Raw genomic sequence first — 57,671 nt, forward strand, 5'->3', positions numbered from 1 at the left:
GAGCTGGACGGCGCACGGGTCGCACTCGGCTCGACGTCCCGCACCTCGGTGCGCCTGGCCCAGCTGCTCCTGGCCGACCGCTTCGGGGTCCGGCCGGACTACTACACCTGCCCGCCCGACCTCAGCCTGATGATGCAGGAGGCCGAGGCCGCCGTGCTCATCGGCGACGCGGCGCTGCGGGCCAACCTGCTGGACGGACCGCGGCTCGGCCTGGAGGTGCACGACCTCGGCGCGCTCTGGAAGGAGTGGACCGGCCTGCCCTTCGTCTTCGCGGTGTGGGCGGCCCGGCGCGAGTACCTGGAGCGTGAGCCGGTCATCACCCACCAGGTCCACCAGGCCTTCCTCGACTCCCGCAACCTCTCCCTGGACGAGGTCGGCAAGGTCGCCGAGCAGGCGGCCCGCTGGGAGGAGTTCGACGAACACGTCCTCGAGCAGTACTTCACCACCCTCGACTTCCGCTTCGGCGAGGCCCAACTGGCGGCCGTGGCGGAGTTCGCCCGCCGTGTCGGCCCGACGACGGGCTTCCCGGCCGATGTGAAGGTGGAACTGCTCCGGCCCCGATCTGCGTAATCTGCTGCAGAACGTGTTGCACGACGTGTTGCACACAGCGTGCTGCACGACGTGCTGTGCACGGGGGAGGGGTGGACGGCCATGCAGCCGCTCGGAGACGACGAACCCACGACCGTGGGGCCCTACCGGCTGCTCGGCCGACTCGGCTCCGGCGGGATGGGCCGTGTCTTTCTCGGCCGCAGCGCCGGCGGCCGCACGGTCGCCGTCAAGATCGTGCACCCGCACCTCGCGCTCGACGAGGAGTTCCGCGCCCGCTTCCGGCGCGAGGTCGACGCCGCCAGACGGGTCGGCGGGGCGTGGACCGCGCCGGTCCTGGACGCCGACCCCGAGGCGGCCGTCCCCTGGGTGGCCACCGGCTACGCGGCGGGCCCGTCCCTGGCCGCGGCGGTCGCCTCCGACGGGCCCCTCCCGCACCACTCCGTGCAAGTGCTGGGCGCGGGCCTGGCCGAGGCGCTCGCCGCCGTGCACGAACTGGGCCTGGTGCACCGGGACGTGAAGCCGTCCAACGTCCTGCTGACGGTCGACGGCCCGCTGCTCATCGACTTCGGCATCGCCCGCGCCACCGACGGCACCGCCTCGCTCACCTCGACCGGCGTCTCGGTCGGCTCGCCCGGCTACATGGCCCCCGAACAGATCCTCGGCCGGGGCGCGTCCGGTGCGGCCGACGTGTTCTCCCTCGGCGCGGTGCTGGCCTACGCGGCGACCGGGCAGCCCCCGTTCCCCGGGGACTCCTCGGCCGCCCTCCTCTACCGGGTCGTCCACGAACCGCCGGAACTGGGCGAGCCGGAGGGCGGACTGCTCCGGGGCGACCTGCGGGAAGTCGTCGAGGCCTGCCTCGCCAAGGACCCCGCCGCCCGACCCGCCCCCGCCGACCTCGCCCGACGGCTCGCTCCCGAAGGCGCGGCCCGACTGGTGGCGGACGGCTGGCTGCCGGGTGCGCTGGTGCAGCAGGTGGGGCGGAGCGCCGTCCAACTGCTGAACCTGGAGGGGACGGCGGCGGGGGCGGCTGTGGCCCCGGTCGCGTCCGGGCCGGTGGCCTTCAGCAGTGCGGCGGTGACGTCCGGGGAGTTCGGTCCGCCGCCGGTCATGGACGCACCGGCTTCCACACCGGCTTCCACACCGGCTTCCGTGCCGGCCTCCGTTCCGGTGCCGGTGTCGGCACCGGTGTCGGTGCCCGAGCCGCGGGACGCCGAGCCGTCGGCCGCCCCCGGCAAGGTGTCCGTCACCGTGGCCGCCTCCGCCGCGGCGGGCGAGGGCGGGCGCGGGCGTCGGCTGAGCTGCACCGTCGCGCTGGCGGTCGCGGGAGCGATGGCGGCGGTGACGGTCGGTTCGGTCTTCCTGTTCGACCTGCTGCCGGGCGACCGCGACAAGGACTCCGCCGCCGGCAGCGACTCCTACTCGGCGCAACCGACGGCGGACTCGACGGCGGACTCGACCGCTGCCGCGAGCGGCGGCCCCGCCGACGGCGCGTCGCCCGCCGCGCTCCCGGCGAACTACGTCGGCACCTGGGAGGGCCAGGGCAGCGGACTCAGCGGCACACTGCCGATGGGCACCTTCCGGGTGACGGTCCAACAGGCGGACGTCGGCGAGAAGTTGGGCGAACTACGGCAGACGGACGTGCTCGGCGGAGTCTGCGTCGACCTGCTGACGCTGAAGCAGGTGACGCAGAAGGAGGTCGTCGCCACCTCGGTGGGGGCGGAGAGCAACCACGGCGGCTGCAATCCGCAGGCCCACACCATCACGCTCACCCCGACCGGCGACGACCTGACCTACGCCTCCGACAGCGCGGCCGAGGGCAATCCGGTGGCCCGCATGTCGAAGGTCTCGTAGTGGGCGCCGGTACCGGCCGGTTCCGGGCCCGCGACGGCTGGGGTCTCGCCGGGGGCGTCCTGCTCCTGGCGGCTCTGCTGGCCGTCCTGCTGACCGCGATGGGCCTGCTGAAGTGGTTCGTGCGCGTGACCGCGCCGGTGCTGGTGGAACTGCCCGGCGGCGGCTGGACGGTCGGCGCCGGGCTCGGGCTGCTGTCGGTGGCCGGCTGGGTCGGCGGGGCGTGGTTCTCCGCCCCGGAACGCAACCGGGGCCGCACCCGGCCGGTGCGGATCGGACGTTCGATCGGGGGCGCCCTCTGCTGGACGGCCGGGTTCGGCGCGATGATGTACGTCCTCGGCGCGCTGCCCGGCAGGAACTGCAGTTCGGGCGGGGCCATGTGCGACTACATCCCGGGCACCGGCAGCGCCCTGCTGGCCTACGCGGCCACGGCGGCCCTGCTCGGCTACCTCTGGTACCGCCGCCGCGGCGCGGTGACCTCGGCGCAGCGCGCGCAGGAGCAGGCCCGGCTGAAGCGGCTCCGCAAGAAGGGCAAGGGGAAGAGCAGGACCGCGCGGGGGAGCCGGTGAGCACGGCGGCGATCACGGGGATGTACACGGCGATGAGCACGCCTCCCAGCGACCTGGCGCTCGCCGCCGTCGCCGCGCTGTGGGGCGCCGCGGCGGGGGTGCTGCTGCCGCGGGCCGCCTACCGCTTCTCGGCGCCGTGGGAGGAACGGGAGGGCGGCTGGCGGGAGACCTGCCCGGCCGGTCACCCGATCGGCGGATGGCTCGGGCGCGCGCACTGCCCTCGGTGCCGGGCCTCCTACGCCCCCGGCGCGCTCCTCCTGCCCGCCCTCACCGCGCTCCTCTGCGCCGCCCTCGCCCTCGCCACCGGCACCCGGCCCGAGCTGGCCGTCTGGCTGCTGCTCGCGCCGGTCGGGGTGCTGCTGGGCGTCGTCGACGTGCGGGTGCGGCGGCTGCCCGATCCGCTCACCCTGCCGCTCGCGGCCGCCGCCCTCGCCCTGCTGGGCCCGGTCGCGCTGCTGCCCGAGCACGCCGGCCACTGGACGACGGCCCTGCTGGGCGCGCTCGCCCTGGGCGGCGCGTATCTCGTGCTGCACCTTGTCAACCCCGGCGGGATGGCCTTCGGCGATGTGAAGCTGGCGCTCGGGACGGGCGCCGTCCTCGGCTGGTACGGCTGGGCGACGGTCATGCTGGGCACGTTCGCCGCGTTCCTGTTCGGCGCGCTGTACGGGGGCGCGCTGGTCGTCCTCGGGCGGGCCGGACGCAAGACGTTGATCGCGTTCGGGCCGTTCATGCTCGTGGGGACCTTCGCGGGGCTGCTGATCGGCGCGTACACGGCCTGAAGTCGGCCTCGTCGGAGCGCTGGCGTAGGCTGGTTCGGTCCGTCCAGAACCCTTGATCCTTGACGAAAGGGACGCCCCCGGTGACCGAGAAGGCCGACCTTCAGTCCGTGCTCGACCGTGCCGCGGCCGGTGGGCGGATCACGCCGGAAGAGGCCCTCGACCTCTACCGCGACGCCCCGCTGCACGCGCTCGGCGCCGCCGCCGACGCCGTACGCCGCCGTATGTACGCCGGCACCGAGCACATCGCGACGTACATCATCGAGCGGAACATCAACTACACGAACGTGTGCGTCACGGCGTGCAAGTTCTGCGCCTTCTACGCGCCCCCGAAGGACACCGCCAAGGGCTGGACGCGCGATCTGGACGACATCCTGCGCCGCTGCGCGGAGACCGTCGAACTCGGCGGCACCCAGATCATGTTCCAGGGCGGGCACCACCCGGACTTCGGCGTCGAGTACTACGAGAAGCACTTCGCCGCCATCAAGCAGGCGTACCCGCAGCTGGTGATCCACTCCCTGGGCGCGTCCGAGGTCGAGCACATGGCGCGGATCTCGAAGGTGAGCGTGGAGGAGGCGATCACGCGCATCCACGCGGCCGGTCTCGACTCCTTCGCGGGCGCCGGCGCCGAGCTGCTCCCCGCCCGCCCCCGCAAGGCGATCGCCCCGCTGAAGGAGTCCGGCGAGCGCTGGCTGGAGATCATGGAGACCGCGCACGGGCTGGGCGTCGAGTCGACGTCCACCATGCTGATGGGCACCGGCGAGACCAACGCCGAGCGCATCGAGCACCTGCGGATGATCCGTGACGTGCAGGACCGGACGGGCGGCTTCCGCGCCTTCATCCCGTACACCTACCAGCCCGAGAACAACCACCTGAAGGGCCGCACCCAGGCGACGCTCTTCGAGTACCTGCGGATGATCGCGATCGCCCGGCTGTTCATGGACAACATCCGGCACATCCAGGGCTCTTGGCTGACCACCGGCAAGGAGGTCGGCCAACTCTCCCTGCACTACGGCGCGGACGACCTCGGCTCGATCATGCTGGAGGAGAACGTCGTCTCGTCGGCCGGCGCCAAGCACCGCTCCAACCGCCTTGAGATCATCGACCTGATCAGGAAGGCGGGCCGCGTCCCCGCGCAGCGCGCCACGACGTACGAGCACCTCGTGGTCCACGACGACCCGGCGAACGACCCCGTCGACGAGCGGGTCATGTCCCACATCTCGTCCACGGCGATCGCGGGCGGCACGGCCCACCCCGAACTGAAGCTGCTCGCCTCCAATTAGCCTTCGCCTCCCATTGGCTTCGATGAGTTTCCGACTAGGGCTGCTGTGCTGACGATCCACTCCGACTCCAGGGGCCGGGCGCTCGCCGTCGAGGGCGCCTGGGTCGCCGAGGCCGGCCCGCTGGAACAGCTCGTCGACGCGTTTCCGCGGGCCAGGGTGCGCCGGTGGCCCGGCATCCTCACGCCCGGACTGATCAACCTGCACGGCACGGAGCTGCTGGACGGGGCCTACCACCCGGATCCGCGGGAGGCCGACGAACTGGGCACCGCGCCGCTGACCGGGGACGCGCTCACGGCGCTCGCCCCGGACGACGCCCGCTGGGGCGCGAGCGCCCGGCGCGGGGTGCAGCGCATGCTGGCCCACGGCACGGTCGCGGCGGCCTGCGAGGGCGGCGAACCGGCCCGTCGCGCGGTGCGGGACGCCGTACGCCGGTCCGGCCTCGCGACCATCGGCCGGCTCGGGCAGCCCGGCGGGGCGCCCTCGCTGGATCCGTACGCGTGTGGCCTGCCGGTGGAGTTCGCCCGGCCGAGGGAGCGCGGCTCCGCCGCCCGGTTCGCCTTCTTCGACGTCCCCGACGAGACGGCCCTCGCCACCGCCGGCGCGGGAACCTGCGTGGCGACGGTGGTCGAGGGCCGCCTCGTGTACAGACGGCGCTAGGCCGACCTCAAGGGGCTGAGGCGGGGGCCGGGGCCTACTCCGAGAACGCCTCCGCGAAGGCTCCGGCCTCCTGGTCGACGCCACTGCAGTTGGTCAGCGCGTCGTCCGTGTCGGTGCCCTCCTCACACTGCTGGTCCCGGAACGTCGACCACATCGACACCCAGGAGATGCCCTTCTCCTTGGCGAACGTCCGCACCTGCGCCGCGTCCTCGAGCGTGAACGTCTCGTTGTCGACGTCGTTCGTGCCGATCATCGAGGTCAGCGCCATCGCCTTCCACGCATTGACGTCCGTCGTGCCGAAGACCTCCTTGAGCTGTGCCTGCGCGGCCGTCGCCGCGGTGATCGCGTACCCGCCCATGTCGCCGGAGTACGACTCGCCGTAGTTCATCGTCATGAGGTTGACGGTGGATACCTGTACGTCGTATTTGTTCGCGGACGCCAGCAGCGCCAGGCTGTCGGCGTCCAGCCCGGAGGGCATCACCGGGAGCGTGAAGGAGACCTCCAGGTCCGTGCGCTCCTTCTGCAAGGCCGCGATCGCCTCGGAACGCAGGGCGACCGAGGCGGAGTCGGTCAGTTCGTCGCCCTCGATGTCGAAGTCGGCCTGGGTGGAGCCGGCCGCGTCGAGCGCCGCGCCGTACGCCTCCGCGAGTGCGGACGCGCTGTCGCAGGTCGCCGCCAGTTCGTCGCCGGAGGCCCCGCCGAAGGAGACGCGCACCGTGGCGCCCGAATCCGTCAGCGCCGCGATCCGGGACTTCACGGTCGTGTCGTCGATGGCGAGCGTGCCGTTCCACTTCGGCGTACAGCCGCTGCCGCTGCCGATGACGAACGCCAGGTTGTACGTCGCCGGCGAACCGGCGGAGTCGTTCTCCGACGCCTCCCCCGCGCTCACGTACGGCGCGTAGGAGGTGCTGGTACTGGATGAGCTCGCGCTCTCCGATGGAGAGGGGCTGCTGCTCGCCCGTTCGGTGGCCGCGGGCGCCGCGTCCGACGTGCTGTCGGAGCCCGCGGAGCATCCCGATACGGCCAGGGCAAACAGGCAGGTGACCCCAGCCGTCGGCATCAGGAAACTCCTCATTGCGTATGCACCCGCTCTCGTGATTTCTGTCTCAGGACGGAAACAAAAGGCGTTTCCGAATTGGAAATGTCTCACATGTGGGCGGATCGCGCGGGAACAGTGGACACACAGGCAGGTCATGGACGCAAGCGCGCAAAAGGTGATAACCACCCGCCCAAAAGGGACAATCAACCCTCGCATGGGAGATCGATGTTGCGCAGGGCTTTCAAGCTTCTCTCAGGGAAGAGACAGGTTCACGCGTTTCTCATTGGTCTCTCACAAGTGGTTCAGAGTCAGCGCCACATAAACGCTCTCTAATATCCGGGGATATGCAATCCGAGCCTGCCATCGAAAGCCGTGCCGCCTCTCGCGGCAGCCGTCGCGGCCGCAAACGTGACGTCGCCTCCGCCGAGGGGCCCGTGTTCGTTGACAACTCCGGACGCAGGTCGAAGATGCTGCGCCGGATCGGTCTTCTCATGGGCGTGGGCTGCCTCGTGTACGCCGTCGTCCTCGGAGCCGCCTTCATGGGCTGGGGCACCTCGCTGACCCCGTCCTCGCTGCTGCCCTTCGGCGGCAGAGGCGGCCCGGGCGGTTCCCAGAACTCCGGCCCCGGCGGCGTCCAGCCGCAGGGCGGCGTCGGGACCCCGCCCTCGAAGCCCAACGGCACCCCGCCGTCGGGCGTCGCCACCGGCGAGCCGCCGAGCTCCGCCCCGACCGCGACCGCGAGCGCCTCCGCGGCCGCCAACTGACCGGAGCGCAGCCACTCCCATGACGACCACTACCTCCCGCGGCCGCCGCCGCGCCCCGAGCCGCATAGAGCGGGCGGCGGGCAAGGCCGCGGCGCTCCAGAAACCGCGAGTCATCCTCGCCCTGCTGCTTCTGCTCGCGCTGACCATGGTGATGCTCCTCGACGGCTATCTGCGCGCCGAGGTCGGCGGCGACCAGCGCGTGCGCACCGGTGCCAGCGCCAGCAAGGTGCCCGAGGACGTCCTCGACGGCGGGCCCATCCTGTCCTTCCAGGGCGGCCAGGCCACCACGATCTCGGTACCCGACAAGACGATCGCGCTGACCTTCGACGACGGCCCGAACCCGACCTGGACGCCGCAGGTGCTGGAGATCCTCGAGGAGTACGACGTGCCCGCCACGTTCTTCGTGGTCGGCTCGATGGTCTCGCGCTACCCGGGCATCGTGAACGACATGGTCGAGCAGGGCAACGAGGTGGGCATCCACACCTTCACCCACGTCGATCTCTCCTACCAGTCGAACTCCCGCGTCGACCGTGAGATGGAGCAGACCCAGCTCGCCCTCGCCGGCGCGGCCGGCATCACGACGACGCTCTTCCGCGCCCCGTACTCCTCCGAGACGGACGCCATCGACAACTACAGCTATCCCGTCTACAAGGAGCTCGGCGCCGACGGTTACACCAGCGTCTTCGTCGACACGGACAGCGACGACTGGAAGAAGCCGGGCGTCTCGAAGATCATCGAGGGGGCCACGCCCGAGGACGGCAAGGGCGCATCGGTCCTCTTCCACGACGCCGGCGGCGAGCGCTCGCAGACGATCAAGGCGCTGCCGACCTACATCAAGAAGATGAAGGCCGCGGGCTACACCTTCACCACCATCAGCGGTGTGATCGAGGAGCAGAACACGGCGGCGCGCGAGGCCTCCGGTGCGGGGCAGCAGCAGGCCGCCGGCGCCGAGGCGACGCCGAGCGCGGGCGCGACGGCCGCAGCGGGCGGAACGGCCGTGGCCGGCGGGGCGACCGGCGAGCAGCCCGGCAACATACCCGGCGGTACGGCGAACGGCGCCGCGAACGGCGCCGGGACCGAGGGCGGTATCGGAGCCGAGGGCGGGAACGGAGCCGAGGGCGGGAACGGGGCGGGCGGGACGATCAACCGCCTGCAGGCCGCCCACCGCGAGGCCACCGGCGTGACCCTCTACGAGGGCAAGGCCCTCATCGCGGCCGTCACCCTCGCCGAGTGGACCGTGCCGACACTGTCGGTGGGACTGATGGTCGTCGGCGTGGCCGTCATGGGCCGCTTCGGGATGATGCTGATCCTGGCCCGCCGCCACTACAGACTGCGCAACAAGCGCCGCTTCAGCTGGGGACCGACCATCACCCGCCCGGTGAGCGTGATCGTCCCCGCGTACAACGAGAAGGAGTGCATCGCCAACACCCTCAAGTCGCTGGCGAAGAGCACCCACCCGATCGAGATCATCGTCGTGGACGACGGCTCGACCGACGGCACGTCCGAGATCTCGCGCGAGGCCGCCAGGTCCCTCGGCATGACCAACGTCCGCGTCATCCGCCAGGAGAACGCGGGCAAGCCGGCCGCCCTCAACAACGGTGTCCGCAACGCCAGTTACGACATCGTCGTGATGATGGACGGCGACACCGTCTTCGAGCCGGAGGCCGTGCACCACCTCGTGCAGCCCTTCGCCAACCCGAAGGTCGGCGCGGTCGCCGGCAACGCCAAGGTCGGCAACCGCGACACGATCATCGGCGCCTGGCAGCACATCGAGTACGTGATGGGCTTCAACCTCGACCGCCGCATGTACGACCTGCTGCGCTGCATGCCGACCATCCCCGGTGCGATCGGCGCGTTCCGCCGGGACGCGGTGCTGGAGGTCGGCGGCATGAGCGAGGACACCCTCGCCGAGGACACCGACATCACCATCGCCATGCACCGCGGTGGCTGGCAGGTCGTCTACCAGGAGCACGCCAAGGCCTGGACGGAGGCGCCGGGCTCCCTGAAGCAGCTGTGGTCCCAGCGCTACCGCTGGTCCTACGGCACCATGCAGGCCCTGTGGAAGCACCGCAAGTCCCCCACGGACAAGGGCCCTTCGGGCCGCTTCGGCCGGGTCGGGATGCCGCTGGTCGTGCTCTTCCAGATCATCACACCGGTCTTCGCCCCGCTCATCGACGTCTTCACCGTCTACTCGATGATCTTCATCGACTTCCAGGCCGCCCTGCTGGCCTGGCTGGCGGTCCTCGGCATCCAACTGGGCTGCGCGGCCTACGCGTTCCGCCTGGACAGGGAGAAGTACCGCTACCTGCTGATGATGCCGCTCCAGCAGCTGGCCTACCGCCAGATGATGTACCTCGTCCTTATCCACTCCTGCATCACCGCCCTCACCGGCGGCCGCCTGCGCTGGCAGAAACTGAAGCGCACGGGCGAGGTCGGCACCCCGGCCGGGGTGAGCTGATGAGCTGGGAGCAGCAGCAGGGGTACGGGCAGGGGTACGGGCAGGGATACCCGTACGACCAGGGCTACGGGCAGCAGCCGCAGTACCCGTCCGGGTACGAGGGCCATGACGGCTACGAGGGCTACGAGGGCTACGAGGGCTACGAGGGCTACGGAAGGAACGGGCAGCCGCAGCAGTATGTGCAGCAGCCGTATCCCCAGGAGCACATGCAGTACGCCCAATACCCGCCGAGCGCCCAGAGCGCTCAGTACGCCCAGGGCGCCCAGGGCGCCCAGAGCGCCCAGTACGCCCAGTACGCGGAGCACACGGACTACGTGGAGTACGGGCAGGGCGTCGCCGTCGACGAGACGGCGACCCTGCCCACCGTGGAGGCTGCGGCTGCGGCTGCGGATCCGGATCCGGAGTCCGTGCCGGAGCCGGAGGCTCCCGCCGCCGAGGAAGTGCCTGCCGAGTCCCCGCCCAAGCTCGCTGCTCCCCAGCGGGACCGCTACTTCGACACCCTCCGTGCCCTCGCCCTGATAAGAGTCGTCGCGTACCACACGTTCGGCTGGGCCTGGGCCGGCATGGTCTTCCCGTCCATGGGGGTCATGTTCGGACTGGCCGGCACCCTGATGGCGAAGTCCCTGGAGCGTCCGGCGACGAAGGTGGTGAAGAGCCGCCTGCGCCGGCTCCTCCCGCCCTTCTGGTTCTGGGGCGTCTTCGTCGTCCTGGCCATGCTGATCCACGACTGGATGCCGAACTGGGAGATCGTCTACTGGATCGTGCCGCTGGGCGACCCGCCCGGCAACGCCTGGGGCGAGCAGGCCTGGGAGATCCTCTGGTACCTGCGGACCTACCTCTGGTTCGTGCTGCTCTCGCCGCTCCTGCTGCGGCTGTTCCGGCTCGCCCCGATCCCCGTGCTGGTGCTGTCCCTCGCGCCGATCCTGGTCCTGACCTTTGTCTGGGCCGGCCCGGACAACCGCGTCGGCACCGCGATGTGGGACCTCTCGACGTACCTCTTCTGCTGGATGCTCGGCTTCGCGCACCGCGACGGCGTCCTGCAGCGCATGAAGCCCGCCCTGGTGGTCGTGGTGTCGCTGGCGGCGATCGCCTTCGGCGGCTGGTACGCCTTCACGCACCAGGCCGAGTTCGGCACCTACGACCTGGACGAGAACCCCCTCGCGCAGGCCTTCTGGTCGGCCGGCTTCGTCATGCTGCTGATGTGGGCGAAGGCCTACTTCGGGATCGACTTCGCCTGGCTCACCCGCTTCCGGCGCACGAACCGGATCGTCACCGTCTTCAACGCACGCGCGGTGACGATCTACCTCTGGCACGAGATCGCCCTGATCCTGGCCGTTCCGCTGGTCGACCAGTTCTGGAACGTACCCGCGTTCGAGAAGTACCTGCCGCTCGAGAGCCAGTGGTTCATGTTCGGCGTGGGCTGGCTGCTGATCGGCGTCTTCGTGCTGCTGTGCGGGTGGGTCGAGGACGTGGCGGCACGGAAGAAGCCGAGGCTCCTGCCGTGAGCCGGTGAGGGCGGGGCTGCCACAATGGGCGGGTGACTCGCGCTTCCCTGAACAAGCAGCCCAATGAAGTCGCCTCGATGTTCGACCGCGTGGCGGAACGGTACGACGTGACCAACGACGTCCTGTCGCTCGGCCAGGACCGCAGGTGGCGCAAGGAGGTCGCGAAGGCGGTCGACGCCCGCCCCGCCCAGAAGGTCCTGGACCTCGCCGCGGGCACGGCCACCTCCTCCCTCCCCTTCGCGCAGACCGGTGCCTACGTCGTCCCCTGCGACTTCTCCCTCGGCATGCTCCAGGTCGGCAAGAGGAGGCACACCTGGCTGCCGTTCACGGCCGGGGACGCGACCCGGCTGCCGTTCAAGGACGACACCTTCGACGCCGTCACCATCTCCTTCGGCCTGCGCAACGTGCAGGACTTCGACGCCGGCCTGCGTGAGATGTACCGGGTGACCCGGCCGGGCGGACGCGTCGTGATCTGCGAGTTCTCGCACCCGACCTGGGCGCCCTTCCGGACCGCCTACACCGAGTACCTGATGCGCGCCCTGCCCCCGGTGGCCCGCGCGGTCTCGTCCAACCCGGACGCCTACGTCTACCTCGCCGAGTCCATCCGCGCCTGGCCCGACCAGCCCGCCCTCGCCGAGCACCTGCGCAAGGCCGGCTGGTCGAAGGTCGCCTGGCGCAACCTGACGGGCGGCGTGGTGACCCTGCACCGAGGCTTCAAGGAGGCCTGAGGGAGCCCCGGGGCGGAGGAAAGGGCCGGTCCGGCGCCCGGCGTCAACCGGTGATCGCCTCGAAGGGACGATCCCGATCCCCGGACCGGTCCAGCTCGCGCTGCAGTCCGCCGCCGCCCGGTCTCGGCACACGCGGCTCTCGCACGCCCGCGCCTCCGCCGCCCTCTCCCTCGGAGAAGTCGAACCACACGCTGACGACCGAGCCGCGCGGCACCTCGACGCCCGGCGGCGGGTACTGCCGTACGACGTAGTCGACGACCGCGCGGTGGAAATCGGGCCGGTCCGGTGCGGCCAGCAGCACGCCTTGCGCCGTGGCCGCCTCGCGCGCGTCCATGGCCATCAGGCCGATGAACCTGGGCACGCGCACTTCGGGTGTTTTGGGTGGTATGAGCACAGATGTCACCCCCAGTGGTACTGGAAGGGTAACCGCCCCGGGGTGGCGTCCGGAAGCGTCAGGTGTCTTTCCGTAGCCAACGACTACATAGGGTGACTTTTGCCGATCACCAGCTCAGTCGGTAGCAGCGCCCCTCGCGCTTCGACTCGGGGGTCGTGAAGACCTCCGCGAGCTGCATGCCCAGCCGCTGCGTGACGGCGACGGACCGTGCGTTGCGCGCGTCGACCATCGCCACCACCCCCGGCACCCCCGCCGCCCGCACCCGCTCCAGCGTCATCTGCGCGGCCGCCGTCACATACCCCTGCCCCCAGTGCTCCCGCCCGAGCCGCCAGCCGATCTCGATCTCCCCCTTGGGACCCCACTCGCCGGGCCACGGCTGGGCGCCGGTGAACCCGACGACCCGGTCGTCGTGGTCCAGCATCGTCCACAGACAGAAGCCGTGCTCGGCGTCGTGCCGGCGCTGGCGGGCGGTGAGCTCCTCGTAGACCGACAGCTCCGCGGATCTGCCGCCGTGGAACTCCATGACGTCAGGATCGTCGAAGACCCGGTGCCACGTGACCGCGTCCTCGTCCGTGGGAACACGCAGCCGTACTACGGGGAGAGTTCGGTTCACGGGGCAGCCCTTCAGCCGGGTGATCAATTCTGCTGAATAGACTGCCCATGTCCAGTGCCGGTCGGCACGTAGATTCCGAACTTGGGGAGATCCCGCCGTGACCGCCGTGAACGAGCCCCACGCCGAGCCCTTCTCCGAGCACACCGCCGACGTCATCGTCGTCGGCGCGGGGCCGGCCGGTTCCACGACCGCCTACTACCTCGCCAAGGCCGGACTCGACGTACTCCTCCTCGAGAAGACCGAGTTCCCGCGCGAGAAGGTCTGCGGCGACGGCCTCACCCCGCGCGCCACCAAGCAACTGGTGGCCATGGGCATCGACATCTCCGAGGAGGCCGGCTGGCTGCGCAACAAGGGGCTGCGCATCATCGGCGGCGGAGTCCGCCTCCAGCTGGACTGGCCGGATCTCGCCTCCTACCCGGACTACGGGCTCGTCCGCAAGCGTGACGACTTCGACGAGCAGCTCGCCCGCCAGGCCCAGAAGGCGGGCGCCCGCCTCTACGAGCGCTGCAACGTCGGCGCCCCGATCATCGACGACCGCACCGGCCGCATCACCGGTGTGCACGCCAAGCTGGGCGAGGAGAAACGCGAAGTCACCTTCCGCGCCCCGCTCGTGGTGGCCGCCGACGGCAACTCCACCCGCCTCTCGCTGGCGATGGGCCTGCACCGCCGCGAGGACCGCCCGATGGGCGTCGCCGTCCGCACCTACTTCACCTCCCCGCGCCACGAGGACGACTACCTGGAGTCCTGGCTGGAGCTGTGGGACCGCCGGGGCCCGGGCGAGGACCGTCTGCTCCCCGGCTACGGCTGGATCTTCGGCATGGGCGACGGCACGAGCAACGTGGGTCTCGGGGTCCTCAACACCTCCGACTCCTTCAAGGAACTCGACTGGCGCGAGGTCCTCAAGGCCTGGTGCGCGTCCATGCCGGAGGACTGGGGCTACACCCCCGAGAACATGACCGGCCCGATCCGCGGCGCCGCCCTCCCCATGGCCTTCAACCGCAAGCCCCACTACACCAAGGGGCTGCTCCTGGTCGGCGACGCCGGCGGCCTGGTGAACCCCTTCAACGGCGAGGGCATCGCCTACGCCATGGAGTCCGGCCAGATCGCCGCCGACGTCATCGTCCAGGCCCACGCCCGTGCCACCCCCGGCCAGCGCGAACTCGCCCTGCAGCGCTACCCGCAGATCCTCGCGGACACCTACGGCGGGTACTACACGCTGGGCCGCGCCTTCGTGAAGCTCATCGGCAACCCGAAGGTCATGAAGATCGCGACCCAGCGCGGACTGACCCACCCGCTGCTGATGAAGTTCACCCTGAAGATGCTCGCCAACCTGACGGACCCCACAGGCGGCGACGCGATGGACCGCATCATCAACGGCCTGAGCAAGGTGGCCCCGAAGGCCTGACGGACGCATGGGACAGGTCCTGCCCCGGCAAGTCCCGCCCGAGGCAGGCCCTGGCCAGGACGGGTTCCGCCTAGGGCAGGTCCTGCCTGGGACGGGTCATGGCCAGGACGGGTCCTGCCTAGGACGGGTCATGGCTAGGACGGGTCATGGTCCCTGCTCAGGGCCTCGACCTTGGCGGCCCGGCGGGCGAAGACCTCTTCCCGCCGGTCCGCCACCTGCCGCAGCGCTTCCCTCCGGCCCTTCTTGGAGAGCCGGTCCAGATAGACCTGGCCGTCGAGATGGTCGCTCTCGTGCTCCAGGCACCGCGCGAAGTACCCGCGCCCCTCGACGACCAGCGGACGGCCCTCCCGGTCGTACCCCCGCACCACGGCCCGGTCCGGCCGCGGTACGTCCATGACGGCGCCCGGCACCGACAGGCACCCCTCGCCCTCGTCCAGCAGCCGTCGCCCGACCGGGTCGAGCCGGTCCAGCACCGGATTGACAATGTGTCCGACATGTCGGACACCCTCGTCGTCCCGGCAGTCGTAGACGAACAACCGCAGACCCACACCGACCTGGTTCGCCGCCAGTCCGGCCCCGTCGGCGACGTACATGGTGAGGAACATGTCGTCGATGAGCGCGGCCAGGTCGGGCCCGAACTCGGTGACATCCCGGCAGGACTTGTGCAGCACCTCTTCACCGACCTCGGTGACCCGCCGCACCGAGCCGCGCCGGGCCTCGGGCGCGAGCGGGGGATACGAGGCGACGGACCGCCCCTGCACGAACACACGTGGCATGACGTTCTCTCCTTCGACTCACGGACGAGCCGAGGAGTCCCCCGACCCGTCCGCCGAGCATGCCAGGCCGACGCCGGGCACACCCACGAGTGACCCACGAGCGACCCACGTGTGCCAGGAGAGCGTCGGCGGCGCTGCGCGCGCCAGCGGGGCCGCGTCAGCGGGGCCGTGTCGGCGCGCTCGAGCGCCCGGGCGGCGCAGGGCGCAGGGGAGCGGTCGGCGCGGCGCAGGGGGCGTCAGAGGAGCGCCCCGGCGTGCCTGAGGGGGCGCTGAGAGCAGCCGACAGGGTCGGCGGTGTCAGGGGAGCGGCCGGCTGGGTCGAGCGCGGCAGGAGGGAGCCCGAAGGGCCGCTGCCCCCGAGCGGCTGCGGCCCTTGCGTGCGTGAGGCGCCCTCAGGGGCGCCTGGGGGGTGTCAGAGCACCCGCACCGCTCCGGTCGGCGGGTCGTACGACAGCGGCTTCTCGGCCACGCCGGTGGACGGGTTCTGCGCGCCGACGAACATGCCGTCGCCGACGTACACGGCAACGTGGTACGCGCTGCCCGCGCTGCCCCAGTAGAGGATGTCGCCCGGCAGCAGGTTGTCCAGGGACACCTGGGTGCCGAAGGTCGACTGGTCCTGCGAGACGCGCGGCAGGTCGACGCCGACCTGCTTGAAGGCCGTCTGCATGAGCCCGGAGCAGTCCCACGAGTTGGGACCGGTGCCGCCGGAGACGTACGCGTCCCCGATCTGCGCCTTCACGAAGGCGATGACGGTCGCGGCCGAACCCGTCGCGTTGGACGTGCTCGTGCTGCTGGAGCTGCTGCTGTTGTCGCTCGCCGAGGTGGAGAGCACGGTCCGCTCGGCGGCGCGCGTGGCGCGCTCGGCGGCGGCCTTACGGGCGGCCTCGGCCTTCTTCGTCGCCTCGGCCTTGGCGTCGGCGAGGTCCTTCTTGGCCTCCTTGGCTGCTGCTGCGGCGGCCGCGTCGCGCTCGGCCTGCAACTGGTAGTTCGCCGCGGCCTGCTGCGTGGCCTGAGCGGACTGTGCGACCTGAGCGGCCAGGTCGCCCGTGAGCACAGGCAGTTCGAGCGTCTGCGTCACCGGCTCGGCGGCGTTGGCCGTACCGGCCGCAGTGGCGACGGCCAGCGTGCCGAGGACACCACTGGCGACTCCGGCCCGCATCGCGATCGTCGACGCGCTGCGGCGGGGTTTCCGGTGGCTGCGTATGTGAGCGGTGTGGGACATGAGTCCAACCGGTATCAGGGGCTCCTCCATACCTACAAGAAACGTGTGCTGCGCCACAGTTGTTCAACGGGTGTCCCAAATTCCCTGCCTGGGGTTCTTTATTGACGCCGTAACGGACATTGCGGACTCGGGTGATCAAGCCTGTGATCATGGGCTTTCGTCGTTACGCCCGGATTGCCCGCGACCTACCACCGGTTGAGACCGTTGGCCAAGCCCCCTTCTTATGGGCCTCTCATGAATGTGGCGGAGGTCACGGAACGGTTACCGGAAGGGTCGCGTCCTGCGCATGCGGTGCGATCGATTCCGCTCGTGAACGCGTGCACGCGTCCACACCTCGACCACGGCTCCCTCTCATGTGTGAATGCGCCCCACTATCAGGACCCCGAGTCCATCTCCAATTTGCATGCAAGGGAAGCTTCTTGATATTGAGACTCCCCTTGTGGCCTGCGGCGACGAGTGCAAATGTCACTTCTTGTGATCACTCTGACGCTTCGCGTACGAAGATCACCGCTGATATGACTTCATGATCCTTCGTCAGGTGGTGGAGATCACAAAGCTTGTGTAATACCCCGTGTCGCAGATCACAGAGCGGCGGGCATAAGATGCGAGGCAGTTGGGCTTGTGACCTGCTTCACATGTTCGCGATCTTCGTCGAGAAGGGCGGGGTTCGTGGGACCGGTGGGGCTGATGTGAGTCCGACGCCATCGCCAGCAGTCAGTGCCGACTGAGAGGAGCGAGGAGCGGTGAACGCGTATGCGCCCATCCTCGTACTGGGAGCCCTCGGGGCAGGCTTTGCGATCTTCTCCGTGGTCATGGCCACGCTGATCGGTCCGAAGCGGTACAACCGGGCCAAGCTCGAGGCCTACGAGTGCGGGATCGAGCCGACCCCCACGCCGGCGGGCGGCGGGCGCTTCCCCATCAAGTACTACCTGACGGCGATGCTCTTCATCGTCTTCGACATCGAGATCGTCTTCCTCTACCCCTGGGCCGTCACCTTCGACGCCCTGGGTGTTTTCGGGCTCGTGGAGATGCTGCTCTTCGTGCTCACCGTCTTCGTCGCGTACGCGTACGTATGGCGGCGCGGCGGCCTGGAATGGGACTGAGGGGCCTTTAGCCATGGGACTCGAAGAAAAGCTGCCGAGCGGCTTCCTGCTGACCACCGTCGAGCAGGCCGCGGGCTGGGTGCGCAAGGCGTCCGTCTTCCCCGCCACGTTCGGCCTCGCCTGCTGTGCCATCGAGATGATGACCACCGGCGCCGGCCGCTACGACCTGGCGCGCTTCGGTATGGAGGTCTTCCGGGGTTCGCCCCGCCAGGCGGACCTGATGATCGTCGCCGGGCGGGTGAGCCAGAAGATGGCGCCGGTGCTCCGGCAGGTCTACGACCAGATGCCGAACCCGAAGTGGGTCATCTCCATGGGCGTCTGCGCCTCCTCCGGAGGCATGTTCAACAACTACGCGATCGTCCAGGGCGTCGACCACATCGTCCCCGTCGACATCTATCTGCCGGGCTGCCCGCCGCGCCCCGAGATGCTGATGGACGCCATTCTCAAGCTCCACCACAAGATCCAGAACTCCAAGCTGGGCGTGAACGCCGAGGAAGCGGCCCGCGAGGCGGAGGAAGCGGCGCTCAAGGCCCTGCCCATGATCGAGATGAAGGGGCTGCTGCGGTGAGCGACGCGAACGGCACCCATGGCGCGAACGGCTCCTCGAACGGGGTGAACCCCGAGAAGGACCTCTCTGCCTCCAACCTCCCCGGCCAGCGTGGCCAGGGCGGCGAGGAGGTCCGCGTCCAGCGCGGAATGTTCGGCGCCGACAACGGCGGCGACACCTCCGGCTACGGCGGTCTGGTCCGCTCGGTCCGGCTCCCGGGGGCGGCGAGCCGACCCTACGGCGGCTGGTTCGACGAGGTCGCCGACGAACTCGAGGGCGCCCTGGAGGAGCAGGGTCTCCTGCCCGACAACGCGATCGAGAAGACGGTCGTCGACCGCGACGAGCTCACCTTCCACATCGAGCGCGAGCACCTGCTCCGGGTGGCCCGCACCCTGCGCGACGACCCGGCGCTGCGCTTCGAGCTCTGCACCGGCGTCAGCGCCGTGCACTACCCGAACGACAAGGGCCGCGAGCTGCACGCCGTCTACCACCTGCGCTCGATCACCCACAACCGGCTGATCCGCCTGGAGGTCAGCGCCCCGGACGCGGACCCGCACATCCCGTCCCTGGTCCCGGTGTATCCCACCAACGACTGGCACGAGCGCGAGACCTACGACTTCTTCGGAATCGTCTTCGACGGCCACCCGGCCCTGACGCGGATCATGATGCCGGACGACTGGCAGGGCCATCCGCAGCGCAAGGACTACCCCCTCGGCGGCATCCCCGTCGAGTACAAGGGCGCCCAGATCCCGGCTCCGGACCAGCGGAGGTCGTACTCGTGAGCAACACGCAGTCAGCAGCCGCGTCCGCTTCGGCGCGCGAGACCACCGAGGGCACCGTATATACGGTCACCGGCGGCGACTGGGACGAGGTCGTCCAGTCCGCGGCCCGGGCCGACGACGAGCGCATCGTCGTCAACATGGGCCCCCAGCACCCCTCCACCCACGGGGTGCTCCGCCTGATCCTGGAGATCGAGGGCGAGGCGGTCACCGAGGCCCGCTGCGGCATCGGCTACCTCCACACCGGCATCGAGAAGAACCTCGAGTACCGCACGTGGACGCAGGGCACCACGTTCGTGACGCGCATGGACTACCTGACGTCCTTCTTCAACGAGACCGCCTACTGTCTCGCCGTCGAGAAGCTCCTCGGCATCGAGGACCAGATCACCGAGCGAGCCAAGATCATCCGGGTGCTCCTGATGGAGCTGAACCGGATGTCCTCCCACCTGGTGTGCATCGCCACCGGCGGCATGGAACTCGGCGCCACCACGATCATGATCTACGGATTCCGTGATCGTGAAATGATTCTCGACATCTACGAGCTCATCACGGGCCTGCGGATGAACCACGCGTACATCCGCCCCGGCGGACTCGCCCAGGACCTGCCGCCCGGCGCGGTGGACCAGATCCGCGAGTTCGTGAAGAAGATGAAGAAGAACCTCCCGGAGTACGACAAGCTCGCCACCGGGAACCCCATCTTCAAGGCCCGCATGCAGGACGTCGGCTATCTCGACCTGGCCGGCTGCATGGCCCTCGGCGCCACCGGCCCGATCCTGCGCTCCACCGGCCTCCCGCACGACCTGCGCAAGGCACAGCCCTACTGCGACTACGAGACGTACGACTTCGACGTCCCGACCGCCGACTCCTGCGACTCCTACGGCCGCTTCCTGATCCGCCTGGAAGAGATGCGCCAGTCGCTCAGGATCGTCGAGCAGTGCCTGGACCGGCTGCAGCCCGGGCCTGTCATGGTCGCCGACCGGAAGATCGCCTGGCCCGCCCAGCTCGCCCTGGGACCCGACGGTCTCGGCAACTCCCTCGACCACATCAAGAAGATCATGGGCACCTCCATGGAGGCCCTGATCCACCACTTCAAGCTGGTCACCGAGGGTTTCCGCGTGCCGCCGGGACAGGCGTACGCGGCCGTCGAGTCGCCCAAGGGCGAGCTCGGGGTGCACGCCGTCTCCGACGGAGGCACCCGCCCCTACCGGGTCCACTTCCGGGACCCGTCCTTCACCAACCTGCAGGCCATGGCGGCGATGTGCGAAGGCGGCCAGGTCGCCGACGTCATCGTCGCCGTCGCGTCCATCGACCCCGTGATGGGAGGCGTCGACCGGTGACCACCTCTTCTTCCGAGCGGGGCGTCAGCCTGGGCATGCCCGAACTGCCCGCGCCCGCCTACCCGGACGACGTCCGAGCCCGGCTGGAGGCGGACGCGCGCGAGATCATCGCCCGCTACCCCGACTCCCGGTCCGCGCTCCTGCCGTTGCTGCACCTCGTGCAGTCGGAGGAGGGACACGTCACGCGCACCGGGATGCGGTTCTGCGCGGACGTGCTGGACCTGACCACGGCCGAGGTCACCGCCGTCGCCACCTTCTACACCATGTACCGGCGCCGCCCCAGCGGCGACTACCAGGTGGGCGTCTGCACCAACACGCTGTGCGCGGTGATGGGCGGCGACGCGATCTTCGAAGAGCTCCAGGAGTACTTGGGTGTCGGCAACGGTGAGACCACCGACGACGGAAAGATCACTCTGGAGCACATCGAGTGCAACGCGGCCTGCGACTTCGCGCCGGTCGTGATGGTCAACTGGGAGTTCTTCGACAACCAGACCGTGCAGAGCGCGAAGCACATGGTGGACGACCTGCGGACCGGCCGCACGGTATCGCCGACCCGGGGTGCGCCGCTGTGCACCTTCAAGGAGACCGCCCGGATCCTGGCGGGCTTCCCCGACGAGCGGGACGGGGCCGTCGAGGCGAGCGGCAGTGCGGGACCGGCGTCGCTGGTGGGTCTTCGCCTGGCAAGGGGAGAGACCGCACCCGCGCGCGTGGTCCACCCGCGGGACGGCGGGCCGCACGACGAGCCGCAGGACCGGGCGGTGCACAAGCCGTCGCCCACCGAGCACCTGAGTTCGCATGACGCGCCGCAGGACACGTCGGCCTCCGACCCGGCCCACCCGGCAGGGCCTACCGCCGAGGAGGGGGAGTGATGACCTTGGCACCCGAGCTGAAAGGCAGCAGCCCCGAGAAGCTGCTCGCACCCGTGCTGTCGGCCTTCTGGGACGAGGACAGGTCCTGGAGCCTGGACGTCTACCGAAGGCACGAAGGATACGAGGGCCTGCGCAAGGCGCTCGCCATGTCGCCGGACGACCTGATCGCGTACGTCAAGGACTCCGGTCTGCGAGGGCGAGGCGGCGCGGGATTCCCCACCGGAATGAAATGGCAGTTCATTCCGCAGGGGGATGGAAAACCGCACTATCTAGTTGTCAACGCCGACGAATCGGAGCCGGGGACCTGCAAGGACATCCCGCTCCTCTTCGCGAACCCGCATAGCCTCATCGAGGGCATTGTGATCGCGTGTTATGCCATCAGGTCGTCTCATGCCTTCATCTATCTGCGGGGTGAAGTCGTTCCCGTTCTGCGGCGGTTGCACGAGGCCGTGCGCGAGGCCTACGCGGCGGGCTACCTCGGCGAGAACGTCCTGGGCAGCGGACTCGACCTCGAACTCACCGTGCACGCCGGCGCCGGCGCGTACATCTGCGGTGAGGAGACCGCACTGCTGGACTCGCTCGAAGGCCGCCGTGGTCAACCGCGGCTCCGTCCCCCCTTTCCTGCGGTCGCGGGCCTCTATGCGTGCCCGACTGTGGTGAATAACGTCGAGTCGATCGCGTCAGTTCCCGCGATCCTGCAAAACGGCAAAGAATGGTTCAGGTCGATGGGGAGCGAGAAGTCCCCGGGCTTCACGCTCTACTCGCTGAGCGGGCATGTCGCCAACCCCGGCCAGTTCGAGGCCCCGCTCGGCGTCACCCTCCGCCAGCTCCTGGAGATGAGCGGCGGCATGCGACCCGGGCACCGGCTCAAGTTCTGGACGCCGGGCGGCTCCTCGACGCCGATGTTCACCGACGAGCACCTCGACGTCCCTCTTGATTACGAAGGAGTGGGTGCCGCGGGTTCCATGCTCGGCACAAAAGCTCTGCAGTGCTTCGACGAGACGACCTGCGTCGTGCGTGCCGTCACCCGCTGGACCGAGTTCTACGCCCACGAGTCCTGCGGCAAGTGCACCCCGTGCCGCGAAGGCACGTACTGGCTCGTGCAGTTGCTGCGCGACATCGAGGCAGGCAAGGGCGCCCTCTCCGACCTCGACAAACTCAACGACATCGCCGACAACATCAACGGCAAGTCGTTCTGCGCCCTCGGCGACGGCGCCGCCTCGCCGATCTTCTCCTCGCTCAAGTACTTCCGCGAGGAGTACGAGCAGCACATCACGGGCCGCGGCTGCCCCTTCGACCCCGCCAAGTCGACGGCCTGGGCGGACAAGCACACGGAGGTGAACGCATGACGGTGACCACCAGCGCTCCCTCCGGGGGCGGCGAGGCGGCGGTCCCGCCGGAAGATCTCGTGACGCTGACGATCGACGGCGCCGAGATCAGCGTGCCCAAGGGCACCCTGGTCATCCGGGCCGCCGAGCAGCTCGGCATCGAGATCCCCCGCTTCTGCGACCATCCCCTCCTCGACCCGGCCGGCGCCTGCCGCCAGTGCATCGTCGAGGTCGAGGGCCAGCGCAAGCCCATGGCGTCCTGCACGATCACGTGTACGGACGGCATGGTGGTGAAGACTCACCTCACCTCGCCCGTGGCCGAGAAGGCACAGCACGGTGTGATGGAGCTGCTCCTCATCAACCACCCGCTGGACTGCCCGGTCTGCGACAAGGGCGGCGAGTGCCCCCTGCAGAACCAGGCCATGTCCCACGGCCAGTCCGAGTCCCGTTTCGAGGGCCGCAAGCGGACGTACGAGAAGCCCGTCCCGATCTCCACGCAGGTGCTGCTCGACCGTGAGCGGTGCGTGCTGTGCGCCCGCTGCACCCGGTTCTCCAACCAGGTGGCGGGCGACCCGATGATCGAGCTGCTCGAGCGGGGCGCGCTGCAGCAGGTCGGGACCGGCGAGGGCGACCCGTTCGAGTCGTACTTCTCCGGCAACACCATCCAGATCTGCCCGGTCGGCGCGCTGACCTCGGCGGCGTACCGATTCCGCTCCCGCCCCTTCGACCTGGTCTCCTCGCACTCCGTGTGCGAGCACTGCTCCGGCGGCTGCGCCACGCGCACCGACCACCGGCGCGGCAAGGTCATGCGGCGCCTGGCCGCCAACGACCCCGAGGTCAACGAGGAGTGGATCTGCGACAAGGGGCGGTTCGCGTTCCGCTACGCCCAGCAGCGGGACCGGCTCGAGACGCCTCTGGTGCGCAACGCCGAGGGAGACCTCGTACCGGCGTCCTGGCCGGAGGCACTGCAGATCGCCGCCCAGGGACTGCTGGCGTCGCGCGGCCGGACCGGTGTCCTGACCGGAGGCCGCCTCACCATCGAGGACGCCTACGCGTACAGCAAGTTCGCGCGCGTGGCGCTCGACACCAACGACATCGACTTCCGCGCGCGCGTGCACAGCAGCGAGGAGGCCGACTTCCTGGCCGCCCGCGTCGCCGGCCGCGGCCGCGACCTCGACGGTACGGGGGTCACGTACACCTTCCTGGAGAAGGCGCCCGCCGTCCTGCTGGTCGGGTTCGAGTCGGAGGAGGAGGCGCCCGGCGTCTTCCTGAGGCTGCGCAAGGCCTGGCGGCAGCACGGGCAGCGGGTGTTCGCCCTGGCCACGCACGCCACCCGGGGCCTGGAGAAGGCGGGCGGCACGCTGCTGCCGGCCGCTCCGGGCACCGAGACGGAGTGGCTGGACGCGCTCGCGAGCGGTGTCGGCCTGGAGGACGCGGGCGGCAAGGCCGCCGAAGCGCTGCGGGCCGAGGGCGCGGTGATCGTCGTCGGCGAGCGGCTGGCCGGTGTGGCCGGTGGTCTCACCGCCGCCGCCCGGGCCGCCTCGGCGACCGGCGCCCGCCTGGTGTGGATTCCGCGCCGGGCGGGGGAGCGGGGCGCCATCGAGGCGGGCGCACTGCCGTCGCTGCTGCCGGGCGGTCGTCCGGCCACCGACCCACGCGCGCGTGAGGAGGTCGCCGCGGCCTGGGGCCTCGCCGAACTCCCGCACCGCTACGGCCGGGACACCGGGCAGATCGTCGAGGCCGCCGCGTCCGGCGAACTCCAGGGGCTGCTCGTCGCGGGCGTGGAGGTCGCGGATCTGCCCGACCCGGCACGCGCGCGTGAGGCGCTTGCCGAGGCCGGCTTCGTGGTCTCGTTGGAGCTGCGGCCCGGCGAGGTCACCGAGCACGCCGACGTCGTCCTCCCGGTGGCCGCGGTCGCCGAGAAGCCGGGCGCCTTCCTCAACTGGGAGGGTCGGGTCCGCTTCTTCGAGGCCGCGCTCAAGCCCGACCAGATGACCCGCCGGCCGGCGCCTGCCGACGCGCGCGTGCTGCAGATGCTCGCCGACGCCATGGACGTCCACCTCGGTCTGCCGGATCTGCGCACCACGCGCGCGGAGCTCGACCGACTCGGCTCCTGGGACGGCTCCCGGGCCGTCGAGCCGCTGGAAACCGCAGCCCAGTTGCCGCGCCCCGCTGCCGGTGAGGCCGTCCTCGCCGGGCACCGGCTGCTGCTCGACCAGGGGGTCCTCCAGCAGGGCGACGAGGCGCTCGCCGGGACCCGGCACGCGGCACGCGCGCGTGTGTCGGCCGCCACGGCCGCCGAGGCGGGCGTCAAGGACGGCGACGTGCTCGCCGTGACCGGGCCCGCCGGGGTCGTCGAACTCCCGCTGCAGATCACCGAGATGCCCGACCGGGTGGTCTGGCTCCCGCTGAACTCCACCGGCGGGGGCGTCGCGTCCGACACCGGGGCCACGCCCGGCTCCCTCGTCCGTATCGGCCCGGCGACGCTCGCCGCCGACGCCCCCAAGGAGGTGGAGGCATGAGCCCGTACCTGGCCGCTGAAGACCTCTCGATGTTCGGCCGCGACCCCTGGTGGCTCGTCGTCGTCAAGGCGGTCTTCTGCTTCGCCTTCCTGATGGTGACCGTGCTGTTCTCCATCGTCTGGGAGCGCAAGGTCGTCGCCTGGATGCAGCTGCGCATCGGACCCAACCGGCACGGCCCCTGGGGCATGCTCCAGTCGCTCGCCGACGGCGTGAAGCTGATGCTGAAGGAAGACCTCATCGTCAAACGCGCGGACAAGGTGGTGTACGTCCTCGCGCCGATCATCGCGGCCATCCCGGCCTTCATGGCGATCGCGGTGATCCCCTTCGGCCCGGCCGACAACGAGATCTCGATCTTCGGCCAGCGCACCACGATGCAGCTGACCGACCTGCCGATCGCGATGCTCTACATCCTGGCGGTCGCGTCGGTCGGCATCTACGGAATCGTGCTGGCGGGCTGGAGCTCCGGTTCCACCTATCCGCTGCTGGGCGGCCTGCGGTCCTGCGCGCAGATGATCTCCTACGAGATCGCCATGGGCGCCGCGTTCGCCTCGGTGTTCCTCTACTCGGGGTCGATGTCGACGTCGACGATCGTCGAACAGCAGCAGGACCGCTGGTACATCCTGCTGCTGCCGGTCTCCTTCATCCTCTACATCGTCACGATGGTCGGCGAGACCAACCGCGCCCCCTTCGACATGCCGGAGTCCGAGGGCGACCTGGTCGGCGGCTTCAACACCGAGTACTCGTCGATCAAGTTCGCGCTGTTCATGCTCGCCGAGTACGTGAACATGGTGACGGTCTCCGCCGTGTCGACCACCCTCTTCCTCGGCGGCTGGCGGGCTCCCTGGCCGATCAGCACCTTCTGGGAGGGCGCGAACCACGGCTGGTGGCCGATGCTCTGGTTCGTCGTCAAGGTGCAGTTGCTGCTGTTCTTCTTCATCTGGCTGCGCGGCACGCTGCCCCGCGTCCGCTACGACCAGTTGATGAAGCTCGGCTGGAAGGTCCTGATCCCGGTCTCGGTCACGTGGCTGATGCTCGTCGCGACCGTACGGACCCTGCGCAACGAGAACTACGACTTCGCCGACATCGCCCTCTACGTCGGAGGCGGTGTCCTGGTCCTGTTGTTGCTCTCCTTCCTGGTGGACATGTTCCGCAGCGGAGGGAAGGACGCCCAGGCTCCCGCCGAGCCCGCCGGCTTCGACCCGATGGCGGGCGGATTCCCCGTCCCGCCGCTGCCGGGACAGGAGCTGCCGCCGGTGCCCAGGCGCAGTCCGCGCCGGGAGCGGGAGCTCATTGTCAGTGGCGGGGTGGACACTGTGAGTGACGGATCAATGGATGGAAAGGAGGCGTCCGATGGCTGAGGAGCCCAAGGAGACCGAACCCGGTTTCCAGAACCCCGTGGCCGGCTTCGGCGTGACCTTCAAGGCCATGTTCAAGAAGCGGCTGACCGAGCAGTACCCGGAGCAGCAGAAGACCACAGCTCCCCGGTTCCACGGACGGCACCAGCTCAACCGCCATCCGGACGGCCTGGAGAAGTGCGTCGGCTGCGAGCTGTGCGCCTGGGCCTGCCCCGCCGACGCCATCTATGTGGAGGGTGCGGACAACACCGACGAGGAGCGCTACTCGCCGGGCGAGCGGTACGGGCGCGTCTACCAGATCAACTACGCCCGCTGCATCCTGTGCGGCCTGTGCATCGAGGCGTGCCCCACGCGCGCGTTGACGATGACCAACGAGTTCGAGCTCGCCGACTCCAGCCGAGCCAACCTGATCTACACCAAGGAGCAGCTGCTCGCCGGCCTCGACGAGGGCATGGTCGACTCGCCCCACGCCATCTACCCGGGCACGGACGAGCAGGACTACTACCGGGGTCTGGTGACGGAGGCCGCGCCCGGCACGGAACGCCAGGTGGCCACGTCCAAGGGCGAGAAGCCTGAAGACCAGGAGGTGGAGGCATGACCGCGCAGCTCGCCGCCTACTCCACCTCCACCGGCGAGGCCTTCCAGTTCTGGGTGCTGGGCACCGTCGCGGTGATCGGCGCCCTGTGCACCGTCTTCATGAAGCGGGCCGTGCACAGCGCGCTCTGTCTCGCCGGCACCATGATCATCCTGGCGGTCTTCTACCTCGCCAACGGCGCCTACTTCCTGGGCATCGTGCAGATCGTCGTCTACACCGGCGCGATCATGATGCTGTTCCTGTTCGTGGTGATGCTCGTCGGCGTCACCGCGGCGGACTCCCTGAAGGAGACCATCAAGGGGCAGCGCTGGCTGGCCCTGGTCAGCGGGCTCGGCTTCGGCATCCTGCTGATCGCCGGCATCGGAAACGCCTCCCTGACGGAGTTCAACGGCCTCGCCGAGGCGAACGCGAACGGCAATGTGGAAGGCCTCGCGGCCCTCATCTTCACCAAGTACGTCTTCGCGTTCGAAATCACCGGCGCCCTGCTCATCACGGCGGCAGTCGGCGCCATGGTGCTCACCCACCGGGAGCGCACCGAGCGGGCCAAGACCCAGCGGGAGCTGTCCGAAGAGCGCGTCCGCGAGGGCAAGCACGTACCGCCGCTGCCGGCGCCGGGCGTGTACGCGCGGCACAACGCCGTCGACGTCCAGGGCCTGCTGCCGGACGGCACCCCGTCGGAGCTCACGGTCAGCAAGACGCTGCGCGAGCGCGGTCAGATCCGGGACGTGTCCACCGAGGCGCTCAACGACCTCAAAGCCCTGGAACGGCGCGCCGAGGAGCGCCTGGAGCGGGCCGCGATCGAGCCGCCGCACCTCAAGCCGGACTCGCGGCGGACCGAGGAGGCGTCGAAGTGAACCCCGTCAACTACCTCTACCTCGCGGCCCTGTTGTTCACGATCGGTGCGACGGGAGTGCTGATCAGGCGCAACGCGATCGTCGTCTTCATGTGCATCGAGCTCATGCTCAACGCCTGCAACCTCGCGTTCGTCACCTTCTCCCGGATGCACGGCAATCTCGACGGCCAGATCATCGCCTTCTTCACGATGGTCGTCGCCGCCGCGGAGGTCGTGGTCGGACTCGCGATCATCGTGTCGCTGTTCCGTTCCCGCCACTCGGCCTCGGTCGACGACGCCAGCCTGATGAAGCTGTAAGGGGTCGGAAGAAACGTGGAGAACCTGATTGCGCTGCTCATCGCGGCGCCCCTGCTCGGAGCGGCCGTCCTCCTGGTCGGCGGCCGTCGGCTCGACGCCGTCGGCCACTGGATCGGCACGCTCCTGTCGACCGTGTCCTTCGTGCTCGGTGTCGTCCTCTTCAGCGACCTGCTGAGCAAGAACGCCGAGGACCGGACGCTGACACAGCACCTGTACAGCTGGATCCCGGTCGAGGGCTTCCAGGCGGACGTCGCGTTCCGCCTCGACCAGCTGTCGATGACGTTCGTGCTGCTGATCACGGGCGTCGGCTCGCTGATCCACCTGTACTCGATCGGGTACATGGAGCACGACGAGCGGCGCCGCCGCTTCTTCGGCTATCTGAACCTGTTCCTCGCGGCGATGCTGATCCTCGTCCTCGCCGACAACTACCTGCTGCTGTACGTCGGCTGGGAGGGCGTCGGGCTCGCGTCCTACCTGCTCATCGGCTTCTGGCAGCACAAGCCCAGCGCCGCCACCGCCGCGAAGAAGGCCTTCCTGGTCAACCGCGTCGGCGACATGGGCCTGTCGATCGCCATCATGCTGATGTTCACCACCTTCGGGACGTTCGCCTTCGGCCCGCTGCTCGGGGCGGAAGGAGAGCCCGGCATCGCCGGTGACGCGAGCGAGGGCCGGCTGACCGCCATCGCCCTGATGCTGCTGCTCGCGGCCTGCGGCAAGTCCGCCCAGGTACCGCTGCAGTCCTGGCTCGGGGACGCGATGGAGGGCCCGACCCCCGTCTCGGCCCTCATCCACGCGGCCACGATGGTGACCGCCGGCGTGTACCTGATCGTCCGCTCGGCGGCCATCTTCAACGGCGCCCCCGACGCGCAGTTGGTCGTCACCGTCGTCGGCGCCGTCACGCTCCTCTTCGGTGCGATCGTCGGTTGCGCGAAGGACGACATCAAGAAGGCGCTGGCCGGCTCGACCATGTCGCAGATCGGCTACATGGTGCTGGCCGCGGGCCTAGGCCCCATCGGCTACGTCTTCGCGATCATGCACCTGGTGACGCACGGCTTCTTCAAGGCCGGGCTGTTCCTCGGCGCGGGCTCGGTCATGCACGGCATGAACGACGAGGTCGACATGCGCAAGTACGGCGGTCTGCGCACGTACATGCCGGTCACCTTCGTCACCTTCGGGCTCGGCTACCTCGCCATCATCGGATTCCCGGGACTGTCCGGCTTCTTCTCCAAGGACAAGATCATCGAGGCGGCGTTCGCCAAGGGCGGCACCGAGGGCTGGATCCTCGGCGGATGCGCCCTGCTCGGCGCGGCCATCACCGCGTTCTACATGACACGCGTGATGCTGATGACGTTCTTCGGCGAGAAGCGCTGGCAGCCCGACGAGCACGGGCACGAGCCGCACCCGCACGAGTCGCCCAGGAGCATGACGATCCCGATGATCGTGCTGGCCTTCGGATCGGTCTTCGCGGGCGGGTTCTTCAGCATCGGCGACCGCTTCCTGCACTGGCTGGAGCCTGTCACCGGGCACTCCCACGGCGACTCCCCGGTCAGCGCCCTCACCGTGACCCTCGCCACGATGGTGGTCCTGGTGATCGGCGTGGCCATCGCCTACGCCCAGTACGGCCGCAGCCCCATCCCGGTCGTCGCCCCGCGCGGGTCGCTGCTCACCCGGGCCGCCCGGCGCGACCTGCTCCAGGACGACTTCAACCACGTCGTGCTGGTGCGCGGCGGCGAGCACCTCACGCGCTCCCTGGTCTACGTCGACCACACCCTGGTCGACGGTGTCGTCAACGGCACGGCGGCCTCGGTCGGCGGCCTCTCCGGGCGGCTGCGCCTGTTGCAGAACGGCTTCGCGCGGTCGTACGCGGTCTCGATGTTCGGCGGTGCGGCGGTCCTCATCGCCGCGACCCTGCTGATGAGGGCGGTCTGATACCGATGTCCTTTCCTCTGCTGACAGCGACGGCGGCGCTCCCGGCGATCGGGGCGGTCGCCACGGCCGCCGTCCCGGCCGCCCGGCGCAACGCCGCCAAAGCGCTGGCGCTGCTGGTCTCCCTTGCGACGCTCGTCCTGGCGATCGTCGTCCTGGTCCGGTTCGACCCGGACGGCGCCCGCTACCAGCTCACCGAATCCCACTCCTGGATCGCGGACTTCGGGGTCAGGTACGAGCTGGGTGTGGACGGCATCGGGGTCGCGCTCGTCGCACTGACCGCGCTGCTGATCCCGTTCATCATCCTCGCGGGCTGGCACGACGCCGACCCGCTGGAGACGGGCGACGCCTCGCTCAGCAGCTTCGCTGCGGGGCGCTGGCGGCCGACGCAGGGCTTCTTCGCCCTGATCCTGGCCGTCGAGGCGATGGTGATCATCTCCTTCGAGGCGACCGACGTCTTTCTCTTCTACATCTTCTTCGAAGCCATGCTCATCCCGATGTACTTCCTCATCGGCGGCTTCGGGGACCGGGCCCACGAGCACGGCGAGGAGACGGCGTCCACCCAACGGTCGTACGCGGCCGTGAAGTTCCTCCTGTACAACCTGGTCGGCGGGCTGATCATGCTGGCCGCGGTGATCGGCCTCTATGTCGTCGCCGGGAACTTCTCGCTCGCGGAGATCGCCGAGGCCCGTGCCAACGGAACGCTCGACATGGCGACGAACACCGAACGCTGGCTGTTCCTCGGCTTCTTCTTCGCCTTCGCGGTGAAGGCCCCGCTGTGGCCGCTGCACACCTGGCTGCCCAACGCCATGGGCGAGGCCACCGCCCCCGTCGCCGTCCTCATCACGGCGGTCGTCGACAAGGTGGGCACCTTCGCGATGCTCCGCTTCTGCCTCCAGCTCTTCCCGGAGGCGAGCAAGTGGGCGACGCCCGTCATCCTCGTCCTCGCGGTGATCAGCATCATCTACGGGGCGCTGCTCGCCGTGGGACAGCGGGACATCAAGCGGCTGGTCGCGTACGCGTCGATCTCGCACTTCGGGTTCATCATCCTGGGCATCTTCGCGATGACCAGCCAGGGCCAGTCCGGCGCGACGCTCTACATGGTCAACCACGGCATCTCGACGGCCGCCCTGATGCTGGTCGCCGGCTTCCTGATCTCGCGGCGCGGCTCGCGGCTCATCGCCGACTACGGCGGGGTGCAGAAGGTCGCCCCGATTCTCGCCGGCACCTTCCTGATCGGCGGCCTGGCGACGCTGTCGCTGCCGGGGCTCGCCCCCTTCGTGAGCGAGTTCCTCGTCCTGGTCGGCACGTTCGAGCGCTACCCGGCGATCGGCATCATCGCCACCTTCGGCATCGTCCTCGCCGCGCTGTACACGCTCGTCCTCTACCAGCGGACGATGACGGGTCCGGTGAAGTCCGAGGTCTCCGCGATGCCGGACCTACGCGTGCGTGAGCTCGTCGTCGTCGCCCCGCTGATCGCGCTGCTGATCTTCCTGGGCGTCTACCCGAAGCCCGTCACGGACATCGTGAACCCGGCGGTCAAGCAGACCCTGTCCGACGTCCAGAAGAAGGACCCCCAGCCCGAGGTGGAGGCGGCCAAGTGAGCGCATCAGCCGTCCACAGCCTGTGGACAACGGCGGCAGCCGCGACCGACCCGATTTCGAAGATCGACTCGCCGAAGATCGAATACGGGCAATTGTCGCCCACCTTGATCGTCGTGGGCGCGGCGATCATCGGAGTGCTGGTCGAGGCGTTCGTGCCGCGCAAGCACCGCTACTACGCACAACTGTTCGTTTCCGTCGTGGCGCTGGCCGCCGCGTTCGCCGCGGTGGTCGCGCTGGCCGAGGGCGGGTACGGCACCACGAAGGCGCGCATCGCGGCCATGGGCGCGATCGCGGTCGACGGACCGGCCCTGTTCCTGCAGGGCACGATCCTGCTGGCCGCCATGGTCGGCCTGTTCACCTTCGCCGAACGGCGGCTCGACCCCGAGGCGCACGGCAACCGGGTCGACTCCTTCGCCGCCCAGGCGGCGTCCGTGCCGGGGAGCGACAGCGAAAAAGCCGCGGTCAAGGCCGGTTTCACCACCACCGAGGTCTTCCCGCTGCTGCTGTTCGCGGTTTCCGGAATGCTGGTCTTCCCCTCGGCCAACGACCTGCTGACCCTCTTCATCGCCCTGGAAGTCTTCTCGCTGCCGCTGTACCTCCTGTGCGCACTGGCCCGCCGCAAGCGGCTCATGTCGCAGGAAGCCGCGGTCAAGTACTTCCTCCTCGGCGCGTTCGCCTCCGCGTTCACCCTCTTCGGCATCGCACTGCTGTACGGGTACGCGGGGTCGGTGTCGTACGGCACCATCGCGCAGGTCGTCGACGGCACCGTCCAGAACGTGAACCCGGCGCTCGCCGACACCATGGGCAACGACGCGTTGCTCCTCGTCGGCGCGGCGATGATCGTCATGGGGCTGCTGTTCAAGGTGGGCGCGGTGCCGTTCCACATGTGGACGCCCGACGTCTACCAGGGCGCTCCGACCCCGGTCACCGGCTTCATGGCGGCGGCGACCAAGGTGGCCGCGTTCGGCGCGCTGCTGCGTCTGCTCTACGTCGTCCTGCCCGGACTGCGCTGGGACTGGCGGCCGGTCATGTGGGGCGTCGCGATCGTCACCATGCTCGGCGGCGCGATCGTCGCGATCACGCAGACCGACATCAAGCGCCTGCTGGCGTACTCGTCGATCGCGCACGCCGGATTCATCCTCGCGGGTGTCATCGCGACCACCCCGGACGGCGTCTCGTCCGTCCTCTTCTACCTGGCCGCGTACTCGTTCGTGACGATCGGCGCGTTCGCGGTGGTCACCCTCGTGCGCGACGCCGGCGGCGAGGCGACGCACCTGTCCAAGTGGGCGGGGCTCGGCCGGCGCTCACCGCTGGTGGCGGCCGTGTTCGCGGTGTTCCTGCTCGCCTTCGCCGGTATCCCGCTGACCAGCGGATTCACCGGAAAGTTCGCCGTGTTCAAGGCGGCGGCGGAGGGCGGCGCGGCCCCGCTGGTCGTGGTCGGTGTGATCTCCTCGGCGATCGCGGCGTTCTTCTACATCCGTGTGATCGTGCTGATGTTCTTCAGCGAGCCGCGGCCCGAGGGCCCGACCGTCGCCGTTCCGTCGCCGCTGACGATGACGGCGATCGGCGTGGGCGTCGCGGTCACGCTGGTGCTCGGTGTGGCGCCGCAGTACTTCCTGGACCTGGCGAACCAGGCGGGCGTGTTCGTGCGCTGACCTGCGGGTGCGAGTGCGGTGGGCCCGGTTCCCCTGGTGGGGGCCGGGCCCACTGGCGTCGTACGGGTGATCGAGTCCGGGGATTTCCGCTCACTGTCACGCAGAGTCACTGGATCGGGTCTGTGGATAACTCCGGCGGTGTCAGTGTGGACCCCTATCGTGGAGGCAGTGGTCGAGAGACGACGTACGGGGGACCAGACGATGGGCGCGACGGGCGGGATCAGCGAGATGACAGGGATCACCGGGACACCGGAGCAGACCGACAGCGAGGCACTGGCCGCGCTGCACCGGGTCTTCGGGTACGACGCCTTCCGCGGCGAACAGGAAGCGGTCATCGAGCACGTCGTGGCCGGTGGGGACGCGGTCGTCCTGATGCCGACCGGCGGCGGCAAGTCGCTGTGCTACCAGATCCCCGCCCTGGTCAGACCCGGCACGGGAATCGTCGTCTCCCCGCTGATCGCGCTGATGCAGGACCAGGTGGACGCGCTGCGGGCACTCGGCGTGAACGCCGGGTTCATGAACTCCACGCAGGACTTCGGCGAGCGGCGTGTGGTCGAGGCCGAGTTCCTCGCCGGCGAGCTGGACCTGCTGTACCTGGCACCCGAGCGACTGCGCCTGGAGTCCACCCTGGACCTCCTCTCACGCGGCAAGATCGCCGTGTTCGCGATCGACGAGGCGCACTGTGTGTCCCAGTGGGGCCACGACTTCCGCCCCGACTACCTGTCCCTCTCCCTGCTGGGCGAGCGCTGGCCGGACGTCCCGCGGATCGCGCTCACGGCGACGGCCACCGACGCGACGCACCAGGAGATCACCCAGCGGCTGAACATGCCGTCGGCCCGCCACTTCGTGGCCAGCTTCGATCGGCCCAACATCCAGTACCGGATCGTGCCGAAGGCCGACCCCAAGAAGCAGCTGCTGAGCTTCCTGCGCGAGGAACACGCGGGCGACGCGGGCATCGTGTACTGCCTCTCGCGCAACTCGGTCGAGAAAACAGCCGAGTTCCTCTCCAAGAACGGCGTCGAGGCGGTGCCGTACCACGCGGGTCTGGACGCGGGCACGCGCGCGGCGCACCAGTCCCGGTTCCTGCGGGAGGACGGCCTGGTGGTGTGCGCGACGATCGCCTTCGGCATGGGCATCGACAAGCCGGACGTTCGGTTCGTGGCCCACCTCGACCTGCCCAAGTCGATCGAGGGCTACTACCAGGAGACGGGGCGCGGCGGCCGCGACGGCCTGCCCTCCACGGCATGGATGGCGTACGGCCTCAACGACGTCATACAGCAGCGCAAGCTGATCCAGTCCGGCGAGGGCGACGAGGCCTTCCGGCGGCGGGCCGGAGCCCACCTGGACTCGATGCTGGCGCTCTGCGAGACCGCCCAGTGCCGCCGCGGACAACTCCTCGCCTACTTCGGCCAGGAACCGGCCCCGGTGGGCTGCGGCAACTGCGACACCTGCCTGACGCCACCGGAGACCTGGGACGGCACGGTCGCGGCCCAGAAGGTGCTGTCGACGGTGGTGCGTCTGCAGCGGGAGCGCGGGCAGAAGTTCGGCGCCGTGCAGATCGTCGACATCCTGATGGGCAAGCGCACGGCCAAGGTGATCCAGTTCGACCACGACCAGCTGTCGGTGTTCGGCATCGGCGAGGATCTCGCCGAAGGCGAATGGCGCGGCGTCGTACGGCAGTTGCTGGCGCAGGGGCTGCTCGCCGTCGAGGGGGAGTACGGCACGCTGGTGCTGACGGAGGCCAGCGGGGAGGTGCTGCGCCGCGAGCGGGACGTGCCGCTGCGCAAGGAGCCGAAGAGGCCCGCGACGTCGAAGACGTCGGGCTCGTCCTCCTCCGGCCGGAGCAAGCCCAAGGCCGCCGCGGCCGAGCTGCCCGAGGCACTGCTGCCCGCCTTCGAGGCACTGCGCGCCTGGCGTGCCGAACAGGCCCGTGAGCAGGGCGTCCCGGCGTACGTCATCTTCCACGACGCGACGCTCCGGGAGATCGCCACGGCGTGGCCGACATCGGTGCAACAGCTCGGCGGGATCAGCGGCGTCGGCGAGAAGAAGCTGGTGACGTACGGCGAGGGCGTGATCGAGGTCCTGGCCGCGCTGGGCGGGGCACCCGGCGGAGCACCGGCTACGGCCGCTCCCGTACCGGCCCAGGGCGCCACTCCTGACGCCGGCGCCGCTCGGAATGCCCGGCAGGATCCGAGTGACCCTGACTACTGGCCCGAGATGGACGCGGAGCCGGAGCCCGAGGACTGGATATAGGGGAGGACTGGATAGAGGGGACGGGACAGGTCGAGGGGATCTGCGGAAGGCGGGGGAGAGGACGCGGGCGGTCACTGTCCCCAGCTCGCCGCCGATCACCATCCCTTGCCTGCCGCCGGTTCCCGTCCCCAGCTCGCCGCGTCTCTCATAGGGCGCGCGTCGCATACGCCCTGACGTCCGCGTCCGAGTCCGTCGTCGCCGTGGCCAGGGCCGCGCGGGCCGCCTGCGAGGCACGGTGGCGGGTCAGGGCGAGGACGGCGGCCTTGCGGACGTCGGCGTTCGGGTCGGCCAGCGTCTTGGCCAGGACAGGGACGGCCGTGTCGGGGTGGGCCACGGACAGCGCGGTCGCGGCGCCTGCACGCACCTGCCAGGCCGGGTCGGCCAGTGCGGTCACGGCCCGGGCGGCGAGCGGCACCGGGCAGCCGGTGGTGCCCAACGCCGCGTAGGCGGCACCGCGTACCAGCGCGTCGGGGTCGTCGACGAGACCGACCAGGGCCGTGTGAACGACGTCGTGCTCGGGGGCGACGCCGGAACCGGATGCCGCGCCGGGCCCGGACGCCGCGCCGGGCCCGGAGGCGTCCAGGCGGCCGGCCGCCACCGTGGCCAGGGACTTGGCGATCGTGACGCGGACCTCGCGGGACGGGTCGGCGGTTGCCGCACGGGCCAGCTCGTCGGCCGCGTCGACGGAGACGAGGGCGCGGACGGCCTCGATACGGACGGCGATGTCGGCGTCGGCGAGAGAGCCCGCGAACAGGGCGGTGTCACCGAGGCGCAGGGCACGCAGCACGTCCAGGGCCGCGGCGCGGACCACGGGGTCGGACTCGGCGAGGGCGTCGGCCAGGCCGTCACGCAGGGCGGGTTCCGCGGGCAGGGTCTCGACCAGTTCCCGCAGCGAGGCCGCCGCGGCGGCGCGGACCTCGGCGGCCGGGTCGCGCAGTGCCTCGGCGAGGGCGGGCCCGGTGCCCACGGGCACGGTCTCGGTGAGGACGGCGACGGCCTCGCGTCGGACGGCGGGCGCCGGGTCGGTCAGATAGGGAAGCAGGGCGGCGAGTTCGGGCTCCTCCTCGGCGAGCGCGACGAGTTCGAGGAGACGGGAGGAGGAGAGACCTGCGGAGAGACCTGCGGAGAGACCTGAGGAGGACTGATCGAGGGCGGGCTCGGCGCCGGGCTCGGGCGTCGAAGGCACAGAGGGGTCCGTCGGCTGCGGGACGGCCGTCTCGGTCCCGGCGGCGACGGGTGCCACATCCCGTGAACCGGCCGTGGCCACGTCCTCGGGGCGGACCTCGCCGAGATGCCGAGAAGGACCGCCGACGGGGGTGAACTCGTCGACCGGAACCAGATACGGAGCCACGGGTCGGGCCGTGAACTCCATAGCACCAGAGGGGGACTTGTGCAGATCGAGGTGATGGAACCAGGAGGCGTCGTCCCGATGCGGGTGGTCGAGACGGTCGTGGTAGAGGCCCCAGCGGGACTCCGTACGGGCCAGGGAGGCGCGCGCTGCCATCTCCGCGCAGTCGCGGATGAAGCTGACCTCGGCGCAGCGCATGAGCTCGTGCGGGGTGCGGGCCCCCATCTCGGCGACGTCGTCACGCATCCGCTCGAAGGCCTCCAGGGCCAACGACAGCCGCGCGCCCGACTTCGGCGGGGCCACGTAGTCGTTCACGAAGCGGCGCAGCTTGTACTCGACCTGGGGCTGCGGCGGGCCCTCCGGGTTGCGCAGCGGGCGGTAGACGAGCTCGTGCGCCTCGCGCAGTTGGTCAACCGGAAGTTGACCACTGTGCGCCTTGTACCGGGCCGCGTCCGCACCGGCGAGGTCGCCGAAGACGAACGCGCCGATCATGTAGTTGTGCGGGACGCAGGCCAGGTCACCGGCGGCGTACAGCCGGGGGACGGTCGTACGCGCGTGGTCGTCCACCCGTACGCCCGAGGCCGAGTGGCCGCCGCACAGGCCGATCTCCGAGATGTGCATCTCGATGTCGTGGGTGCGGTAGTCATGGCCGCGGCCGGAGTGGAAGGTGCCCCGGGTCGGGCGCTCGGTGGAGTGCAGGATCGACTCGAGGGCGGAGATCGACTCCTCGGGGAGGTGACTCAGCTTCAGGTACACCGGGCCCCGGTCGCTCGCGACCTCCGCCGCGAACTCGGCCATCATCTGGCCCGACCAGTAGTCGGAGTCGACGAAGCGTTCGCCGTGCCGGTTGACCTGGTAGCCGCCGAAGGGGTTGGCGACATAAGCGCAGGCGGGGCCGTTGTAGTCCTTGATCAACGGGTTGATCTGGAAGCACTCGATGCCGGTCAGCTCGGCGCCCGCGTGGTAGGCCATGGCGTAGCCGTCGCCGGCGTTGGTGGGGTTCTCGTACGTGCCGTACAGGTAGCCGGAGGCGGGCAGGCCGAGGCGGCCGCAGGCACCGGTCGCGAGGATGACCCCGCCCGCGCGGACGGTGACGAACTGCCCCGTACGGGTGTTGAAGCCGGCCGCTCCCACGGCGCGCCCGTCCTCCGGGGACGTCAGCACGCGCACCGGCATCACCCGGTTCTCGATGCGGATCCGCTCCCGCATCTCGCGCCGCCGCAGCTGTCGGTACAGGACCTTCTTAACGTCCTTGCCCTCCGGCATCGGCAGCACGTACGAACCGGAGCGGTGGACCTGGCGGACCGCGTAGTCGCCGTGCTCGTCCTTCTCGAACTTCACGCCGTACGACTCCAGACGCTGCACCATGGCGAAGCCGCGGGTGGCGGTCTGGCGGACGGTGGACTGGTCGACGATGCCGTCGTTGGCGCGGGTGATCTCGGCGACGTAGTCGTCGGGCTCGGCGCGACCGGGGATGACCGCGTTGTTGACGCCGTCCATGCCCATCGCGAGTGCCCCGGAGTGGCGGACGTGGGCCTTCTCCAGAAGCAGCACGTCCGCGCCGTGCTCGGCGGCGGTCAGGGCCGCCATGGTGCCGGCGGTGCCGCCTCCGATGACGAGGACGTCGCAGGTCAGCTCCTCGGCATCGCCGAGCGCGGGGATCTGCAGGGGGGTGTCCACCGGGGTGCCTTTCAGATGCTCAGTGAGGTCAGGACGTCGCGGCGCAGGGCCACGCGCGCGGGGTCGTCACGGGCCGCGCGGTCGCGCGGGCGGGGCACGTCCCGGACGGAGAGGAGGCGGCCCGCGCCGAGCAGCGCCACGCGGTCGCCGAGGAACAGGGCCTCGTCCACGTCGTGGGTGACGAACACGACGGTCGCGCCCGTGCCGTGCAGCACCTCCACCAGCAGGTCCTGCATGCCGGCCCGGGTCTGGGCGTCGAGGGCGCCGAAGGGTTCGTCCATGAGGACGGCGCGCGGACCCGCGGCGAGGGCCCGGGCCAGTTGCGCCCGCTGGCGCTGGCCGCCGGAGACACGGTGCGGCAGCTGCCGGGCGCGGTCGGCGAGGCCGACCCGTTCGAGCCAGGCGTGGGCCTGCCTTCTGCGCTCCGCGCGCGGCGAGCCCTGGATGGCGAGGGGCAGTTCGACGTTGGCCAGCAGAGTGCGCCAGGGGAGCAGGGCGTCCTCCTGGAAGACCAGGGCGCGGTCCGCCGCAGGCCCGGCGATCGGCCGGCCGTCCTGCTCCACGGCCCCGGCCAGCGGGGGCAGCAGCCCGGCCAGTGTGCGCAACAGCGTGGATTTGCCGCAGCCCGAGGGGCCGACGAGGGTGAGGATCTCGCCCGGCGCGACGTCCAGGTCGACGGCCTCCAAGGCGGCGGCGTCGGGGCGGCCGAGGGTGGCAGCCCGGAGAGTGAGCCGCGTGCCGCGTGCGGCCGCGCCGACGGTCGTGGCGATGGCCTTCGCGTCGGTGGTCGTACCGGTCGCCTTACCGGTGGTCTCGCGGGTCTCAGACGAGGTGCTCATCGCGCGCCTCCTCGGGTTCGGGTCCGGTGCGGACGGCGACGGGGGCGGCCGGAGCCGGAGCGGCCGACCGCAGGCTCCTCGCCCCGGGCCGGCCTGCGGGGACGTACGACGTGCGGGGCAGCCAGCGGGTCAGGCGGCGGCCGAGCAGCTCCACGGCGGTGGAGGTGGCCCAGCCGAGCACACCGATCGTGACCATGCCGACGAACACGCCCGGGTAGTCGACGACCGTGTAGTCCTGCCAGGTGCGGTAGCCGACGCCGTACTGACCGGAGATCATCTCGGCGGAGATCACGCAGATCCACGACACGCCGATGCCGACCGACAGGCCGCCGAAGATGCCGGGCAGCGCGCCCGGCAGGACGACCGAGCCGAGGATCCGCCACCGGCCGCCGCCCATGGTGCGCACCGCCTCCTCCCACCCGGGGGCCAGTGCGCGGACCGCGTGCCGGGTGGAGACGAGGACGGGGAAGAAGGCGGCGGTGAAGGTGATGAAGACGATGCCTTGTTCGTTGGACGGGAAGAGCAGGATCGCGACGGGGACCAGGGCGATCGCGGGGATCGGGCGGACGATTTCGAGGATCGGTCCGAGCACGTCCTCGGCGAGCCGCGAGCGCGCCACGAGCACGCCCGTGGCCACGCCCAGCACGGCGGCAAGGAAGAAGCCGCCGAGAATGCGGGTGAGGCTGTCGGTGAGGTCCGTCCAGTAGTCGTCGCCGGCCAGGCGGTCGGCGAAGGCGCGGGCCACGTCGGCGACGGTGGGGAACTGCGAGAAGCGCAACCACAGGTCGACGTTCAGGCTGGTCAGGAGCTGCCACAGGCCGAGGGCGGCCGCCACCGAGGCCACCCTGAGCGCATACCGGCTCACGACGCCCGCCCCAGCGCGTCGGCATATGTGACGACCCGGGCGCCGCCGTGGGCGTCGACGTAGGCCTGCGCGGTCGCGGGGGCGACGAACGGCAGCAGGGTCGCGCCGTCGGCCACCCAGATCGCCTTGTCGGCGAACCACAGGGTGCCGGTGGTGGCGTCAGGGACATAGGCGGCGCGGATTCCGTCCTTGTGCCGCGCGACGTAGGTCAGCAGCTCGGTGGGCGTCTTGAAGGCAAGGGTCTCGTCGGCACCTTTCGGCCACGCCTCGCTCGCGGCCGGTGCGGGTGCGGCGGCGAGCTGCTCGGCGTACGACGAGCCGAGCGCCTTCTTCACGTACTGGTCGTCGACGAAGGAGTCCACGTCGACGTCCCCGGTCAGCTTCGCCGCCTTCAGGATCGACACGTCCTCCTTGAGGGCGGAGACGAGCTGGGGCTTGACGGCCGGGTCGAAGGTGGAGATGCCGTGAGCGCCGTTGTAGAGGTAGACGACCTCGGCAGGCAGACTCGTGGCCTTCGCGACGCTCTCGGCGGCGGCCACGGGGTGGTCGTTCAGGTAGGCGGTGGCTTGCGCCTGCGCCTTCAGGAACGCCTCCAGCACGGCCGGGCGCTTCTTCGCGAAGTCCTCGCGCGCGGTGACGCCGTGGAAGGTGGGCAGGTCCAGCTGGGCGCCGTCGTAGAGGGCCTTCGCCTTGCCCTGGTAGGCGAGCAGGCCGGGCCAGGCGACGAACTGCGAGAGCGCGTCCGCGCTGCCCGCGGAGAGCGCCGACGCGCCCACGGCCGGCTGCTGGTTGAGCTTCTCGATGCCCTTGTTCGGGTCGATTCCGGCCCGCTGCAGGGCCCGTACGAGGGTGCCGTCGGCGGCGGAGCCCACGCTGGTGGAGACCTTCTTGCCCTTGAGGTCCTCGATGGAGGCGAGCTTGGAGTCGGGTGCCGTGACGACGGTGTTGAGGCCGCCGCGGAGGTTGTAGCCGGTGACCGAGACCAGGTGGGTGGGCTTGCCGAGCTGCTTGCCGCGGGCGGCGTTGATGAGGAGCGGGAAGTCGCCCATCGAGCCGATGTCGATCTTTCCGGCGGTCATCTGCGCAGTGATGGGGGCGCCGGTGGCGTAGTCCTGCCAGTCCACCTTGTAGGTGGTGCCGTCGCCGAGGGCGTTGAGCTGCTTCTCGAAGTAGCCGAGCGAACGGAGGAGGGTGCCGGCTGTGACCGTGTTGATGGTCTTGGACTGATAGCCGACGGTCACGGTGACCGTGGATCCACTACCGGCTGCGGCGCTGCCGCATCCGGTGAGGGGGAGCAGCAGGAGGGCGGCGGCCGCGGCGACTGCCTTGACCTTCATAGGCTGCTTCGACTGCAGCGACTGCATGGGTTTCCTGGGTTTCATCGGGTTCGCGCCTTTCACCGGAGCAGGTAGGGCATGTTGACCGTGACGGCTCCGGTGGGACAGCGAGCCGCGCACGGCCCGCAGTACCAGCACTCGTCGACGTGCATGTAGGCCTTGCCGTTGGTCTCGTCGATGGCGAGGGAGTCCAGGGGGCACATGTCCACACAGAGGGTGCAGCCGTCGATGCACTTCGACTCGTCGATGGTCACGGGCACGTCGGCCCGCTGGGGCGCCAAGGTCATGGCTGTCTCCAGAAAAGTCCCGAGAAATTCTGAGAAATCCCGAGCGGCAGTGAACCGGTGAGGCGTTGCCGAACGATGAAGGGGTGAGAGCGGAAAAGAGGGCAGCGAAGAGCGCGGAATGGAGGCCGGGGATGAGGCCGGAGGTGAGGGCGGAGACGGGGCCGAGGGAGAGGCCGGTGGGAGTCGTCAGAGGGAGCGGTGCAGCAGGCCGCTCATCGAGATCCGGTCGCCGCGGAAACGGATGAACTCCAGGTCCACCGGGCGTCCGTCGGCGAGATGGGTGAGGCGTTCGAGCATCAGGACGGCCGCGCCGCGCGGTGCCTCCAGTACGGCGGCGGAGTGGGCGTCCGCGGTCACCGCCTCGAGGGTGATCTCGGCGTGGCCGAGGCGCTGCCCGGTGACGGCCTCCAGGAGGCGGAAGACGTCGGTGTTCTCCAGGTCGGCGCCGAGCAACGCGGTGCCGAGGTCCAGCGGGATGTAGGTCAGGTCCAGAGAGAGGGGGATGCCACCCAGTCGGCGCAGCCGTTCGATGTAGAGGACGTCGGTGCCGGGTGGGACGTGGAGGCGGTCGGCCACCGGGGTGGGGGCGGCCACGGGGCCCATCGTGCGGACCTCGTTGGTGACATGGCCGTGCTCGTGCAGGGTCTCCGCGAGGCCCATCAGACGGTCCAGGCCGTGCGGGTACTTCTGCGCCACGACGACCGTGCCGACCCCCGGCAGGCGCTCCACCAGGCCCTCGGCCCGGAGGAGGTCCAACGCCTCGCGGACGGTGTTGCGCGAGGCGCGGTAGTCGGTGGCGAGGGTCGACTCGTGGGGCAGCGCGCCGGCCGGGAAAGCGCCGGTGAGCAGCTGACGGCGCAGGAGGTCGGCGAGCTGACGGGCCTGGTCCGCGCGCAGCCGGCGGCGCGCGCGGTGGGCGGCGACGGTGGTCGCGCCCTGGCCGGCGTGCTCTCGGATGCGATCGGTGGGTGGCATGTTTCGAACCATAGCGAGCCGGTAGGAAAACCGGTGTTGCCGGAGTGTTGCGCCACCTACCGGAACGTCAGGTAAGGCGTTGACCTGGGGAAACGAGCGGTTCCTGAGCAAGATCTGCCAGTTCAGGACAACGCCGTCAGCCCCGGGGCGAAAGTGATCAGCAGCGGCAGCAGGGGGACCAGTGCGGCCACCGTCGTCGTCAGCGCCCGGTGTCTGCGGAGCAGGCGTGGGGGCGGTTCGAGCAGGCGGTCGACGCGCTCGCCCAGGAGACGGTGACTGGAGGCGCAGGACAGGACGCCCCGGTGTTGGTTCAGCTCGATCAGGGCCAGCGCCGTGGTCAGGTGACCGCAGCGGCGCGACGCGGTGTCGTCGGCGGCGAGTTCGACCAGGCGGTGGGTCTGGTCACAGAAATGGGAGAAGAGCGGAATGCGGGGGAATCCGGTGGCAAGGGCGGTCGAGAGGTGGAGCAGCCAGTCGTGGTGGGCGCGGGCATGGCCGCGTTCGTGGGTGAGGACGGCGTCCAGTTGGTGGGAGGTCAGGCGGTGCAGGGCACCGGTGGTCACGATCAACTGGGGTGGGTTGCCGGGCATCCACCAGGCGTCGGGATACTCGTCCTCCAGCACGAGCAGCGGGCCCCGGGCGGACGGCAGGCCCGCCGGCAGGTCGGGGGCGCGTTCCCGCAGGTGGGCCCTGGCCTGGCCGCGGCGCCGGCGCGCATCGACGAGTTCGCGGGCCAGCATCGCGGTGGTCCAGCCGGCCCCACAGGCCAGCAGCAGGGTCAGGGCCACGGCCCACAGCGGGGCGGCGGCGAGGTCGTACGCCTCGGTGACGGCAGGCGGTGCCGGTGCGAAGACCTGCGTGCGGACGGTGTGGAAGACGGCTGCGGCGCCCAGCGTCAGGGCCGTCAGGCAGCACAGCAGGACGGTGGCGACCAGGCACTGCCACACCCACAGCGCGACCACGGGCTCCCGCTCCGGCCATGCGGAGCGGGTCAGCGCACGCGGAGCCGGCACAGCGGCCGTCAGGGCGACGACGCTCAGCAGGAGCAGGCAGACGGTCATGCCATGGGCTCCGGATCCTGGTCGGGAAAATCCTGGTCGGGAAAGGGCCGTGCGCCACGTGCGCGCGGGGTGCGTACCGCGTACCCGCGTGTGTGCGGCCTGCCGCGGGCGGCGGGCTCGGCAGCAGGACCGTGCCCGCCGCCAGTATGACGGGGGTTGCTCCGGGAGTCAGCCCACGACGACGCTCCGATTCAGCCCCGACAGCCCTGCCAGGTTTCCCGTCCGGTCGCCGGCCGAGTTCCCCTTGCCGTCACTCGCCCTGTCACCTGTCGTTTCACCCGTCCCGTCACTTGCCTCGCCACCTGCCCTGTTTCCTGTCCCGTCTCCCGTCCCGTCACCCGGCGGTCACCCGCCCGCTCACCTCGCCCAGGCCCACCCGAGCACCGCCGGGGCCCGGGGCCCACGCCGACAGGGTCACCAGGTCACCGTCCTCCAGGAAGGTCCTTTTCCCATCGGGGAGTTCCAGCGGGTCGCGGCCGTTCCAGGTCAGCTCCAGGAAGGAGCCCAGCTCGCCGGGGTTCGGGCCGCTCACCGTGCCCGAGCCGTACAGGTCGCCGGTGCGCAGCGAGGCTCCGTTGACCGTGAGGTGGGCGAGTTGCTGGGCGGCCGTCCAGTACATGCTGGAGAAGGGCGGCTCGGAGACGACGTGACCGTTGAGCGCGATGGAGATGCGCAGGTCGTAGCCCGCGGGTTCGGCGGCCGCGTCGTCCAGGTAGGGGAGGAGGGGATGGGTCCGCTCCGGGGGCGTCACCCGCGCGCTCTCCAGGGCGTCGAGCGGGGTGATCCAGGCCGAGACCGACGTGGCGAACGACTTGGCGAGAAACGGGCCGAGGGGCACGTACTCCCAGGCCTGGATGTCACGGGCCGACCAGTCGTTGAGCAGGCACAGACCGAAGACGTGGTCGCGGAAGTCGGTCAGCGCGACCGGCGTGCCCTGGCGCGAGGGCACGCCGACGACGAAGCCGACCTCGGCCTCGATGTCGAGCCGCACGGACGGGCCGAAGACGGGGGCAGGGTCGGTGGGCGCCTTGCGCTGGCCCGACGGGCGGACGACGTCCGTGCCGGAGACCACGACCGTGCCGGCCCGGCCGTGGTAGCCGATCGGCAGATGCTTCCAGTTGGCCAGGAGCGTGTCACCGGCGTCCGGGCGGAAGATCGCGCCGGCGTTCCGGGCGTGGTGTTCGGAGGAGTAGAAGTCGACGTAGTCGGCGACCTCGAAGGGGAGGTGCAGGGTCACCGAGGAGAGAGGGCGGAAGAGGGGTTCGACGGTGGGGCGGTGGGCCGGGTCCGTCACCCACTCCGTCAGGTCGTGGCGCACCTGCGACCAGACCGTGCGGCCCGCCGCCAGGAGCGGGTTGAGGGTCGGCGCCGTGAGCAGCTCGGCGTGCGGCGAGCCGAGCGTGCGGGCCGCGGCACCCACGTCCAGGACATGGTCGCCGAGCCGGACGCCGACGGTCCGCTCCGCGGAGCCCGGGAGGGAGAAGACGCCGTACGGGAGATTGTGCGGACCGAAGGGATCGCCCTCGGGAAGGTCGAAGGGGGGCATCGGGTACTGCCTCTCTTTCGTGCGCTCTCTGAAACTCGCCAGGTCGTGCTCGCCGGACGCCGAGCGGATGTCGCGCGGGTGCGCCGAGCCGCGCCACAGGTTACGGCTGACCTGGTGGAAGTGACATGGGCGCAGGGCCGGCGAGGCGGTTCGGCCCGCAGCGCCCCGCATCCGGACGCTCACCGGAAGCCGTCCGCGGGCCGGGTCGCATTCTTGACGGAGCGGTGCGAAAGGGGAGACTCTGGGCGGGTGCTGGAAGGCCTCGGGGAGGGGGCCTTCCCCAGGCACAACTGGGGGGCGGATGGCCATAGGGGAGGCCGGCCTCGGGTCGGCGCGGCGTGGCTCAAGGCCGAAGCGGCTGGAAGCGACCATGCGCGACAGACTCGGCCGGGAATGCGTGTACGTGCCGTCGTGCAGATTCGGGCTCTTCGTGGCCTTGCGCCACTGGTGCCCGCCCGGCGGACGCGTGCTGATGTCGCCGGTCAACGACGACGTGATCTTCTTCGTCGTGCTCGCGGCCGGCCTGCGGCCCGTGCAGGCGCCGTTGAACCCGCTGGACGCGTCGATCGACGTCGATGCGGTGCCCGACGAGGTGTGGGGCTCGCTGTCCGGCGTGCTCACGACGAATCTGTACGGCAATCCGGACGACACGCCGCGCCTGCGGGAGAAGTGCGACGCGCTGGGCATCCCGTTGTTCGAGGACGGGGCACACGCGATCGGCAGCGAGGTGGGTGGCCGACCGGTCGGGGCCTGGGGCGACGCCTCCGTCTTCAGCCTGTCCAAGCATGTCGGCGCCAAGGCCGGGGGGTTCCTGGCCTGTGCCGACCCGGGGCTGCGCGAGGCCCTGGAGAAGACCTGCGACGACCTGCTGCTGCCGGGGCGGTTCACGGCGGAACTCGCCTACACCGTCCGGCCCTACGCGGAGGCGACCGTGCGGGGGCTGCGGCTGCGGCGGGCCGCCTGGGCCACGATGCGACTGCTCGGGCTGATGGAACGGGAAGGGATCCGGATGCCGCTGCGGCCGGCCGAGCTGGCCGGAGCCGTCGAGGCCGCGCCGGACCTGGCCGCACACGATTCGTGGATCCGCGTCGACATGCACGACTACCGGCTGCGTTCAGGACCGCTGAGAGCGGGCCGCATCGCCCGCAAGCTCGACCACCTGGACGAGGTGCTGGCGGCCTGCCGGGCGGGCACGGAGCTGCTGTCGTCCACACCGTGGGCACAGCCCGGCACACCCCGTGCCGACCGCGTCCAACCCCTGTTCCGGGTACCCCTGTTCGTCGCCGACCGGGATGCCGCGAGGGCGGCGCTCGCGCGGCGGGGCATCGTCGTCGGGTATCTCTATGACCCGCCCCTGGACGACTACGCCGGTCCCGCCTTCACCGACCCCTCGCCCGATCCCGCCGGCGCCCGCTGGTTCGCCCGGCACGCGCTGCCCGTGGATCCGCTGCGGGCCAGACAGGTCGTCGAGGTGCTCCAGGCGTCCGGTATACGGCCGGCCGAGGCGCCGGGAGGGCTGGAGCCGACCCGTGGCTGAGACGCAGGCCGAGATCCAGGCACCCGAGCCGTCGGCGCCGGCCGCCGGAAAGGAGACGACCGGTCCGACGCCGGCCGACAGCGGCCGGGGCTCCGACTCGCTGTTCCGGAACGCCTACTTCCTGATGCTCAGCACGGGCGTCTCCGCCGTGCTGGGCCTGGGCTTCTGGCTGGTGGCCGCGCGCTACTACTCCGAGGAGGCGGTCGGGCAGGGCTCGGCCGCGATCGCGGCGATGCGGCTCCTCGCCAGCATCACGGCGACGACGATGATCGGCGCCGTCGTCCGTTTCGTGCCACGTGCCGGCCGGGCCACCGGCTCGCTGGTGTGGCGGGCGTACGCGGTCAGTTCGGTGGTCGTCGCCGTAGCCGCCTTCGTCTTCCTGCTGACTCTCGATCTGTGGGGGGCGACGTACGCGCCGCTCGGCACGGCAGCCGCGGGGGCGACGTTCGTCGTCGCGTGCGTGGCATGGGCGCTGCTGACGCTTCAGGACGGGGTGCTCACCGGGCTGCGCAGATCGGGGTGGGTGCCCGTCGGCAACGCGGTGTTCTCGATCGGCAAGCTGATCCTGCTGGTCTTCTTCGCGACCGCGCTGCCGGTGCTCGGCATCTTCGTGTCGTGGGCCGTCGCGATCGCGTTCTCGACGCTCCCGCTGGGCTGGTTGATCTTCCGTCGGCTGATCCCGCGCCAGGCCGCCGCCGACCGCGACCTGGAACCTCCGCAACTGCGCGAGATGGGCCGCTTCCTGGCAGGGGACTCGCTGGGCGCGCTGTTCAGCCTTGCGATGATCAACCTGCTGCCGGTGATGGTCGCCGTGCGCTTCAGTGCGGCGGAGAACGGCTACTTCTACGTGGCGTACACCGTCGGCGGCACGATGGAGTTCATGGCCATCAACATGGCCTCCTCGCTCACCGCGCACGCCTCGCACGACCCGCGCCATCTCGCCGACGGCGTGCGGGGGGCGCTGCGCCGGATGACGTTGCTGCTGGTGCCGGTGGTGCTGGTGCTGGTCGTGTTCGCCCCGCAGATCCTGCTGCCGTTCAACGAGGACTACGCGGAGCACGGCACCACCGTCCTGAGGCTGCTGGCGGCGGGGGCGCTGCCCAGGGTCGTGGTCGAGCTCTACATCGGGGTGCTGCGTGTGCAGGGCCGGACCGGAGTGCTCGCCGCGCTCCAGGGCGCCATGTGCACGCTGGTGCTGGGGAGCGCGGCCGTGCTGTTCGCCCCGGCCGGGATCGCGGGCGCGGGCTGGGCGGTGCTGCTCAGCATGACCCTGATCGCCGCCGTCTCCGCCTTCGGTCTGCGCTCGGCGCTGCGCCGGACCGACCGCGTGCCCGCCGGCCGGTCCGGCGCCGCCCCGGCCTACGGCACCCGCTGGGCGCGGCTGAACGCCACCGCCGGGTACGGCACGGCCGGATACGGCACGAACTGGGCGCGCCGGGCGGCATACGAGCGTGAGGGCGTCGACGAGGACACGGTCACGCTGTTCATAGGGCGGCCAGGGTACGAACGCGAGGCGCTGCAGGCGGACACGCTGGCGCTGATCGTACGGCCGCACGGATCCGGGACGGAGGAGAAGGCCGAGGAGAAGGCGGAGGGGCAGGACGGGCTGATCGGGGAGGCTGCGGTGGACCGTGACTCGTCGGCCGGGGCCCGGGCCACGGCCCCGGCCCGGGAGCGGTGGACGGCAGGCGTCCTGTGGGGGCTGCTCGGCGTGGCCACCGGCGTCTACTGGACGGCGCTGCGCGATCTGCCGTGGCTCGACGGCCCCTCCGCGGACGTACTGACCGGGCGTCAGCTGCTGGCGGCCCTGCCGCTCGTGGGGCTCGTCGCGGGGGGCCTGCTGCTGGTGGTGTTCGTCGGCTCGGTGACGCTGCGGTCCGCGCGCGGCGCGTGGCTGCCGGGGACGGCGCTGGGCTCGGTCCTGCTCGCCCTGTACGCCGTACCCGTGGCCTTCGGCTGGGAACCGACGCCGGTGAGTGGGACGTTGTACGCAGAGACGGCCCGTTTCCTCGCGGAGGGCGTCGGGCTCGACGGCCCCGAGCCGCTGCTGCGCTGGGCACCGCCGGTCGCGCAGCTGTTGTCCCTCATACCGCTGTGGCTGCTGCTCACGCGCGTGGGCAGGCGCTTGACGTGGCCGGGGCGCTGGGGGGTCCTGTATCTCCTCGCGCTGGGCGGCTGGGTGTGGCGGCAGGAGCTTGCGCCGATCGCCGTGCCCGCGTTCGTCGTCCTGGTCCTTGCCGCAGGGGTCGCCGCAGTGGTCGCGTCGCTTTCCGCCCGGGCCCGTGCGAAGGCGGCCGCGGCGGCCCGGGCGCGGAGCGCTACCGACGGGAGAGCTGCCGCGTCCGAAGGGGGAGCCGCCGGTGCCGAACGGACAGCTGCCGACGAGAGCGAGCGCGAGGGGGAAAGCGGGAGCAGGAGCGGGAGCGGTACCGGGACCAGGGTCGTGGAAGAGCTGCCGACGAGACGGCTACCGGCAGGACGGCCGCCGGTGTGACGGCCGTGATGTGACGGCCGCCCGACGTGACGTGACGTAACGGCCGCTATTTGTGACGGCCGTCAGGGGGCCAGGGCTGCTGCCGGCGGGAAGGCCGCTGGCTAGATGGCTGTCAGCGGGGTGGGATCGGCTGGTGGAAGTAGCTGTTCTTGCCCGCTTCGCGGTAGCCCTCGAGACCCGGGCCCTTGTTGACGGTCAGATCGCACGCGGCCTGCTCGGAGGTCGGCCGGTTCCAGTGCACCAGCGCCTTCACATCGGGGAGCTTCTTCACGGCGGCGGGGATCTGGGTGTACCAGTCACGCTGGCGCTGCGGGGCGCCGGCGTCCGGCGCGGTGGCGAACTCCGCGAGCATGACGGGCTTTTCGTCGCTGATGTTCTCGCGCAGCCACTCGTAGCTGGGCTGTTGGCTGCGCAGGAAGTCCTTCCAGTCGGTGGTGCCGTGGCACTGGTAGTAGTTGTACTGGTCCATGGCGATCCAGTCGACGTACTCGTCGCCGGGGTAGAGCGCCTTCATGTCGGCCGCGCTGCCGAGGTAGCCGGAGACGGTCCACACCCACACGACGTTGTCGGCGCCCAGTTCACGGAACCGGTCGCGAACATGGCGGTAGGCCGCCACGAACTCCGCCGGGGTGCCGGCGCCCTCCTTGATACGGGCGTCGGTCTCCTGGTCGAAGGAGAGGAAGACCCGTTTGCCGTAGGCCTTGATGCGTTGGATCTGCGGATCCAGGATCTTCTTGTCGAGCTTCCCGGAGGCGATGTTCTTCCAGCCGAGTTGGGTCTCCGTCCAGTTCTCGTGGTGCGGCTCGGTCCATACGGTGGACTCCCAGGCCAGCATCAGCAGCCGGTCCTTGCCGAGTTCCTGTTCCTCGGGGGTGAGCAGTTCCCCGTCGAGCTCGGTGCCCGACATGTCGTGGTAGTTGTAGACGAGGTCGAGCTTGCGGCCGATCCGCTTCTCGAAGCCGAGCACGGCGTCCTTGAGCGAGCCGTTCTCGGCGTACGGCACGGCGGCGCCCCACCAGGCGCCGCAGGGCGGGATCAGGGCGTCGGTGGGAGCGCAGGGACCGGTGGGCAGCTCGCCCGAGGCCGCGTTGTCGGGCAGGGCGTCCGCGCGGGACACCGGGTCCTCGGGCCGGCTGGCCCAGATGCCGAGCCCGGCGATCAGCGCGGCGACCGCCACCAGCACCACGGCCGTGTAGGTGCGCCTCGAGCCCCCTGTGCCACTCCCCATGCCACCCCCGGTGCCACCCCCCATGCCACTCGCCATGCCACCCCCGGTGCCACCCTTTAAGTCCATCCCGCTCCCCGGACCCGCGCCCATGCCCCTCACCCCGTACGACTCGGGCGGCTTGCGTGGTCCGCGCAGCCGGTGTCGTCCTGTCATATGTCACTGCCGGCGGAGGGCCTGCGCCTGACCTTGGCCCGTTCGACCGCGCCGCGCCGGGCGGCGGGCAGCGGCAGCCCCGGCAGGGCTGCGGTGACCGTGGTGAAGCCGGCGAGCGAGACGAGGAACGCGGTCATCGAGAAGCCCTGCACCAGGAACAGCGAGGTGGCGGTGAGTACGCCGAGCGAGAGGCTGACGGGCGCGGCGAGCGCGATGGCCTCCAGCCTGGCGCCGGAGGCCAGCCCGCCCGGCTGCGGATACAGCGCCGCGCAGCCCGGGCCGAACAGGACGAAGAGCAGGACCGGGATCCAACGCAGCGGAGAGGGGCCGGGAACGGCGGTGGCGGCCAGCGCGAGCCAGCCGGAGGCCGCGACGAGGACTCTGAGATGAGTCGAGGTGCCCCTTGCGCGCATGGCGCCCATCGCACCCTTGTTCTCTTCGGCGCCGTCGATGCCGTCGATGCCGTCGATGCCGTCGGTGTTGTCGATGTCCGCGGAGTTCGGGGTCGTCACTTCGATCACCTTGGGGTCAGTCATCGGGGTCGGTCACGGAGTGGCTGGGCGGTACTCCAGGACGACGCCGTACGGATGGCTCTCGATGGTCCGGAAGAGCGGCGAGACGGACAGCTTCCAGCGCAGCGTCTCGAAGCCGCCGGGCGGCAGCAGACCCTCTCCGGCGGTGTAGATGTCCTGGGTGCGGGTGAGGACGACATACGCCTTCTCGCCCGGCGGGATTCCCTCGGCCAGGTAGGCGGCCGGATCCTCCAGCATCTTCTCGTTGTCCGGCAGCGCCTGTTCGGCGAAGAACCAGTGGTCGAGTCGGTCGTAGCGGTGGAGCGCCTGCGGGAAGGAACCGCTGGTGGCGAGGATCAACGAGCCGTCCGGTGCGTCGTCCAAGGTCTTCGTGACCAGCGCGGTCTCCTCGGGCGGCGTGTAGAACATCTTCTCCTTGCCGTAGTACGACGGCAGGAAGCCGGCCAGCAGCACCAGCAGGACGGCCGGCAGGGCGACGGCCGCGATCCTGCGCCGCAGCGCCTTCGCCCTGCTGCGGTGGGTCCCCGCGACGGCCGGCACCAGCGCGGCGGCGGCGAAGAAGGCGCCACCGGGCAGGGCGAACAGATAGACGCGGAAGAGCATCTCGCCGCCGTAGTCGTTGACGGCGAACAGCGGCACCGGGGCGACGGACACCAGCAGCAGCGGCAGCGCGCTGCGGGTCAGCCGGCGCCGCAGCACCACGGCGGCCCCGGCGAGGACGGCGATGGCGAGCACCATCGCCACGTTGGCGGTGCCCGCGAGTTCGGGGCCTGGTCCGGTGAGCTGCCCCGCGTAGCCCGCGCGGGAGTTCTCCGTCAGCTCGCCGATCGACTTCCTGATGGTGGAGAGCGTCTCGACGAACAGCGGCCGCCCCATGGTCAGGTCCCAGGTGAGCATCAGCAGCGCGGCGACGACCAGCAGCCCGTAGTTGCGGTAGCGGCGGGTGAAGCTGAGCGCGAGCAGACAGATGGTGAGCATCACCGGGGTGAGCTGGTGCGTGGCGTTGATGGCGGCGATCAGCGGGGCCAGGATCACCACGCACACCGCGCGTTGCCTGGGCCCCGTGGGCGGCGGGACGGGGGCGGCCACCGGGTCGAGGTAGGTGCGGTCCCGCAGCCGCCCGGCGGAGCCCGGCCGCACGAAGTGCCGCAGCACCACCGCGAGGACCGTCAGATGGAGCAGGTAGGCGAGCGCCTGCGGGGCGAAGTAGTCCTGGCCCACCCAGTTGGCGAGCTGGAAGATCCAGACGGCGGCCCAGATCAGCCGCCAGTCCTCGCAGAAGGTGCGGTAGATCAGGACCAGCACCGGCATCATGAGCAGGCCGACGACGATCGGCGCCCAGTTGGCGTAGGCGGCGGCGCTCTGCACGCCGAAGGCCCGCACCAGGCCCGCGTTGAGCGTGAAGAACCCCGGCCACTGGTCGTAGGCGGACATGTTGCCCGAGAGCGACGCGCCCGGTCGCAGTTCACCGTTGGCGAGGAGCGTGTTGACGATCGCGTCGTGCTTCGAGGCCCACGGATAGCGCACCGCGTCGTACAGCACCGCGGGCGGCGCCTTGAGCGCGAACAGGAGCGCGGCGCAGTGCGCGGCCGGCCACCAGGGCGCGGTGCCCGCCCGCCGCAGACTGAGGACGAAGCCCGCCGTGAGGACCAGCAACGAGAGGTAGTAGGCGGCCGGGAGGCGGTCCAGCAGGCCGTAGTCGCCCATCTCCCGGAAGCCGATGCGCGGCAGCGCGTACACCCAGAGCCCGGCGGCGAGGAGCAGTGTCAGCAGGGCCGCGTCCGGCGGACGGCGCGGGATCCGCCACCACCGCCGCGAACTGCGGTCGTCGCGTCCGGCCGGGGCCGGACCGCCGGGGCCCGGACCGCCCGGTCCGGTGGAGAGCTCGGGGGTGGGCAGCTCGCTGCTCTCGGTGCTCGGTACGGGCACGTGTTGTGGCACGTCGAGGCTCCCCTCCCTCAGGTCAACTATAGGAATTTTCTCTTCTTTTCACACCAAAATCGTCGAACCCTGTTCAACCTGCGAACATCGGCCCCTGTACGACGGCGCGGGCGCGGCGGTACCACCGCCAGCCGACCGTCTTCGGCCCGTCCCGATACGGGGCGACCCGGGCGCCGGAGCCCGCCAGCCAGTCCTCGACATCGGCGAGGGTGTGGCCGCGGCGCACGATGAGCCGGGCGATGCGGTAGAGCTCGTCGCGGTCCGAACTGAGCGCGTGCCGCACGGCGGTGGCCGTCTCGTAGCCCGCGGCGGCCGCCATGCGCCGCACCCGGCCGCTGTTGTAGCCGTGCGGGTAGGCGAGATGGCGGACGCGGCGGCCGAGGGCGTCCTCCAGCACCGAGCGCGACGCCCTCAGCTCGTGCGCGAGCGCCCGGGGCGCGAGCGTGTCCAGCTGCGCGTGCGTGACGGTGTGGCTGCCGACCTCCATCCCGTACTGCTCCAGCTGCGACGCCTGCGCCAGCGTCATCATCGGGGCGGGCGGCAGCAGGCTGCGCCCGCCCGGGGCGATGGCGCCGGTCGTGAGATAGGCGGTGGCGGACAGCCCGCGACCGGCCAGCGCCTCGGCGGTCGCACCGGGCAGGTCGGCGAAGCCGTCGTCGAAGGTGAGCAGCACCGGCCGGGGCGGCAGCGGCGCCCGCCCCGCGAGGTGGTCGGCGAGCGCGCTGATCGTGACGGGCGTACGTCCGCTGTCGACGACGGCGTCCAGGTGCGCGCCGAACTGCTTCGGACTGACGGTGAACTCGGCGATCCAGTCGGGCGGGTCCTCCATCACGGCGTGGTAGAGGAACACGGGGATGCTGTTGCCGACCCCGCCGACCCCGCCGACCCCGCCGACCCCGCCGACCCCGCCGACCCCGCCGACCCCGTCGACCCCACCGGCCGCACCGAGCCCGTCGCCGACCCCGTCGTCTTCGCTGCCCGTGCCGCCTCCGCTGCCCGCACCGCCTCTGTGCGCGGCCCCCGCCATCAGCCCGCACCGATCGATCGTGCAGCGCTCCGCAGCGCGCGCCGGGCTCGTAGATAGCCCACCGGCCCGTAGAGCATGCCGCGCCGCTGGAGCCGGGACAGCCGTCCGGGCCAGGCGTGCGTCCGGTCGTCGTGGCCGCCGGGAATGCCGCCCGCATTTCCTGCGGAGCCCCCCGCATTTCCTGCGGAGCTCTCCGTGTTTCCGGCGGAGACCTCCGCCTCCCGGCTCGCCGTCAGCGTCCGGGCGTACGCCAGCCCGCGGGGCAGCCGGGCCAGGAAGGCGGGCAGCAGGCCGGGGCGGTTGACGAGGATCGCCGTGAGGTAGGCGGTGAGGCCGGCGCCGTAGCCGTACGCCTGGGTCTCCAGGTCCCGCCAGGTCTCCCGGTGGTGGTGCCAGACCAGGGCCTGCGGGGTGTAGTGCAGACGATGGCCCGCGGCCAGGACACGGACGAACCCGTAGAGGTCGTCGCCGCCACGCGCGCGCGTGCCCGCACCCGTCGCAGGGTCGAAGCCGCCGACCGCCCGCAGCACCTCCGTGCGGAAGGCCATGCTGGCGCCGGAGCCGAAGCGGCCCGCGGTGAAGGGGAACAGCGGCTCGTCGGCGGGCGGGTCGTGCGGGTCGTAGGTGCGTGCCGTGAAGCCCTTGGCGAAGCCGCCGTGGCTCTCGAGGAGGACCTGCGCAGGGGTGCGCAGCCGGGCCGGCAGGATCAGGCCGGTGGTGCAGCCGAGACCGGGGTCGGAGACGAAGGGCGCGGTGAGTTCGGTGAGCCAGCGTGGGTCCGCCACGACGTCGTCGTCGGTGAAGGCGATCACCTCGCCGTGCGCGGCCTCGACGCCCTTGTTGTGCGCGACGGCGAGACCGGGCACCGGCTCGGTCACGTACCGCACCCGCTCGGCGTACTTGCGTTCGACCAGATCCCGGGTCGAGTCGGTGACGGGCGCGTTGTCGACGACGAGGATCTCGAAGTCGGGGTGGTCCTGGGCGAGGAGCGAGTCGAGCGCGTGGGCGAGCTTCCCGGTCCGTTCGCGCGTGGCGACGACGACAGTCGTGGACGGCACGGGCGTCGACATCGACACGGCTATAGGGGCCGGCGTCGGTGCCGGCGTCGGCGTCGGGGCGGGCGGGTCTGCGGGCCCCGTCCGGGCCCGGTCTGCGGGCCCCGCCGACGCCCCGGCTGTTTCACGAGCGGCGAGATCCATGAGGACGGCCTTCGGGTCGGCCCCCTCCGGCACGTGCCCGAGCAGCGTTCCGACCGGTCGCCCACCCCTCCTGACCAGCACGAACACCTCGCCGTGCGTGAGCGGCGGGCTGCCCGGTCCGGGTCTGAGCACGCCCCCCTCGTCCAGCTCGAGCTCGGCGACCTGCACCGGCCGGATGTCGAGGAATCTCTGTATCTCCTGCTGCACGATCTCCTGCCGCACGATCGCGTGCGGCACACCTCTTGCGCGGAACACGAACCCCCCTAGAGCCTGTCCGGCGGATCATGCCGGAGACGCGGGGTCTGGCACGCCCACCTGCGGCGTTGTCGTCGGTTGCCGACGCTCCGCGTCGTCGCCCTCCTCCGCCTTGCAGTTGAACGCACCAGACCCCGCTCACGTGTGTTGATGAGTCACCGCTGCTTTCCTCCGACCTGATCCGCCGGACAGGCCCTAGTCCCATGACCGTCACGACCGGCGCAGCCGACCCGCGCCCTTCAAGGTCCGTGCGGCCGTTGCGGCGAGCCTCGGCCGGTTGCGTACGAAGTGGTGCGCGCGGCGGGACGGTTCACGGCTGAGCCAGTAGAGCGCGGCGCCCACCCCCGGACGCGTCCACGCTCCCTCGAACACGGGTATCTCCCCGGTCTTCAGCGAGTCCTTGTACTCGGCCGCGCCGCGCCCCAGGTCGAGCAGGCCGATGCCCTCCGCGGCGGCCGACTCGGCCATCCGCAGATGCAGCACGAGACCGGGCGAGAACTTCGCGAACTCCGGGTCGTACGACGGGAACCAGCAGGCCAGGACGGTCGACGAACGCAGTCCGAAGTGCGCGGCGATGGGCCGCTCACCCGCGTAGAGGACGGACAGCGTGCCGGAGCAGTCCGGTGCGCGTGTCTCGGCCAGCGCGTCCACGAGCCGGGTGATCCACTCCTGGGCGAACCGGTCCCGGCGACCGGTCCTGCGGTACTGCGCGGACTTCCAGCCCATGAGCGTGCGCAGCGCGGCCGGGTCGCGTTCGTCGAACACGAACCGCAGCTCCCCGACCTGCCGGCCGAGCTTGCGCTCCTTGGCGAGGGTCGTCTTCAGGAACTTCGGCGACTGCGCGCGCAGGACGGACTCGTAGGTCTCGTAACCCTTTTCGACGTCGATGACATAGGCGGCGTACTCCTCGGCCGCGTGCGGAAGGAACAGCCCCTGCTCCGCCTCCAGATTGTCGAAGGCGAAGCTCGTCAGGGAGCACGCCCGCATCAGTTCGGCGGCGTTCAGTCCGAGGCCCGGGGCCAGCACCGCGCCCTGCGCGTCCGAGACGCCGTAGGCGAGGGCCTGGCCCTGGCCGAGCCTGCCCCGCTCGTGGGGCAGGAAGCCGACCGGCTCGCGCCCCTCGTAGACCACCGCCACACGTGCGCGTGGCCGCACGCGGCCCACGGCGTCGGTGAATTCCGGTTCCATGAAGGGGTTTCGCGGAAGCGTCGACGCGGCACGCAGTGCCCGCCACCGCTCCCTCTCCCCCTCGCCGAGGTCCTGTGGCCTCAGCACACGAATGCGCCCACTGCTCAACCTGACCCCCCGATCAAGTCCCCCCTGGACACCTGGACGGTACCGCTCCACCCGGGCGTCGCGGTAGGTAGCGTCCCATGTTGTTGCCAACCGGTGCAGAGGCCTTTAACCGTCCACTACCCGGCAACGCGTCAGAAAGCCGTTTCTTTTAAAGGGGAGTTGGCAGAACAGGACAGGACCTGGCCGTCGTTCGGTTTGCGTCGAACCCGGGGGGCGCGGGATCCGTATTCTCTGATCATGGCCGCACCCCTCGCATATGCCGCGCGCACCGCGTACTCCCTGATCGCCACCGACCTGGACGGAACGCTGCTCCGCGGCGACGACACCTTCTCCGACCGGTCGCTCGACGCCCTCGCGCGGGTGACGGCCGCCGGCGCACGCCACCTGGTGGTGACGGGACGGCCCGCGCCCCGGGTCCGGCCGCTCCTCGACCGCCTGCACAGCAGGGGGCTCGCGGTGTG

48 protein-coding genes (2 of these 48 cut by a window edge) are annotated in these 57,671 nt (G+C 70.6%); 29 read left to right on the plus strand and 19 right to left on the minus strand.

Annotated elements, in window-relative coordinates; all coding sequences use genetic code 11:
- From ACWD4O_RS21460 to ACWD4O_RS21485, 6 genes are all read left to right on the plus strand, one after another.
- Positions 1-570, plus strand: the 3' portion of a protein-coding gene (locus tag ACWD4O_RS21460; protein WP_451281904.1) for a menaquinone biosynthetic enzyme MqnA/MqnD family protein. The gene continues 288 nt to the left of window position 1, outside the view; only the last 570 of its 858 coding nucleotides appear in the window; the start codon falls outside the window, past its left edge; its stop codon occupies positions 568-570.
- An 81-nt stretch (positions 571-651) separates the two neighbouring features.
- Positions 652-2,400: a protein kinase domain-containing protein gene (locus tag ACWD4O_RS21465; RefSeq protein ID WP_451281906.1), complete on the plus strand. Its 1,749-nt coding sequence runs from the start codon at positions 652-654 to the stop codon at positions 2,398-2,400.
- Positions 2,400-2,966, plus strand: a complete 567-nt coding sequence (locus ACWD4O_RS21470; RefSeq protein WP_451281908.1) for a hypothetical protein — start codon at positions 2,400-2,402, stop codon at positions 2,964-2,966. Before ACWD4O_RS21465 ends, ACWD4O_RS21470 begins: the two co-directional genes overlap by 1 nt.
- A gap of 32 nt (positions 2,967-2,998) precedes the next feature.
- Positions 2,999-3,745 carry a prepilin peptidase gene (locus tag ACWD4O_RS21475; RefSeq protein ID WP_451281910.1) on the plus strand — a complete coding sequence of 249 codons (747 nt, stop codon included), beginning with the start codon at positions 2,999-3,001 and terminating at the stop codon, positions 3,743-3,745.
- Between the two features lie 80 nt (positions 3,746-3,825).
- The gene (gene mqnC, locus ACWD4O_RS21480) at positions 3,826-5,025 is read left to right on the plus strand and encodes a cyclic dehypoxanthinyl futalosine synthase (RefSeq protein ID WP_351904150.1); all 1,200 of its coding nucleotides are present in this window, start codon (positions 3,826-3,828) and stop codon (positions 5,023-5,025) included.
- Between the two features lie 45 nt (positions 5,026-5,070).
- On the plus strand, positions 5,071-5,682 hold the full coding sequence (locus ACWD4O_RS21485; protein ID WP_451281912.1) for a hypothetical protein: 612 nt from the start codon (positions 5,071-5,073) through the stop codon (positions 5,680-5,682).
- A gap of 34 nt (positions 5,683-5,716) precedes the next feature.
- Here ACWD4O_RS21485 and ACWD4O_RS21490 read toward each other — a convergent pair whose 3' ends face one another.
- On the minus strand, positions 5,717-6,757 hold the full coding sequence (locus tag ACWD4O_RS21490; RefSeq protein ID WP_451281914.1) for a chitinase: 1,041 nt from the start codon (positions 6,755-6,757) through the stop codon (positions 5,717-5,719).
- A 398-nt stretch (positions 6,758-7,155) separates the two neighbouring features.
- Between ACWD4O_RS21490 and ACWD4O_RS21495 the strand changes: the two genes are divergently transcribed.
- From ACWD4O_RS21495 to ACWD4O_RS21510, 4 genes are read left to right on the plus strand one after another with little or no spacing between them, the layout of a single operon-like run.
- Complete coding sequence (locus ACWD4O_RS21495) at positions 7,156-7,485, plus strand: hypothetical protein (protein WP_451281916.1); 330 nt, start codon at positions 7,156-7,158, stop codon at positions 7,483-7,485.
- Positions 7,486-7,504: 19 nt separating this feature from the next.
- Positions 7,505-9,943 carry a bifunctional polysaccharide deacetylase/glycosyltransferase family 2 protein gene (locus ACWD4O_RS21500; RefSeq protein ID WP_451281918.1) on the plus strand — a complete coding sequence of 813 codons (2,439 nt, stop codon included), beginning with the start codon at positions 7,505-7,507 and terminating at the stop codon, positions 9,941-9,943.
- On the plus strand, positions 9,943-11,448 hold the full coding sequence (locus ACWD4O_RS21505) for an acyltransferase family protein (protein ID WP_451281919.1): 1,506 nt from the start codon (positions 9,943-9,945) through the stop codon (positions 11,446-11,448). The genes ACWD4O_RS21500 and ACWD4O_RS21505 overlap by 1 nt, the downstream gene beginning before the upstream one ends.
- A 32-nt stretch (positions 11,449-11,480) precedes the next feature.
- Positions 11,481-12,176, plus strand: coding sequence for a demethylmenaquinone methyltransferase (locus tag ACWD4O_RS21510; protein ID WP_451281920.1), 696 nt, complete (start codon positions 11,481-11,483; stop codon positions 12,174-12,176).
- Between the two features lie 43 nt (positions 12,177-12,219).
- On the opposite strand, the gene ACWD4O_RS21515 is transcribed toward ACWD4O_RS21510, so the two are convergent.
- Positions 12,220-12,543: a PASTA domain-containing protein gene (locus tag ACWD4O_RS21515; protein ID WP_358800699.1), complete on the minus strand. Its 324-nt coding sequence runs from the start codon at positions 12,541-12,543 to the stop codon at positions 12,220-12,222.
- 133 nt (positions 12,544-12,676) lie between these two features.
- Complete coding sequence (locus ACWD4O_RS21520; protein WP_451281922.1) at positions 12,677-13,183, minus strand: GNAT family N-acetyltransferase; 507 nt, start codon at positions 13,181-13,183, stop codon at positions 12,677-12,679.
- Between the two features lie 97 nt (positions 13,184-13,280).
- On the opposite strand from ACWD4O_RS21520, the gene ACWD4O_RS21525 reads away from it, so the two are divergent.
- Positions 13,281-14,588: a geranylgeranyl reductase family protein gene (locus ACWD4O_RS21525; RefSeq protein ID WP_451281924.1), complete on the plus strand. Its 1,308-nt coding sequence runs from the start codon at positions 13,281-13,283 to the stop codon at positions 14,586-14,588.
- A gap of 134 nt (positions 14,589-14,722) precedes the next feature.
- On the opposite strand, the gene def is transcribed toward ACWD4O_RS21525, so the two are convergent.
- Entirely contained in the window at positions 14,723-15,364 is a 642-nt protein-coding gene (gene def, locus ACWD4O_RS21530) for a peptide deformylase (RefSeq protein ID WP_451281926.1), read from the minus strand.
- Between the two features lie 412 nt (positions 15,365-15,776).
- A complete protein-coding gene (locus ACWD4O_RS21535) occupies positions 15,777-16,586 on the minus strand; it encodes a C40 family peptidase (protein WP_451281928.1) in 810 nt (269 codons plus the stop codon).
- A 743-nt stretch (positions 16,587-17,329) separates the two neighbouring features.
- Here ACWD4O_RS21535 and ACWD4O_RS21540 point away from each other — a divergent pair.
- The 15 genes from ACWD4O_RS21540 (at position 17,330) to recQ (ending at position 35,609) form a co-directional block, all read left to right on the plus strand.
- Positions 17,330-17,689: an NADH-quinone oxidoreductase subunit A gene (locus ACWD4O_RS21540; protein WP_007383963.1), complete on the plus strand. Its 360-nt coding sequence runs from the start codon at positions 17,330-17,332 to the stop codon at positions 17,687-17,689.
- 13 nt (positions 17,690-17,702) lie between these two features.
- Positions 17,703-18,257, plus strand: a complete 555-nt coding sequence (locus ACWD4O_RS21545; protein WP_057602796.1) for a NuoB/complex I 20 kDa subunit family protein — start codon at positions 17,703-17,705, stop codon at positions 18,255-18,257.
- Positions 18,254-19,018, plus strand: coding sequence for an NADH-quinone oxidoreductase subunit C (locus ACWD4O_RS21550; RefSeq protein WP_451281930.1), 765 nt, complete (start codon positions 18,254-18,256; stop codon positions 19,016-19,018). The genes ACWD4O_RS21545 and ACWD4O_RS21550 overlap by 4 nt, the downstream gene beginning before the upstream one ends.
- A complete protein-coding gene (locus ACWD4O_RS21555; RefSeq protein ID WP_451281932.1) occupies positions 19,015-20,352 on the plus strand; it encodes an NADH-quinone oxidoreductase subunit D in 1,338 nt (445 codons plus the stop codon). The genes ACWD4O_RS21550 and ACWD4O_RS21555 overlap by 4 nt, the downstream gene beginning before the upstream one ends.
- Complete coding sequence (gene nuoE / locus ACWD4O_RS21560; protein WP_451281934.1) at positions 20,349-21,221, plus strand: NADH-quinone oxidoreductase subunit NuoE; 873 nt, start codon at positions 20,349-20,351, stop codon at positions 21,219-21,221. The genes ACWD4O_RS21555 and nuoE overlap by 4 nt, the downstream gene beginning before the upstream one ends.
- Complete coding sequence (gene nuoF, locus ACWD4O_RS21565) at positions 21,218-22,570, plus strand: NADH-quinone oxidoreductase subunit NuoF (RefSeq protein WP_351904109.1); 1,353 nt, start codon at positions 21,218-21,220, stop codon at positions 22,568-22,570. Before nuoE ends, nuoF begins: the two co-directional genes overlap by 4 nt.
- On the plus strand, positions 22,567-25,071 hold the full coding sequence (locus tag ACWD4O_RS21570; protein WP_451281936.1) for an NADH-quinone oxidoreductase subunit G: 2,505 nt from the start codon (positions 22,567-22,569) through the stop codon (positions 25,069-25,071). The genes nuoF and ACWD4O_RS21570 overlap by 4 nt, the downstream gene beginning before the upstream one ends.
- Positions 25,068-26,429 carry an NADH-quinone oxidoreductase subunit NuoH gene (nuoH, locus tag ACWD4O_RS21575; RefSeq protein WP_450946044.1) on the plus strand — a complete coding sequence of 454 codons (1,362 nt, stop codon included), beginning with the start codon at positions 25,068-25,070 and terminating at the stop codon, positions 26,427-26,429. The genes ACWD4O_RS21570 and nuoH overlap by 4 nt, the downstream gene beginning before the upstream one ends.
- Complete coding sequence (gene nuoI, locus ACWD4O_RS21580; protein WP_451281938.1) at positions 26,422-27,024, plus strand: NADH-quinone oxidoreductase subunit NuoI; 603 nt, start codon at positions 26,422-26,424, stop codon at positions 27,022-27,024. Before nuoH ends, nuoI begins: the two co-directional genes overlap by 8 nt.
- Positions 27,021-27,875 carry an NADH-quinone oxidoreductase subunit J gene (locus tag ACWD4O_RS21585; RefSeq protein WP_451281940.1) on the plus strand — a complete coding sequence of 285 codons (855 nt, stop codon included), beginning with the start codon at positions 27,021-27,023 and terminating at the stop codon, positions 27,873-27,875. The genes nuoI and ACWD4O_RS21585 overlap by 4 nt, the downstream gene beginning before the upstream one ends.
- Entirely contained in the window at positions 27,872-28,171 is a 300-nt protein-coding gene (nuoK, locus tag ACWD4O_RS21590) for an NADH-quinone oxidoreductase subunit NuoK (protein WP_020130147.1), read from the plus strand. The genes ACWD4O_RS21585 and nuoK overlap by 4 nt, the downstream gene beginning before the upstream one ends.
- A 15-nt stretch (positions 28,172-28,186) precedes the next feature.
- Positions 28,187-30,100, plus strand: coding sequence for an NADH-quinone oxidoreductase subunit L (gene nuoL, locus ACWD4O_RS21595; RefSeq protein ID WP_451281942.1), 1,914 nt, complete (start codon positions 28,187-28,189; stop codon positions 30,098-30,100).
- A 5-nt stretch (positions 30,101-30,105) separates the two neighbouring features.
- Entirely contained in the window at positions 30,106-31,701 is a 1,596-nt protein-coding gene (locus ACWD4O_RS21600) for an NADH-quinone oxidoreductase subunit M (RefSeq protein ID WP_451281944.1), read from the plus strand.
- On the plus strand, positions 31,698-33,356 hold the full coding sequence (gene nuoN, locus ACWD4O_RS21605) for an NADH-quinone oxidoreductase subunit NuoN (protein ID WP_451281946.1): 1,659 nt from the start codon (positions 31,698-31,700) through the stop codon (positions 33,354-33,356). Before ACWD4O_RS21600 ends, nuoN begins: the two co-directional genes overlap by 4 nt.
- Positions 33,357-33,557: 201 nt before the next feature.
- Positions 33,558-35,609, plus strand: a complete 2,052-nt coding sequence (gene recQ, locus ACWD4O_RS21610) for a DNA helicase RecQ (RefSeq protein WP_451282154.1) — start codon at positions 33,558-33,560, stop codon at positions 35,607-35,609.
- A 145-nt stretch (positions 35,610-35,754) separates the two neighbouring features.
- On the opposite strand, the gene ACWD4O_RS21615 is transcribed toward recQ, so the two are convergent.
- The 8 genes from ACWD4O_RS21615 to fahA all read right to left on the minus strand — a co-directional run bounded on the left by ACWD4O_RS21615 (position 35,755) and on the right by fahA (position 45,547).
- A complete protein-coding gene (locus tag ACWD4O_RS21615; RefSeq protein WP_451281948.1) occupies positions 35,755-38,637 on the minus strand; it encodes a fumarate reductase/succinate dehydrogenase flavoprotein subunit in 2,883 nt (960 codons plus the stop codon).
- Between the two features lie 11 nt (positions 38,638-38,648).
- Positions 38,649-39,476, minus strand: coding sequence for an ABC transporter ATP-binding protein (locus tag ACWD4O_RS21620; RefSeq protein ID WP_451281949.1), 828 nt, complete (start codon positions 39,474-39,476; stop codon positions 38,649-38,651).
- Entirely contained in the window at positions 39,460-40,341 is an 882-nt protein-coding gene (locus ACWD4O_RS21625; RefSeq protein WP_451281951.1) for an ABC transporter permease, read from the minus strand. The genes ACWD4O_RS21620 and ACWD4O_RS21625 overlap by 17 nt, the downstream gene beginning before the upstream one ends.
- Positions 40,338-41,678, minus strand: coding sequence for an ABC transporter substrate-binding protein (locus ACWD4O_RS21630; RefSeq protein ID WP_451282156.1), 1,341 nt, complete (start codon positions 41,676-41,678; stop codon positions 40,338-40,340). Before ACWD4O_RS21630 ends, ACWD4O_RS21625 begins: the two co-directional genes overlap by 4 nt.
- A 59-nt stretch (positions 41,679-41,737) precedes the next feature.
- Complete coding sequence (locus tag ACWD4O_RS21635) at positions 41,738-41,965, minus strand: 4Fe-4S dicluster domain-containing protein (protein WP_351904079.1); 228 nt, start codon at positions 41,963-41,965, stop codon at positions 41,738-41,740.
- A 186-nt stretch (positions 41,966-42,151) separates the two neighbouring features.
- Positions 42,152-42,940 carry a GntR family transcriptional regulator gene (locus tag ACWD4O_RS21640; protein ID WP_398419257.1) on the minus strand — a complete coding sequence of 263 codons (789 nt, stop codon included), beginning with the start codon at positions 42,938-42,940 and terminating at the stop codon, positions 42,152-42,154.
- A 122-nt stretch (positions 42,941-43,062) separates the two neighbouring features.
- The gene (locus ACWD4O_RS21645) at positions 43,063-44,001 is read right to left on the minus strand and encodes a M56 family metallopeptidase (RefSeq protein ID WP_451281952.1); all 939 of its coding nucleotides are present in this window, start codon (positions 43,999-44,001) and stop codon (positions 43,063-43,065) included.
- Between the two features lie 334 nt (positions 44,002-44,335).
- Positions 44,336-45,547, minus strand: coding sequence for a fumarylacetoacetase (gene fahA / locus ACWD4O_RS21650; RefSeq protein WP_451281954.1), 1,212 nt, complete (start codon positions 45,545-45,547; stop codon positions 44,336-44,338).
- Between the two features lie 301 nt (positions 45,548-45,848).
- Here fahA and ACWD4O_RS21655 point away from each other — a divergent pair, with 301 nt between their 5' ends.
- Together ACWD4O_RS21655 and ACWD4O_RS21660 are read left to right on the plus strand one after the other, a co-directional pair.
- Positions 45,849-47,084, plus strand: a complete 1,236-nt coding sequence (locus tag ACWD4O_RS21655; protein WP_451281956.1) for a DegT/DnrJ/EryC1/StrS family aminotransferase — start codon at positions 45,849-45,851, stop codon at positions 47,082-47,084.
- On the plus strand, positions 47,077-49,578 hold the full coding sequence (locus tag ACWD4O_RS21660; RefSeq protein WP_451281957.1) for a lipopolysaccharide biosynthesis protein: 2,502 nt from the start codon (positions 47,077-47,079) through the stop codon (positions 49,576-49,578). Before ACWD4O_RS21655 ends, ACWD4O_RS21660 begins: the two co-directional genes overlap by 8 nt.
- A gap of 112 nt (positions 49,579-49,690) precedes the next feature.
- Here the strand turns inward: ACWD4O_RS21660 and ACWD4O_RS21665 are convergent, their stop codons facing one another.
- The 6 genes from ACWD4O_RS21665 to ACWD4O_RS21690 all read right to left on the minus strand — a co-directional run bounded on the left by ACWD4O_RS21665 (position 49,691) and on the right by ACWD4O_RS21690 (position 57,189).
- Positions 49,691-50,806, minus strand: coding sequence for a glycoside hydrolase family 26 protein (locus ACWD4O_RS21665; protein ID WP_451281959.1), 1,116 nt, complete (start codon positions 50,804-50,806; stop codon positions 49,691-49,693).
- Between the two features lie 149 nt (positions 50,807-50,955).
- Entirely contained in the window at positions 50,956-51,471 is a 516-nt protein-coding gene (locus ACWD4O_RS21670; RefSeq protein WP_451281961.1) for a hypothetical protein, read from the minus strand.
- A 33-nt stretch (positions 51,472-51,504) separates the two neighbouring features.
- On the minus strand, positions 51,505-53,433 hold the full coding sequence (locus ACWD4O_RS21675; protein ID WP_451281963.1) for a hypothetical protein: 1,929 nt from the start codon (positions 53,431-53,433) through the stop codon (positions 51,505-51,507).
- A gap of 73 nt (positions 53,434-53,506) precedes the next feature.
- On the minus strand, positions 53,507-54,283 hold the full coding sequence (locus tag ACWD4O_RS21680) for a polysaccharide deacetylase family protein (RefSeq protein ID WP_451282158.1): 777 nt from the start codon (positions 54,281-54,283) through the stop codon (positions 53,507-53,509).
- 176 nt (positions 54,284-54,459) lie between these two features.
- Positions 54,460-55,827, minus strand: coding sequence for a glycosyltransferase (locus tag ACWD4O_RS21685; protein WP_451282160.1), 1,368 nt, complete (start codon positions 55,825-55,827; stop codon positions 54,460-54,462).
- 297 nt (positions 55,828-56,124) lie between these two features.
- Entirely contained in the window at positions 56,125-57,189 is a 1,065-nt protein-coding gene (locus ACWD4O_RS21690) for a GNAT family N-acetyltransferase (RefSeq protein WP_451281965.1), read from the minus strand.
- Between the two features lie 258 nt (positions 57,190-57,447).
- Between ACWD4O_RS21690 and ACWD4O_RS21695 the strand changes: the two genes are divergently transcribed.
- Positions 57,448-57,671: the 5' portion of an HAD family hydrolase gene (locus ACWD4O_RS21695; RefSeq protein ID WP_451281967.1), read on the plus strand. The gene runs 601 nt beyond the window's last position; only the first 224 of its 825 coding nucleotides appear in the window; its start codon is at positions 57,448-57,450; the stop codon falls past the right edge of the window.

Source organism: Streptomyces sp. NPDC002623, from assembly GCF_053592635.1.

Coding starts and splice junctions, on each gene's coding strand:
- ACWD4O_RS21600 (WP_451281944.1), top strand. CDS start 30,106: ATGTCCTTTCCTCTGCTGACAGCGACGGCGGCGCTCCCGGCGATCGGG.
- ACWD4O_RS21490 (WP_451281914.1), bottom strand. CDS start 6,757: ATGAGGAGTTTCCTGATGCCGACGGCTGGGGTCACCTGCCTGTTTGCC.
- ACWD4O_RS21465 (WP_451281906.1), top strand. CDS start 652: ATGCAGCCGCTCGGAGACGACGAACCCACGACCGTGGGGCCCTACCGG.
- ACWD4O_RS21640 (WP_398419257.1), bottom strand. CDS start 42,940: ATGCCACCCACCGATCGCATCCGAGAGCACGCCGGCCAGGGCGCGACC.
- ACWD4O_RS21505 (WP_451281919.1), top strand. CDS start 9,943: ATGAGCTGGGAGCAGCAGCAGGGGTACGGGCAGGGGTACGGGCAGGGA.
- ACWD4O_RS21585 (WP_451281940.1), top strand. CDS start 27,021: ATGACCGCGCAGCTCGCCGCCTACTCCACCTCCACCGGCGAGGCCTTC.
- fahA (WP_451281954.1), bottom strand. CDS start 45,547: ATGCCCCCCTTCGACCTTCCCGAGGGCGATCCCTTCGGTCCGCACAAT.
- ACWD4O_RS21545 (WP_057602796.1), top strand. CDS start 17,703: ATGGGACTCGAAGAAAAGCTGCCGAGCGGCTTCCTGCTGACCACCGTC.
- ACWD4O_RS21630 (WP_451282156.1), bottom strand. CDS start 41,678: ATGAAGGTCAAGGCAGTCGCCGCGGCCGCCGCCCTCCTGCTGCTCCCC.
- ACWD4O_RS21655 (WP_451281956.1), top strand. CDS start 45,849: ATGGCCATAGGGGAGGCCGGCCTCGGGTCGGCGCGGCGTGGCTCAAGG.
- ACWD4O_RS21570 (WP_451281936.1), top strand. CDS start 22,567: ATGACGGTGACCACCAGCGCTCCCTCCGGGGGCGGCGAGGCGGCGGTC.
- nuoH (WP_450946044.1), top strand. CDS start 25,068: ATGAGCCCGTACCTGGCCGCTGAAGACCTCTCGATGTTCGGCCGCGAC.
- ACWD4O_RS21500 (WP_451281918.1), top strand. CDS start 7,505: ATGACGACCACTACCTCCCGCGGCCGCCGCCGCGCCCCGAGCCGCATA.
- ACWD4O_RS21475 (WP_451281910.1), top strand. CDS start 2,999: ATGAGCACGCCTCCCAGCGACCTGGCGCTCGCCGCCGTCGCCGCGCTG.
- ACWD4O_RS21535 (WP_451281928.1), bottom strand. CDS start 16,586: ATGTCCCACACCGCTCACATACGCAGCCACCGGAAACCCCGCCGCAGC.
- recQ (WP_451282154.1), top strand. CDS start 33,558: ATGGGCGCGACGGGCGGGATCAGCGAGATGACAGGGATCACCGGGACA.
- ACWD4O_RS21635 (WP_351904079.1), bottom strand. CDS start 41,965: ATGACCTTGGCGCCCCAGCGGGCCGACGTGCCCGTGACCATCGACGAG.
- nuoI (WP_451281938.1), top strand. CDS start 26,422: ATGGCTGAGGAGCCCAAGGAGACCGAACCCGGTTTCCAGAACCCCGTG.
- ACWD4O_RS21665 (WP_451281959.1), bottom strand. CDS start 50,806: ATGGGGAGTGGCACAGGGGGCTCGAGGCGCACCTACACGGCCGTGGTG.
- ACWD4O_RS21645 (WP_451281952.1), bottom strand. CDS start 44,001: ATGACCGTCTGCCTGCTCCTGCTGAGCGTCGTCGCCCTGACGGCCGCT.
- ACWD4O_RS21620 (WP_451281949.1), bottom strand. CDS start 39,476: ATGAGCACCTCGTCTGAGACCCGCGAGACCACCGGTAAGGCGACCGGT.
- def (WP_451281926.1), bottom strand. CDS start 15,364: ATGCCACGTGTGTTCGTGCAGGGGCGGTCCGTCGCCTCGTATCCCCCG.